General features: G+C 63.5%; 44 protein-coding genes, 1 pseudogene and 1 riboswitch. Of the genes and pseudogenes, 21 read left to right on the forward strand and 24 right to left on the reverse strand.

Translation table 11 applies throughout. The annotated features are described in order from the left end of the window. The first annotated feature begins 2 nt into the window (after positions 1-2). Positions 3-479 (forward strand): MgtC/SapB family protein, encoded by a 477-nt coding sequence (locus ACK1U9_RS19165; RefSeq protein WP_449110101.1) that lies wholly within the window; start codon positions 3-5, stop codon positions 477-479. Positions 480-1,010: 531 nt separating this feature from the next. On the opposite strand, the gene ACK1U9_RS19170 is transcribed toward ACK1U9_RS19165, so the two are convergent. From ACK1U9_RS19170 to ACK1U9_RS19180, 3 genes are all read right to left on the reverse strand, one after another. Continuing rightward, complete coding sequence (locus tag ACK1U9_RS19170; RefSeq protein WP_046615381.1) at positions 1,011-1,910, reverse strand: hydroxymethylglutaryl-CoA lyase; 900 nt, start codon at positions 1,908-1,910, stop codon at positions 1,011-1,013. Between the two features lie 19 nt (positions 1,911-1,929). Further along, positions 1,930-2,328 (reverse strand): MerR family transcriptional regulator, encoded by a 399-nt coding sequence (locus ACK1U9_RS19175; RefSeq protein WP_013972930.1) that lies wholly within the window; start codon positions 2,326-2,328, stop codon positions 1,930-1,932. Positions 2,329-2,527: 199 nt separating this feature from the next. Continuing rightward, positions 2,528-3,406, reverse strand: coding sequence for a helix-turn-helix domain-containing protein (locus ACK1U9_RS19180; protein ID WP_085602169.1), 879 nt, complete (start codon positions 3,404-3,406; stop codon positions 2,528-2,530). Between the two features lie 172 nt (positions 3,407-3,578). On the opposite strand from ACK1U9_RS19180, the gene pobA reads away from it, so the two are divergent. From pobA to ACK1U9_RS19195, 3 genes are all read left to right on the forward strand, one after another. Further along, positions 3,579-4,766, forward strand: a complete 1,188-nt coding sequence (gene pobA / locus ACK1U9_RS19185; protein WP_046615379.1) for a 4-hydroxybenzoate 3-monooxygenase — start codon at positions 3,579-3,581, stop codon at positions 4,764-4,766. Positions 4,767-4,981: 215 nt separating this feature from the next. Next, positions 4,982-6,772: a gamma-glutamyltransferase gene (gene ggt / locus ACK1U9_RS19190; RefSeq protein ID WP_153670839.1), complete on the forward strand. Its 1,791-nt coding sequence runs from the start codon at positions 4,982-4,984 to the stop codon at positions 6,770-6,772. Positions 6,773-6,842: 70 nt separating this feature from the next. Next, positions 6,843-7,724, forward strand: a complete 882-nt coding sequence (locus ACK1U9_RS19195; RefSeq protein WP_196188762.1) for a LysR substrate-binding domain-containing protein — start codon at positions 6,843-6,845, stop codon at positions 7,722-7,724. A 146-nt stretch (positions 7,725-7,870) separates the two neighbouring features. Here ACK1U9_RS19195 and ACK1U9_RS19200 read toward each other — a convergent pair whose 3' ends face one another. The 4 genes from ACK1U9_RS19200 to ACK1U9_RS19215 all read right to left on the reverse strand — a co-directional run bounded on the left by ACK1U9_RS19200 (position 7,871) and on the right by ACK1U9_RS19215 (position 11,891). Beyond that, positions 7,871-8,470: an START domain-containing protein gene (locus ACK1U9_RS19200; protein ID WP_046615376.1), complete on the reverse strand. Its 600-nt coding sequence runs from the start codon at positions 8,468-8,470 to the stop codon at positions 7,871-7,873. A gap of 89 nt (positions 8,471-8,559) precedes the next feature. Next, on the reverse strand, positions 8,560-9,396 hold the full coding sequence (locus ACK1U9_RS19205; RefSeq protein ID WP_013972924.1) for a bifunctional allantoicase/(S)-ureidoglycine aminohydrolase: 837 nt from the start codon (positions 9,394-9,396) through the stop codon (positions 8,560-8,562). Positions 9,397-9,502: 106 nt separating this feature from the next. Continuing rightward, complete coding sequence (locus ACK1U9_RS19210; RefSeq protein ID WP_153670841.1) at positions 9,503-10,894, reverse strand: LLM class flavin-dependent oxidoreductase; 1,392 nt, start codon at positions 10,892-10,894, stop codon at positions 9,503-9,505. Positions 10,895-10,910: 16 nt separating this feature from the next. Continuing rightward, the gene (locus ACK1U9_RS19215) at positions 10,911-11,891 is read right to left on the reverse strand and encodes an aliphatic sulfonate ABC transporter substrate-binding protein (protein WP_153670842.1); all 981 of its coding nucleotides are present in this window, start codon (positions 11,889-11,891) and stop codon (positions 10,911-10,913) included. Positions 11,892-12,089: 198 nt separating this feature from the next. Here ACK1U9_RS19215 and ACK1U9_RS19220 point away from each other — a divergent pair, with 198 nt between their 5' ends. Both ACK1U9_RS19220 and ACK1U9_RS19225 read left to right on the forward strand, forming a co-directional pair. Beyond that, positions 12,090-12,974, forward strand: coding sequence for a hypothetical protein (locus ACK1U9_RS19220; RefSeq protein ID WP_153670843.1), 885 nt, complete (start codon positions 12,090-12,092; stop codon positions 12,972-12,974). Positions 12,975-13,113: 139 nt separating this feature from the next. After that, positions 13,114-13,797, forward strand: a complete 684-nt coding sequence (locus tag ACK1U9_RS19225; RefSeq protein ID WP_108479890.1) for a TetR/AcrR family transcriptional regulator — start codon at positions 13,114-13,116, stop codon at positions 13,795-13,797. Positions 13,798-13,944: 147 nt separating this feature from the next. Here ACK1U9_RS19225 and ACK1U9_RS19230 read toward each other — a convergent pair whose 3' ends face one another. Continuing rightward, positions 13,945-14,952 (reverse strand): GlxA family transcriptional regulator, encoded by a 1,008-nt coding sequence (locus tag ACK1U9_RS19230; protein ID WP_108479889.1) that lies wholly within the window; start codon positions 14,950-14,952, stop codon positions 13,945-13,947. Positions 14,953-15,111: 159 nt separating this feature from the next. Between ACK1U9_RS19230 and ACK1U9_RS19235 the strand changes: the two genes are divergently transcribed. Together ACK1U9_RS19235 and ACK1U9_RS19240 are read left to right on the forward strand one after the other, a co-directional pair. Then, a complete protein-coding gene (locus ACK1U9_RS19235) occupies positions 15,112-15,582 on the forward strand; it encodes an FAD/FMN-containing dehydrogenase (RefSeq protein WP_108479888.1) in 471 nt (156 codons plus the stop codon). A gap of 107 nt (positions 15,583-15,689) precedes the next feature. After that, positions 15,690-15,902 (forward strand): PLDc N-terminal domain-containing protein, encoded by a 213-nt coding sequence (locus ACK1U9_RS19240; RefSeq protein ID WP_046615369.1) that lies wholly within the window; start codon positions 15,690-15,692, stop codon positions 15,900-15,902. A 42-nt stretch (positions 15,903-15,944) separates the two neighbouring features. Here the strand turns inward: ACK1U9_RS19240 and ACK1U9_RS19245 are convergent, their stop codons facing one another. Next, positions 15,945-16,268 carry a hypothetical protein gene (locus ACK1U9_RS19245; RefSeq protein WP_046615368.1) on the reverse strand — a complete coding sequence of 108 codons (324 nt, stop codon included), beginning with the start codon at positions 16,266-16,268 and terminating at the stop codon, positions 15,945-15,947. A gap of 211 nt (positions 16,269-16,479) precedes the next feature. Between ACK1U9_RS19245 and ACK1U9_RS19250 the strand changes: the two genes are divergently transcribed. Next, positions 16,480-16,890, forward strand: a complete 411-nt coding sequence (locus ACK1U9_RS19250) for a RidA family protein (RefSeq protein ID WP_046615367.1) — start codon at positions 16,480-16,482, stop codon at positions 16,888-16,890. Between the two features lie 102 nt (positions 16,891-16,992). Then, a complete protein-coding gene (locus ACK1U9_RS19255; RefSeq protein ID WP_085602159.1) occupies positions 16,993-17,865 on the forward strand; it encodes a DMT family transporter in 873 nt (290 codons plus the stop codon). On the opposite strand, the gene ACK1U9_RS19260 is transcribed toward ACK1U9_RS19255, so the two are convergent. Both ACK1U9_RS19260 and ACK1U9_RS19265 read right to left on the reverse strand, forming a co-directional pair. Then, positions 17,862-18,581 (reverse strand): TorF family putative porin, encoded by a 720-nt coding sequence (locus ACK1U9_RS19260; RefSeq protein WP_108479887.1) that lies wholly within the window; start codon positions 18,579-18,581, stop codon positions 17,862-17,864. The two genes, ACK1U9_RS19255 and ACK1U9_RS19260, sit on opposite strands and share 4 nt — an antisense overlap. 81 nt (positions 18,582-18,662) lie before the next feature. After that, complete coding sequence (locus ACK1U9_RS19265; RefSeq protein ID WP_046615364.1) at positions 18,663-18,914, reverse strand: hypothetical protein; 252 nt, start codon at positions 18,912-18,914, stop codon at positions 18,663-18,665. Between the two features lie 127 nt (positions 18,915-19,041). Between ACK1U9_RS19265 and ACK1U9_RS19270 the strand changes: the two genes are divergently transcribed. From ACK1U9_RS19270 to ACK1U9_RS19280, 3 genes are all read left to right on the forward strand, one after another. Next, on the forward strand, positions 19,042-19,701 hold the full coding sequence (locus tag ACK1U9_RS19270) for a VIT1/CCC1 transporter family protein (protein ID WP_449110102.1): 660 nt from the start codon (positions 19,042-19,044) through the stop codon (positions 19,699-19,701). 233 nt (positions 19,702-19,934) lie between these two features. Continuing rightward, positions 19,935-21,392 (forward strand): DUF3300 domain-containing protein, encoded by a 1,458-nt coding sequence (locus ACK1U9_RS19275; protein WP_135002321.1) that lies wholly within the window; start codon positions 19,935-19,937, stop codon positions 21,390-21,392. Continuing rightward, a complete protein-coding gene (locus ACK1U9_RS19280; RefSeq protein WP_085602155.1) occupies positions 21,389-22,282 on the forward strand; it encodes a DUF2950 domain-containing protein in 894 nt (297 codons plus the stop codon). Before ACK1U9_RS19275 ends, ACK1U9_RS19280 begins: the two co-directional genes overlap by 4 nt. A gap of 25 nt (positions 22,283-22,307) precedes the next feature. On the opposite strand, the gene ACK1U9_RS19285 is transcribed toward ACK1U9_RS19280, so the two are convergent. The 6 genes and pseudogenes from ACK1U9_RS19285 to ACK1U9_RS19310 all read right to left on the reverse strand — a co-directional run bounded on the left by ACK1U9_RS19285 (position 22,308) and on the right by ACK1U9_RS19310 (position 28,412). After that, a complete protein-coding gene (locus tag ACK1U9_RS19285; protein WP_449110103.1) occupies positions 22,308-23,078 on the reverse strand; it encodes a DUF6708 domain-containing protein in 771 nt (256 codons plus the stop codon). Positions 23,079-23,266: 188 nt separating this feature from the next. After that, positions 23,267-23,938, reverse strand: a complete 672-nt coding sequence (locus tag ACK1U9_RS19290; protein WP_256573798.1) for a DUF6708 domain-containing protein — start codon at positions 23,936-23,938, stop codon at positions 23,267-23,269. A gap of 91 nt (positions 23,939-24,029) precedes the next feature. Continuing rightward, the gene (locus tag ACK1U9_RS19295; RefSeq protein WP_449110104.1) at positions 24,030-25,679 is read right to left on the reverse strand and encodes a hypothetical protein; all 1,650 of its coding nucleotides are present in this window, start codon (positions 25,677-25,679) and stop codon (positions 24,030-24,032) included. Continuing rightward, the gene (locus ACK1U9_RS19300; RefSeq protein WP_449110105.1) at positions 25,627-27,156 is read right to left on the reverse strand and encodes a T6SS effector BTH_I2691 family protein; all 1,530 of its coding nucleotides are present in this window, start codon (positions 27,154-27,156) and stop codon (positions 25,627-25,629) included. The genes ACK1U9_RS19295 and ACK1U9_RS19300 overlap by 53 nt, the downstream gene beginning before the upstream one ends. Further along, positions 27,125-27,376, reverse strand: a pseudogene (locus tag ACK1U9_RS19305) (toxin VasX); the annotation flags it as partial. The gene ACK1U9_RS19300 and the pseudogene ACK1U9_RS19305, both read right to left, overlap by 32 nt. 181 nt (positions 27,377-27,557) lie before the next feature. Beyond that, positions 27,558-28,412 (reverse strand): LysR family transcriptional regulator, encoded by an 855-nt coding sequence (locus ACK1U9_RS19310; protein WP_046614380.1) that lies wholly within the window; start codon positions 28,410-28,412, stop codon positions 27,558-27,560. A gap of 92 nt (positions 28,413-28,504) precedes the next feature. Between ACK1U9_RS19310 and ACK1U9_RS19315 the strand changes: the two genes are divergently transcribed. Beyond that, positions 28,505-28,933: a multidrug/biocide efflux PACE transporter gene (locus ACK1U9_RS19315; protein ID WP_046614379.1), complete on the forward strand. Its 429-nt coding sequence runs from the start codon at positions 28,505-28,507 to the stop codon at positions 28,931-28,933. A gap of 251 nt (positions 28,934-29,184) precedes the next feature. Here the strand turns inward: ACK1U9_RS19315 and ACK1U9_RS19320 are convergent, their stop codons facing one another. The 3 genes from ACK1U9_RS19320 to ACK1U9_RS19330 all read right to left on the reverse strand — a co-directional run bounded on the left by ACK1U9_RS19320 (position 29,185) and on the right by ACK1U9_RS19330 (position 32,603). Further along, positions 29,185-30,204: a branched-chain amino acid aminotransferase gene (locus ACK1U9_RS19320; RefSeq protein ID WP_046614378.1), complete on the reverse strand. Its 1,020-nt coding sequence runs from the start codon at positions 30,202-30,204 to the stop codon at positions 29,185-29,187. 136 nt (positions 30,205-30,340) lie between these two features. Further along, positions 30,341-31,918 carry an ATP-binding cassette domain-containing protein gene (locus tag ACK1U9_RS19325; protein WP_046614377.1) on the reverse strand — a complete coding sequence of 526 codons (1,578 nt, stop codon included), beginning with the start codon at positions 31,916-31,918 and terminating at the stop codon, positions 30,341-30,343. A gap of 325 nt (positions 31,919-32,243) precedes the next feature. Continuing rightward, positions 32,244-32,603 carry a hypothetical protein gene (locus ACK1U9_RS19330; RefSeq protein ID WP_108481646.1) on the reverse strand — a complete coding sequence of 120 codons (360 nt, stop codon included), beginning with the start codon at positions 32,601-32,603 and terminating at the stop codon, positions 32,244-32,246. A gap of 97 nt (positions 32,604-32,700) precedes the next feature. Beyond that, positions 32,701-32,913, forward strand: a riboswitch (cobalamin riboswitch). 100 nt (positions 32,914-33,013) lie between these two features. On the opposite strand from ACK1U9_RS19330, the gene cobW reads away from it, so the two are divergent. The 4 genes from cobW (at position 33,014) to ACK1U9_RS19350 (ending at position 39,538) form a co-directional block, all read left to right on the forward strand. Then, positions 33,014-34,081: a cobalamin biosynthesis protein CobW gene (gene cobW / locus ACK1U9_RS19335; protein WP_449110106.1), complete on the forward strand. Its 1,068-nt coding sequence runs from the start codon at positions 33,014-33,016 to the stop codon at positions 34,079-34,081. A 3-nt stretch (positions 34,082-34,084) separates the two neighbouring features. Beyond that, the gene (gene cobN / locus ACK1U9_RS19340) at positions 34,085-37,846 is read left to right on the forward strand and encodes a cobaltochelatase subunit CobN (RefSeq protein WP_449110107.1); all 3,762 of its coding nucleotides are present in this window, start codon (positions 34,085-34,087) and stop codon (positions 37,844-37,846) included. A 1-nt stretch (position 37,847) separates the two neighbouring features. Further along, positions 37,848-38,870, forward strand: coding sequence for an ATP-binding protein (locus ACK1U9_RS19345; protein ID WP_449110108.1), 1,023 nt, complete (start codon positions 37,848-37,850; stop codon positions 38,868-38,870). 101 nt (positions 38,871-38,971) lie between these two features. After that, positions 38,972-39,538, forward strand: a complete 567-nt coding sequence (locus tag ACK1U9_RS19350) for a vWA domain-containing protein (protein ID WP_196188866.1) — start codon at positions 38,972-38,974, stop codon at positions 39,536-39,538. Positions 39,539-39,644: 106 nt separating this feature from the next. Here ACK1U9_RS19350 and ACK1U9_RS19355 read toward each other — a convergent pair whose 3' ends face one another. Continuing rightward, complete coding sequence (locus ACK1U9_RS19355) at positions 39,645-39,911, reverse strand: hypothetical protein (RefSeq protein ID WP_013972506.1); 267 nt, start codon at positions 39,909-39,911, stop codon at positions 39,645-39,647. Between the two features lie 340 nt (positions 39,912-40,251). On the opposite strand from ACK1U9_RS19355, the gene ACK1U9_RS19360 reads away from it, so the two are divergent. Beyond that, the gene (locus ACK1U9_RS19360; RefSeq protein ID WP_108481843.1) at positions 40,252-41,577 is read left to right on the forward strand and encodes a sigma-54 dependent transcriptional regulator; all 1,326 of its coding nucleotides are present in this window, start codon (positions 40,252-40,254) and stop codon (positions 41,575-41,577) included. Between the two features lie 119 nt (positions 41,578-41,696). On the opposite strand, the gene ACK1U9_RS19365 is transcribed toward ACK1U9_RS19360, so the two are convergent. Both ACK1U9_RS19365 and ACK1U9_RS19370 read right to left on the reverse strand, forming a co-directional pair. Beyond that, positions 41,697-43,697, reverse strand: a complete 2,001-nt coding sequence (locus ACK1U9_RS19365) for a peptidase U32 family protein (RefSeq protein WP_449110109.1) — start codon at positions 43,695-43,697, stop codon at positions 41,697-41,699. Between the two features lie 204 nt (positions 43,698-43,901). After that, complete coding sequence (locus ACK1U9_RS19370; protein WP_046614370.1) at positions 43,902-44,282, reverse strand: RidA family protein; 381 nt, start codon at positions 44,280-44,282, stop codon at positions 43,902-43,904. A gap of 136 nt (positions 44,283-44,418) precedes the next feature. On the opposite strand from ACK1U9_RS19370, the gene ACK1U9_RS19375 reads away from it, so the two are divergent. Continuing rightward, the gene (locus ACK1U9_RS19375) at positions 44,419-45,111 is read left to right on the forward strand and encodes a tRNA (adenine(22)-N(1))-methyltransferase (protein ID WP_449110110.1); all 693 of its coding nucleotides are present in this window, start codon (positions 44,419-44,421) and stop codon (positions 45,109-45,111) included. 1 nt (position 45,112) lies between these two features. On the opposite strand, the gene ACK1U9_RS19380 is transcribed toward ACK1U9_RS19375, so the two are convergent. Further along, complete coding sequence (locus ACK1U9_RS19380) at positions 45,113-45,376, reverse strand: DUF2790 domain-containing protein (RefSeq protein WP_085602298.1); 264 nt, start codon at positions 45,374-45,376, stop codon at positions 45,113-45,115. Positions 45,377-45,502: 126 nt separating this feature from the next. On the opposite strand from ACK1U9_RS19380, the gene ACK1U9_RS19385 reads away from it, so the two are divergent. Continuing rightward, positions 45,503-46,435: a LysR family transcriptional regulator gene (locus tag ACK1U9_RS19385; protein WP_046614367.1), complete on the forward strand. Its 933-nt coding sequence runs from the start codon at positions 45,503-45,505 to the stop codon at positions 46,433-46,435. Positions 46,436-46,628: the final 193 nt, after the last annotated feature.

The raw sequence follows: 46,628 nt of genomic DNA on the forward strand, positions 1-46,628 counted from the left end.
ATATCACCGACCAGCGCGAGGTCACGCGAATCCTCGTACGCCTGCTGATGGCAGCCCTGCTCGGCGCCGTGCTGGGCTTCGAGCGTGAGCACAAGGGCAAGGCCGCCGGGGTGCGTACGCATATGCTGGTTTCGCTGGGCGCCGCGCTGTTCGTGCTGGCACCGAGCATGGCCGGGGCCGATGAGCAGGCCCTGAGCCGGGTGATCCAGGGCATTGTCGCCGGTATCGGTTTTCTGGGTGCGGGCACCATTCTCAAGGGCAACGGCCAGGACGCCAGCCATGTGAAGGGCCTGACCACTGCCGCCGGGTTGTGGATGACCGCCGCCATCGGTACGGCAGCCGGCATGGGCCGCGAAGCCACGGCGTTGATCAGCACGATACTGGCCCTGCTGGTGCTGGGCACGATGCCGTTGCTGGTGGACAAGCTCGAGGGGCAGGATGAGGGAAAGCAGGAGGAGGAAGAGGGCAGGAAGCACTGAGGGGAGCCGAAGCTCCCCCCAAAGCGTTGTTGCCTGCTCTTTTTTTATTATTGGGACCGGCCTTTTGTTGTTTTTGTCAGCCTGTCCTGTTGTTGCGGGCGACCCCCATGCGGGGTCAAGAGCAAACGTATTTTTTTGAGCGCTGACCTGCCTTCATCATTGCTGATCCGAACCTGGCTGCCGCTACCTGAAGGTAGTTTTATTGTTCTGTGCCAGACCGCGGGGCGTACCCCTGAAAAGCGTGTCGACTCCAAAAAAATCTGCTTGCTACGCCTCTGCCGTGTTGTTCTTGTTATGTCAGAGCCGTTACCTGTTGTTTTTATTGGGTGTCACATTCTTTTTGTTGTTGTACCAGAGATATAGCAGGGTGCGTGCCAACTTTTTAAAACCCTTTTAAATCAAGCGTTTGGCGATTTTTGTCGAAATCGACCGGCCTGAAATTCTGCCGATTTGTTTCCCTGTTACCCGATTTTTTGCTGCAAAACGTGGGGGCGGTAACACTCACCCACACCAATGTGACACCCGTATGACTTATTGCGCGCTACGCGCCCGCGCTACCCGCGACCCGTTGTCGCGGCCCAGCACGCTGCTGATGCGGCGGCCGGCGGTGATCAGCCGCTCAAGGTCAATGCCGGTTTCAATGCCCAGCCCCTGCAGCAGGTACACCACGTCTTCACTGGCGATATTGCCGGTAGCACCTTTGGCATAGGGGCAGCCGCCCAACCCGGCCACCGAACTGTCGAACACGCTGATGCCTTCGAGCAGGCTGGCATACACATTGGCCAGGGCCTGGCCATAGGTATCGTGAAAGTGACCGGCCAGTTGCTCGCGCGGTACCTGTGCCGCGACCACCTCGAACAGGCGTCGGGTTTCGCCGGCGGTACCGGTGCCGATGGTGTCGCCCAGCGATACCTCGTAGCAGCCCATGTCGTGCAGGGCACGGGCCACCGGGGCGACCTGCTCGGCGCTGACCTTGCCTTCATAGGGGCAGCCGAGCACGCACGACACATAGCCGCGCACGCGCACACCGTGGTTGCGCGCGGCTTCCATGATCGGCTCGAAGCGCTTGAGGCTGTCGCTGATCGAGCAGTTGATGTTGCGTTGCGAGAAGGCTTCGGAAGCGGCCGCGAACACCGCCACCTCCTTCACGCCGGCGGCCAGGGCGTCCTCGAAACCGCGCAAGTTGGGGGCCAGCGCTGCATAGGTGACCCCCGGGCGCTGGTGGATGCCGGCGAACACTTCGGCGGAGCCGGCCATCTGCGGCACCCACTTGGGCGAGACGAAACTGCCCACTTCGATATAGGCCAGGCCCGCTTCGGTGAGATCGTCCACCAGGCGCACCTTGTCGGCGACGCTGATGGGCTGGGCTTCGTTCTGCAGGCCGTCGCGGGGGCCTACTTCGACCAGGCGGACGTGTTTGGGCAAAGGCATGGCGGGTTTCCTGTGGCGTTCAGCGGTTGTCTTTGTTGTTCAGGGTGGCGGCCAGGGCTTGTTCGCAGCGCTCCTGGGCGGTGTCCAGCTCCAGCTGCATCTGGTGGATGTCGAGCATCTGCTGTTCCAGCTGGGCGCGGCGCTCGGCGATTTTCGCCAGCATGCTGTTGAGCTGCTTGAGGTTGCCGCTGGAGGGGTCGTACAGCTCGATCAGCTCACGGCATTCGGCCAGCGAAAAGCCGATGCGCTTGCCGCGCAGGATGAGCTTCAGGCTGACCTTGTCACGCGCCGAATAGATACGCTCCAGGCCGCGGCGCTCGGGGCTCAGCAGGCCCTGTTCCTCATAGAAGCGGATGGCGCGGGTGGTGATGTCCAGTTCGCGGGACAGGTCGGAAATGCTGTAGGTCTGGGTGCTCATGCTGGGGCTCGGCGTGGGGTATGCGGGTATCCTGAGGGTAGGTTGACGTATACGTCAAGCAGGGGCGCGAGATGGGTGCTGCCTGTGCCGGCCTCTTCGCGGGTAAACCCGCTCCCACAGGAAGTGCACAGGTCTTGAGGGCTGCGCAGTCACTGTGGGAGCGGGCAAGCCCGCGAAGAGTCCAGCACGGGCGAAAAAATTACTCAGACAAACCCGACCTGCGATACCCATTCGGTGTCTGCCCACTCAACCGCTTGAACCACCTGGCAAAATAGGTGGGGTCGGTAAACCCCAGGCTATCCGACAACTGCCCGATGCTCATCCGCGTATAGATCAGGTTGCGCCGCGCCTCCAGCAGCAAGCGCTGGTGCACCACCTGCAGCGCGGTCTGCCCACTCAGCGCCCGGCACAGCTGGTTCAACTGCAAACTCGGAATATTCAGCCGCGCGGCAAAGTCCTCCACCGACAGGTGCTCACGGTAATGCGCCTCGACCAGGCGCAGGTACTGCCCCAGCAACTGGCGGTCACGTTCATCGCGGTTGCGCGGTGCCTGACCCAGCTGCTGGCGGCGGCTGATCCACACCATCAGCGCCGTGACCAGCGCCTCGAGCAGTGCCGCCCGCGCCGGGGCATTGCCCTGGTATTCCTGCTGCAGGGTTTCGATCAGGCTGCGCAAGCGCACCCGGTCCCGACCAAGCGGGTAACACGCCGCCTTCGCCAGCACCGCCAGCGGCGCGCCCAGGCGCTGCTCCAGGTCGGCCACCAGTGCCGTGCCAAAGGTCAGCACATGCCCCTGGATATCGGCGCTGAAGCGAAAGCCGTGCACGGTCATCGGCGGCACTACCTGGATTGCCGCTTCGCTGATGATGCTGCGCACCCCCTCGACCTCCACCTCGGCTCGGCCGCGTTGCACATACAGCAACTGGAACAGCTCGGCGTGCTGGTGCGGCTTGATTTCCCAATGGTGCAAACGGCTACGCGCCGGGATCGACTCGCAGTGCAGCAGGTCGGTGCCGGGCCAGGCCTGGTTTTCGCCATACAGCTTGAACAAGGGGACGCCGGGGAGGGTGGATTTCATGCGTGCTGGCCTGTCCGTTAATCGAACGTTTTTTGTAAAAGTGCAGGTTATGCATGGAATAGCACACTTCAATGGCTGTTTTTGCCAGTAAAAATGCAAGGGCAAACCCTAACAGCAGATGCCGCTCCACTGCCAGTCCAGGGCCGGCGTCGTCCGTACAGAGACAACAACAATGAAAACTCAGGTTGCAATTATTGGTGCAGGTCCATCTGGCCTGCTGCTGGGCCAACTGCTGCACAAGGCCGGTATCGATACGCTCATCGTCGAACGCCAGACGCCCGAATACGTGCTTGGCCGCATCCGTGCCGGGGTGCTGGAGCAAGGCACGGTCGACCTGCTGCGTGAAGCCGGTGTGGCCGAGCGCATGGACCGTGAAGGCCTGGTACACGAGGGGGTCGAACTGCTGGTCGGCGGGCGCCGCCAACGCCTGGACCTCAAGGCGCTGACCGGTGGCAAGACAGTGATGGTATACGGCCAGACCGAAGTCACCCGTGACCTGATGCAGGCACGTGAAGCCAGCGGCGCGCCGATCATCTATTCGGCAAGCAATGTCCAGCCGCACGAACTCAAGGGCGAACGGCCCTACCTGACTTATGAAAAAGACGGCCAGGTGCACCGGGTGGACTGCGACTACATTGCCGGCTGTGACGGTTTTCACGGTGTCTCGCGGCAGAGCATCCCCGAGGGCATCCTCAAGCAGTACGAGCGGGTCTACCCGTTTGGCTGGCTGGGCATGCTGTCAGACACGCCACCGGTCAACCACGAACTGATCTACGCCCACCACGAACGCGGTTTCGTGTTGTGCAGCCAGCGTTCGCACACCCGTAGCCGCTACTACCTGCAGGTTCCGTTGGAAGAGCAGGTAGAGGCGTGGTCCGACGAGCGCTTCTGGGAGGAGTTGAAGGCACGCTTGCCCGAAGACGTGGCTGCGCGCCTGGTCACCGGCCCGGCCCTGGAAAAGAGCATCGCCCCGCTGCGCAGCCTGGTGGTCGAGCCGATGCAGTATGGCCACCTGTTCCTGGTCGGGGATGCTGCGCATATCGTCCCGCCGACCGGCGCCAAGGGCCTGAACCTGGCCGCATCGGACGTCAACTACCTGTACCGCATCCTGGTCAAGGTGTATCGCGAAGGGCGCACCGACCTGCTGCAGCAGTATTCGCCGCTGGCCCTGCGCCGGGTGTGGAAAGGCGAGCGATTCAGCTGGTTCATGACCCAGCTGCTGCATGACTTCGGCAGCCACAAGGACGCCTGGGACCAGAAGATGCAAGAGGCCGACCGCGAATATTTCCTGACCTCGCCGGCGGGGCTGGTGAACATTGCCGAGAACTATGTAGGGCTGCCGTTCGAAGAAGTGGCCTGAGGCCGTGTGCTGCCTGTCCTGGCCTCATCGCCGGCAAGCCAGCTCCCACAGGTACTGCGCAATGCTTGAGGTCGATGCAGTCGAGGTGTAGCTGGCTTGCGTGCGATACGCGCGAAGCCCGTGCCACTTTGAAAAAAAATACGACAGGGCTTGAAGTCAAGTTTGCGCATCACCGACAGTGCCTTGCTGAATAGGTAACGGCAGGAAGCACAACGATGACATTCTCCTCCCCCCTGATGGGCGCCTTGTGCCTGGTAGCTGCCAGTGGCTGGGCCTGTGCCGACCAGGTGCTGCCCGCACCACCGGAACTGGCCTCCGGCTACCGCACCGGCCTGCAGCCGGTGCATGCCAGCCGGCACATGGCCGCCGCCGCCAACCCGCTGGCCAGCGAGGCGGGGCGTGCGATGCTGCGTGCCGGTGGCAGCGCCATCGACGCGGCCATCGCCATGCAGATGGTGCTGACCCTGGTCGAACCGCAATCCAGCGGCATTGGTGGCGGGGCGTTCATCCTCTACTGGGATGGCCAGCGCGTACAGGCGTTCGATGGTCGCGAGGCAGCCCCGGCGGCGGTCACGGAAAACCTGTTCCTGCAAGCCGATGGTTCACCGATGCCGTTCAGGGCGGCGCAGATCGGCGGGCGTTCGGTGGGCGTACCGGGGGTTCTGCATGCCCTGAAGCTGGCCCATGAGCAGCACGGCAAGCTGCCTTGGCGCGACCTGTTCGCCCCGGCCATTGCACTGGCCCGTAACGGTTTTGCGGTTTCCGAGCGCCTTCACACGCTGGTGGCGGGCGACCCGTTCATTCCCCATTCACCAGCCATGGCCCGTTACTTCCTGAATGAGCACGGCAAGCCGCTGGCGGTGGGGACTACCTTGCGCAACCCCGAGCTTGCGCAAACCTTCGAGCAGATTGCCGAGCAGGGCCCCGAGGTGTTCTACAGCGGCAAGATCGCCGAAGCCATCGTCGCCAAGGTGCGCAGCCATGCCAATGCCGGCTACCTGTCGTTGCAGGATATGCAGCAATACCGGGCCAGGATGCGCGAGCCGCTGTGCGGCCCCTACAAGGCCTGGCGCATCTGTGGCATGCCACCGCCGTCGTCGGGTGGGGTGACGGTGCTACAGACCCTGGGTATCCTCGAAGCACTGCAGCGGGCGTCGCCACAGCGCGACCTTGCCGCCATGCGGCCGTTGCGCACTTCGTCCGTTGCCGGGTTGGAAGCCCCGCCCCTGGCCGTGCACCTGGTTGCCGAGGCCGAGCGCCTGGCCTATGCCGACCGCGCCCAGTACCTGGCCGACAGCGATTACGTGCCGGTGCCGCTCAAGGCCCTGACCGACCCCGCATACCTGGCCAGCCGCGCCGCGCAGGTCGGCGAGTACAGCATGAAGCGCGCCCGCCCCGGTCAGCCGCAGGGGGCCGACCTGGCCCTGGCGCCTGACCGCTCGCCGCTGCGCATTTCCACCTCGCACCTCAGCGCGGTGGACGACCGCGGCCAGGCCCTGGCCATGACCACGTCGGTGGAAGCAGCGTTCGGCTCGCACCTTATGGTCAAGGGTTTCTTGCTCAACAACCACCTGACCGACTTCTCGTTCATCCCTCGGGAACAAGGCAAGCCCGTGGCCAATCGGGTGCAACCAGGGAAGCGGCCGCTGTCCGCCATGGCGCCGACCCTGGTGTTCTCGCAAGCCTCTGGCGAGCTGGTGGCCAGCCTGGGCTCGCCCGGTGGCTCGCAGATCATCGGCTACGTGAACAAGGCGCTGATCGGCCTGCTGGATTGGCAGCTCGACCCGCAGCAGGCCGCCGGCCTGCCCAACTTCGGCAGCCGCAATGCCGGCACCGAAGTAGAGGCGGGGTTGGCCAGCCCGGCACTGATCCGCCAGTTGGCAGCCTGGGGGCATGAGGTGACGCCGATGACCATGACCAGTGGCACGCAGATCATCCAGCGCAGTGGCGAGGGTTGGTCGGGTGGTGCCGACCCTCGGCGCGAGGGCGTGGCTGTCGGCGACTAGCGGCCCGCGTTGCGGTGCAGCAGGTGGCGTGATAGAAGTCAGTCTTGCCATTCAGAAGTTGAATATCAAGATGTCCATCAGCGTGAAATCGAATAGGGCCCTGTTCGACCTCGACCTCCTGCGTGCCATTGTCGTGGTGGCCGATTGCGGCAGCTTCACCACGGCTGCTGCCCGCCTGCACTCCACCCAATCGACCATCAGCCAGAAGGTGCGCCGCCTGGAGGAAATGGTTGGCCACCGCCTGCTGGTGCGTGGCAATCGCGACGTGCTGCCGACCGACGCCGGGCAGACCCTGCTCGGCTATGCCCGGCACATGCTGGCCCTCAACGACCAGATGCTCGAAGCCTTGGCCGGGGCAATGGTCGGCGTGACCGTGCGCCTTGGCGTGCCTGAGGACTTCGTGGGTGGGCGTACCACCAATGCACTGTCGGCGTTCAGCCGGCTGCACCCGCAGGTGAAGCTGGAAGTGACCAGCGGCCTGTGCCGCGACCTCAGCCAGGCCTACGACAACGGTGAACTCGACCTGGTATTGCTCAAGCAGCGGCGCAACAGCCGCGAAGGCGTGGCCTGCTGGCCCGAACGCCTGCAGTGGATCGACAGCGCGCGCGCGCCCGCCTTCGAGCTGGACCCGATCCCGCTGGTTACCTTCCCGCCCCGCGGCCTGTACCGCGACGACATGATCACCGCCATCGAAGGCATGGGCCGGCGTTGGCGAATCAGTTTCACCAGCTCCAGCCTCAGCGGCATCCAGGCCGCGGTCGCCGATGGCATGGGTATCAGCCTGCTGCCGCCACGGGCGGCGACTGGCGAGCACCGGGTGCTGGGGGCAGGGCAAGGGTTGCCGGAGGTCGACAGCTACGAAATCGTCATCGTCCACCGGCCGACGGCAGATATGATGGTCAAGGCGTTGGCCGAGGTGATGACGCAACTGCTTGCGGGTGGCGGGATCTGACATGGTTTGGGGCCGCTTTGCGGCCCATCGCCGGCAAGCCGGCTCCCACAGGGTACGCGGACCACCTGCAAATCAGTTCTTGGCCTTGAGAACGGCGCGATCGGAATGGGGGCCTGGCTTGTCGGCGATAGAGCCGTACGTGCATTTCAAGGCTGGCGCTCGGCCACCGCCCGCAATGTCCGCAACGTCACCACTGGCGCATCCACCACAAATCGGTTGGCCAGCCACCCCGGCACATCGCCCGCCGGGTCGGCCTGCAGTTGGTAGATCACCTCGGTCTCGCGCTCACCCAGCGGTTTCATCCGCCACTCACCGCTGAGGTGCTGCACGCGGATCAGCCCCTTTACCTTGGGTATCCTGCCTGGCTCGGCGCTGAGGTGGCGCAGCAGCGTGCCGTCGTCCAGGCGTTCGGTGGTGACCTTCAGCACGATGTCCCGCGGCATGGTCGGCCACGGCAGGTTGGTGGTCAGGTACACCCAGGTGTTTTCGCCCTGCACATCCAGCAGGCGCATTTCGGCGCAGGCATACAGCCACTTGCAGGCTACCCGAAGGTTCTCCTGCAGGTCGGTGAGCGTGCGAACGCTGGCTTTCATGGTGCTGACACCACGGAATTGCTGGTAGGGCGAGTCGGGGGTGGCGCTCAGGTAAACGCGGATGCCTTCGCGGTCGTAGGCCAGGTTCCAGTCATCGGCGGCTGGGGTGGGGGGGCAGAGCAGCAGGGCGGCGAGCAGCAGGCAGCGGTTCATGGCTGGTACCGCGCGGGGGTGGGTGTTTCAGTATGCGCGGCAAACAGAAAGCCCGCCAGGTTGGCGGGCTTGCGGGCATCAGCCTGGGCTTAACGCTTGGGGTTCAGCGTCAGGTGCACATGACGGTTCACGTCCTTGTACAGCAGGTAGCTGAACTTGCCTGGGCCGCCGGCGTAGCAGGCTTGCGGGCAGAAGGCGCGCAGCCACATGAAGTCGCCGGCTTCCACTTCGACCCAGTCCTGGTTCAGGCGGTACACCGCCTTGCCTTCCAGCACGTACAGGCCGTGTTCCATCACGTGGGTCTCGGCGAACGGGATCACGCCGCCCGGCTGGAAGGTGACGATGTTCACGTGCATGTCGTGGCGCATGTCGGCCATGTCGACGAAGCGGGTGGTGACCCAGCGGCCTTCGGTGCCCGGCATTTCGATGACGGTGGCGTTGTCACGGTGGGTGACGAACGACTCGGGAACGTCCAGGCCTTCGACCTTCTGGTAGTGCTTGCGCAGCCAGTGGAAGGTGACGTTGGACTTGCTGTTGTTGCGCAGGCTCCACTCGGCGCCCGGGGCCAGGAAGGCGTAGCCGCCCGGTACCAGGGTGTGGTGCTTGCCTTCGACGGTGATGTCCAGTTCGCCTTCGACGATGAACACCACGGCTTCGGCGTTCGGGTCCAGCTCAGGGCGCTCGCTGCCGCCTTCCGGGGCCACTTCGACGATGTACTGGGAGAAGGTTTCGGCAAAACCGGTCAGCGGGCGGGCGATGACCCACATGCGCATCTTGTCCCAGAACGGCAGGTGGCTGGTGACGATGTCACGCATCACGCCCTTGGGGATGACGGCATAGGCTTCGGTGAACATGGCACGGTCAGTCAGCAGCTCGGTCTGAGCCGGGTGCCCACCGTGGGGGGCGAAGTACGAATGGTTCGACATGGACGATCTCGACTTGTTGTTCTCTCCCCATGCCGTGAACCGCACCGGCCGGTGCGGCGCAGGGGATGTGGCGACAGAATAGGGTCGAGTGTGTGCCATCCACAAATTAAATGTTGGAATACCCGGTATTTGTCGGCTGAATGCGAACCTGCCGGCCAGCGTGCCCTTCCGGCAAGCGGTCGCCCTGGCCGAACAGCTTGTGACGCAAGGTGCCTTCGGCATAGCTCAACGGGTAGCACCCACGGCGTTGCAGCTCGGGCACCAGCAGCTCGACCACGTGGGCCAGGTCGTCCGGTTGCACTGCGTAGGTCAGGTTGAAGCCATCGATGCCGGTCTGGTCCAGCCAGCTTTCCAGTTGGTCGGCGACTTCGCTGGCAGTACCCACCAGTACCGGGCCACGGCCGCCCAGGCCAACGAACTCGGCAGCCTCGCGCACGGTCCAGCTGCGGTTCGGGTCGGCGGCGGTGAAGGCGGCCAGGGCTGCGCGGCCGGCATCGTTTTCGACGTATTCGATGGGCGCATCGGGGTCGAGGCCGGCAAAGTCGATGCCGGTCCAGCCTGACAACAGCGCCAGGGCGGCGTCCAGGTCGACATAACGGCGGTATTCGGCAAAGCGTGCCTCGGCCTCCTCCCGGGTGGGGGCAACGATCAACAGCGCCTGGGCATAGATCAGCACTTCTTCACGGCCACGCCCGGCGACCTCGCTGGCCTGGCGGATGCCGTCGGCGTAGCGGCGCAGGACCGTGGGCGTCGGCCCGCTGATGAACACGCATTCGGCGTGCCGCGCCGCGAACTGCTGGCCGCGCGCCGAAGCACCGGCCTGGAACAGCACCGGCGTGCGTTGGGGCGAAGGTTGGCACAGGTGCATGCCTGGCACCTGGAAGTGCTCGCCCACATGGCTGATAGGGTGCACCTTGGCGGGTTCGATGTAGCGCCCGCTGTCACGCTCCAGCACCACCGCATCGTCGTCCCAGCTTTTTTCCCATAGCTTGTACAGCACCTGCAGGTATTCCTCGGCCAGGTCATAGCGCTGGTCGTGGCCCAGTTGGCGCGCCAGGCCCAGGTTGCGCGCGGCGCTGTCGAGGTAGCCGGTGACGATGTTCCAGCCGACCCGGCCATTGCTCAGGTGGTCGAGCGTGGACATGCGCCGGGCGAAGGGATAGGGGTGTTCGTAGGTGAGCGAGAAGGTGACGCCGAAGCCCAGGTGCTCGGTCACCCCGGCCATGGCCGGCACCAGCAGCAGCGGGTCGTTGACCGGCACCTGCACGCCACCACGCAGGGCGGCTTCGGGGCCGCCCTGGTAAACGTCGTAGATGCCCAGTACATCGGCGATGAACAGGGCGTCGAACAGGCCGCGTTCGAGCAGTCGGGCCAGGTCGGTCCAATAGCTCAGGTGGTTGAAGGCCACGCTGGTGTTGCGCGGATGGCGCCACAGACCGGGGGACTGGTGGCTGGCGGCATTCATGCTGAAGGCGTTGAAGCGGATCGGGCGGGGCATGGTGGGCGCGCTCCGCTCAAGGCAGCACGGAAGCCGGGTAGACCGCGTCGGCCACCTGCAGCTTGCGTGGAATCAGGCCCAGGCCCTGGAAGGTATCGGCCAGCTTCTGTTGCTCGGCAACGATCTGCGGGGTAATGGCCACGGCATTGTAGTTGCGCCGCTCGCTGGCCACTTGCAGCACGTTGGCGTTGATCCCCAGTTGCGGGGCCAGCAATGCGGCGACTTCCGCAGGCTTGGCATTGGCCCACTGGCTGACTTTGCCCAGTTCGACGAAGAAGGTCTTCAGCAAGGCGCGATGCTGGTCGGCGAAGCTGGCGGTGGACAGATAGAAGGTGCGGTTGTTGGACAGACCGCTGCCGTCGCGCAGGTTCTTCAGGCCCGGCTGGCTCTCTGCCGCGGCAAGGAACGGGTCCCAAAGGGTCACGGCCTGGACGCTGCCCGATTGCAGGGCTGCCACGGCATCGGCGGCGTTGTTGACGTAGGCCGGGGTGATGTCCTGGTAGCTGAGGCCGGCCTGTTCCAGGGCAACGGCCAGCAGGTACTGGGCGTTCCAGCCGCGGCCGGTGGCCACGCGCTTGCCCTTGAGGTCTTGCACGGTGGTCAGGTGGTCCTGCTCGCGCACCACCAGGCCGATGCCGCGTGGGTAGGGTTGCTCGGCGGCCAGGTAAACCACCGGCTTGCCTGCGGCCTGGGCGAACACCGAGGGTGCGTCGGCGGCATGGCCGAGGTCGATCGCGCCGGTACTCAAGGCTTCTAGCAGCTGCGGACCAGCGGCGAACTCGTGCCAGCTGACTTTCACGCCTTGCGGCGCCAGGGCCTTCTCCAGGGCGCCGCTGCCCTTGAGGATGTTGATGCTGTTGAACTTCTGATAACCGATGCGCAGGGTCCTGGCCTCGTCGGCAAGGGCCTGGGACCAGGGCAACAGGGTACTGGCGACACTGGCCAGCAAGCCGCCGATCAACAGGCGGCGCAAGGGGGAGAAGGCGCGGGCGGGCATGGGCATTGCTCCTTGATATTGGAAGGGAAGCGGTGTGCCCAGACTAAGGAGGTGGCGTTTGGCTTTCAATTTCAATATTCCAATTTGTTAGAACGATTTGTTATTTTTATATCCTTTTGTTTTGTTATGAATGGTCCATTTCGACATTTTTTTCACATTCGCTTGCTAGGCTCCCCCGGCATTTCCGAGGAGCCCTACATGTCGCACTTCCTGCGCAAGCGCAGCACTCGCATGGCCCTGGCCGCCAGCGCCGGCCTGCTCACGACCACCCTGGGCTTCTTTGCCTGGCAGAGTTTCTACCCGGTGCAGGCTGCCTCTGGCTGGGGCGTCGAGGTGTTGCACCGCGACGTGACCAAGGCCGCATCTCTGTTGCCGCAAGCCGATGGCAGCCTGTTGGTCAGCCGCGAACTGGACGACGGCCGTGGCAGCATCCTCAGGATCACCGCCCAGGGCGATCGGGTGGTGGTCATCGACAACCTGTCCAAGCCCGACGGTATGGTGGCTGCGCAGGGAGGCTGGGTGTTCAGTCAGGAAGGCGGGTTTGCCCCGGTCAGCCTGGCCCGCGATGGCCAGGTCACGTGGCTGTTCGACGGCCAGAGCGTGCAGGGCCTGTGGAACGACGGCGAGCACCTTTACGCCATCGAGGACCGCAAGGGCGATGGCCGTTTGATGCGTTATGACTGGCGCAGCGGCCAGCTCGATGTGCTGCGCTCCGGCCTCACCGAAACCGAAGGCCTGACCCGCTGCAGCGACGGGCGTTTGCTGTATACCGAAAAGGCAAGCGGCAAGGTCCGTGCCCTGTCCGACGATGGCCGGGACCCGGTGGTGGTCGATGGCCTGCGCAACCCGACGTTCCTGTTCTGTGACCAGCGCGGCCTGTGGATCAGCGAAGACAACACCCACCGTGCCCGGCTGCTGCGCATCGGCGCCGATGGCGCGCGGCAGACCGTGCTGTCGTTCCTCAAGGCGCCGCAGTCGATCGTCGCCGATGGCAAGGGCGGCTACCTGCTGGCCGAAGGCGGGCGCAACCGTGTGCTGCACCTGACGCCGCCGCTGGAGCGCAATACCGCCCAGCGCGATTGACCCTGCGCCTGGCTGGGCAGGCGCAGTTTGTGGGTGGGCAGCAGCGGTGGGTGATGGCTACACGACCAACAGCGCGCTTCCCTGCATGGGCGCGCTCGCGGATAATCCCCCCATTCCAATAAACAGCCTGTGAGTGGGTATGAGTGATTCCGTAGTCGGCCTCGGCCAGCCTGAAACCGAAGGGGGGCGCAAGACGCGCAAGAACAACCCCGAGAAAACGCGCGAGGACATCCTTCAGGCCGCCATCAACGAGTTCGTCCAGCAAGGGCTGGCAGGTGCCCGTGTCGACGCCATCGCCGAGCGCACCGCCACCTCCAAGCGCATGATCTACTACTACTTCGGCAGCAAGGAGCAGCTGTACTGCGAGTGCCTTATCAAACTGTACGGCGACATCCGCAAGACCGAGCAAAGCCTGGAGCTGGAGTCGCTGCCGGCCGAGCAGGCGATCCGCCGGCTGGTGGAGTTCACCTTCGATCACCACGACCGCAACGTCGATTTCGTGCGGATCATCTGCACCGAAAACATCCACTACGGCGAGTACGTCAAGCAGTCACCGGCGATTCGCGAAATGAGCAGCCTGGTGCTCGAGGCCCTGGGCAAAACCTTGCGTCGTGGGGTGCAGGAAGGTGTGTTCCGCGCCGGCATCGAGGTCATCGACCTGCACATGCTGATGAGCTCGTTCTGCTTCTACCGGGTGTCGAACCGCCACACCTTTGGCGAGATCTTCCAGATCGACCTGTCCGATGAGCAGGTCAAGCTGCGTCACAAGGCCATGATCTGTGATGCGGTGTTGCGGTACATCCAGATCGAGCATCGCCCCTGAAGGTTTTCCAGTGCCTGGGCTTGCTTCTTCGCGGGTAAACCCGCTCCCACAGGATCACTGCGGTCCCAAAGATTTGCACAGTACTTGTGGGAGCGGGTTTACCCGCGAAAGGGCCGGCCCAGGCGACACATCGATGAACCTTGATGCTCACTCGCCCAACCGCTGCTCACGCGACGGCGGGTAGCCAAAGTAAGCCGCATAGCATTTGCTGAAATGCGACACCGAAACAAACCCGCAAGCCACTGCCACTTCCATCACCGACAGGTCGGAATACTGCAACAGGCGCCGGCTCTTGGTGATGCGCAGCTCCATGTAGTAACGCCGCGGCGAAGTGCCAAGCTGGGCCTGGAACAGGCGGTCGATCTGCCGGCGCGAGCGCCCGCTGTAGGCGGCCAGCTGGTCGAGGCTGAGGGTTTCCTCGAGGTTGTTCTCCATCAGCTCGACGATGGTACGCAGGTGCAGGCTCATGGACTTCTTCGCGCCCGGGCCGACCTGGCGGTAGCGGGCGCCGGAGAACGACAGGATTTCCTCGACGCCTTCGGCCAGGCCGTCGCCATACAGCCGGCGCACCAGCCCGAGCATCAGCTCCATGGCGCCATTGGGGCTGGCTGCGCTGAGGCGGTCGCGGTCGAGGGTGAAGCTGGCCGGGGTAATCCGCGTCTGCGGGCTGCGCTCGGACAGGCTGGCGCGCTGTTCGGGGTGGATACTGCAGCCATAGTCGTCCAGCACCCCGGCGCGGCCGAGGAACCAGGCGCCGTTCCATAACCCGCCCAAGGCCATGCCCTGGGTCGCGCAATCGCTCAGCAGGCGGTCGAGCTCAGGGTACTTCAATGGCGTGCGCAGGCCGCCGCAGATCACCAGCAGGTCCAGCTCCTTCAGCGCCTCGGCGGATAACTCGGTGGCCACCAGCTCCAGCCCCAGGTCGCTGAGCACGCGGTCGCCTTCCAGCGACAATGGGGTGAACTGGAAGCTGTCGGCGCGCAGCAGGTTGGCCGTGACCAGCACGTCCATGGCCACGGTGAAGCTGGCCATCGAGAAGTGTTCGAGCAATACGAAATCGACCCGATAGGTGGCCTGGGCATTGGCGCTGGCGGACTTCAGCCGCAGCATGTTGCTGGTGCTGGTCTTCTTGCTGAACTGGCGTGGCGTGGGCACTCTGGACTCCGCTTCCTGGCTGGCCTGGAGAGTGTGGCGGCTGGCCTGGGGAAAGACAATCTCCCGGGTGGCCGTGTCGTATTCCAGGTCGTATTCAGGCAACCTGCCTGACGTGGCCGTTGGCGCTATGCTGATGTCCCGTCACTGAGGATGCCTTTGATGAAATCCGCTTTTGCCCTGCTGCTTTGCCTGATGCCGTTGCTGGCCAATGCCCTCGAACCGGGCGACAAGCTCGCCCCGTGGACGCTGCTCGACCAGCACGACCACGCCTACAGCCTCGACACCGGTACGCACATCCTGCTGGTGGCGCGCGACATGGACGGTGCCAAGCTGGTGAAGGCGGCGCTGGCCGACCAGCCCGAGGGTTATCTGGAGGCGCGCGATGCGGTGTTCGTTGCCGACATCCAGCGCATGCCAGCGCTGATCAGCAAGCTGTTCGCCATCCCCGCCATGCGCGATTACAACTACCGGGTTCTGCTCGACCGCGACGGGCGGGTGGCCAGCCGTTATCCCGGGCAGGATGGCCAGGTGCAGTGGTTGCAACTGAAGCAAGGTAAGCTGGTGAGCCAGCGTGCATTTGCCGATGCGCCGGCGTTGAAGGCGGCGCTGGAGACTGCACCGCGGCATTGAGAGCCGCTCCCGTAACGGGCCGCGGTGCCATGCCGCCAGCCAAATCAATCTGAACCCTGGGCCGTTTGTGCAACCCAAACCATTACATGCCAAATGGGAGAGCGCTCATGGAAATCGGAACGATCTGGATCATCATCGCGGCCTTTGTGATCATGCTGGAAATCTGGGCCATCTGGCACATCATCGGCAGTGACCGGCGCGCCGAGCGCAAGATGCTGTGGATCGTCTTCGTAGTCTACGCGCCATTCCCCGGCTTGCTGTTCTGGGCCTGGCGCGGGCCTAGGGCGGTGAAGGGCAGGGCGGTACTGCAGGAAAAATGATGGAAACGGCCTCAGGCGCGGGGCGCCTGGGGCCGTCGGTGTTCACTTGGGCAGGATTTCGAAGCGAATGGCGGACCCCAGCCCGTCCACCATCAGGCAGCCGTAGAACTTCACGGTCGACAGCACACTAAGACCCTTGAGCGCTTCATGAATGTAATCGTGAAGCAGCTTTTCGGCGTCGCGCCTGCGGTCTGCGAGTGTGGTGCTGTTGAGCGTGATGACCCCGAGCAAGGTGGTCTCTATGTGTTCAACGGTGTCCAGGCCAATTTTCTCGCGCAGGTGCAGGCGCGCCTTTGCCGCATCGTCTTCATCTCGTGCGTTTTTTGGCTTGATGGTGTAAGCCAGCTGAAAATGATTTTTGCTCATCGCTTTATCCTTCATACGTACAGGCCTCCGTGCCGGGCCCTGCAATCTAGCGCCTGGCGGTCACCGCGCATACGAACGTGTGGTTCCACAAATCCAGCGTGCTGTGCGAAACGTCCTACGCAGGCAAGCCCGCTTTCACGATGCATGCTTGACCTCGAGTTAACTCAAGGTTCGATACTTCGTCCCTCTTCCCATTGATCGAGGGCTTACCGTGAGCCATTCAACCGCGTTTCAGCTGAGCAATCCCGAAGGCCTGTACGACCCCAGCGGCAATGCCTATTCCCATGTCGCCGAGGTTCGTGCCGACAGCCGCCTGCTGTTCATCGCCGGCCAGGGCGGGGAAGGCCGCAACGGGCAGCTGTCGTCCCAGTTCGCCGAGCAGGCGCGTCAGGCACTGGCCAACCTGGAGATTGCCCTGGCGTCGAAAGGCGCCAGCCTGGCCCATGTGTTCAAGCTGACCCTGCTGATCGTCGGGCATTCCGAAACGCGCCTGCGTGAGTGGGTAGCCGAGGCTGACAGGGCCTGGGGCCCCTGCATGAAGCCGACCTGCACGCTGATCCCGGTACCCCGGCTGGCGCTCGATGGCATGCTGGTAGAAATCGAGGCGATGGCTGCGGTATAGAGCCGGGCGATTTGGTGGTGGCGCCAGATAAACTCTCTGTTGTATACCGGTGCTGGCAGCATGGCCGCTATAACAACAATTGATCTCAGAGGTGACCACACCATGAGCACCGGCACCACCACGCTCGCCGACCGCAAGGCCCGAAGCTGGGCCTGGCTAGCACTGTTCAGCCTGATGGCCTTCGCTGCCAACTCGGTGTTCTGCCGGCTCGCGCTGAAGGAAGGGGCCATCGACCCGGCATCTTTCACCATGGTGCGCCTGGCCAGTGGTGCACTGTTCCTGTTGCTGTTGATCCGCCTGCGCAAACCAGCGCTTGCCATGGGGGGTAGCTGGCGCGGCGGCCTGGCACTGTTTCTCTACGCATTCCTGTTTTCTGCGGCATACCTGCAACTGGGCGCAGGCGCGGGTGCGTTGCTGCTGTTCGGCGCGGTGCAGATCACCATGTTCGGCTTCGCCTGGTACAAAGGCGAACCCATCACCGCGCGGATGCTGCTGGGCATGCTGATCGCCTTCGCCGGCCTGCTGGTGCTGCTGTTGCCCGGTACCGCGGCACCACCCCTCGCCAGTGCCTTTGTGATGGCCCTGTCCGGCGTGGCCTGGGGCGTTTACACGCTGCTGGGCAAAGGCTCACCCAGGCCGCTGGCCGACACCGCTGGCAATTTCGCCCGGAGCCTGCCATGCCTGGTGCTGCTGGTGCCGATGCTGTTGCTGGGCGCCGGCTTGCACCTGAGCCCGCTCGGCTTGCTGTATGCGCTGGGTTCCGGAGTGCTGGCGTCGGGAGCAGGCTATGCCGTTTGGTACGGCGTGGTCAGGCAAGTCAGCGCGCAGCAGGCGGCGACCATGCAACTGAGCGTCCCGGTGATTGCGGCGTTGGGTGGTGTTGGCCTGATCGGCGAGCCATTGTCGTTGCGCTTGCTGGTGGCGTGCGTGGTGGTGCTGGGCGGTATCGCCCTGGCGCTGACGTCGCGGCGTTAAAAGAAACTGCGTTGCGCCTTGAGCGTGACCATGCTGTCGCAGTAGGTGTTGATGCCCGAGTACGCATCACACCCGCCACCACTGAGGTTGGAGTTGCTGTAGACCAGGTTCAGGTCGATGCCGAGCCAGGGCCGGGACAGCTCCAGCGACCAATCGGAAAAGGCATTCACCTGGCTGCCATCACCAATGGTGAATGGCGTACCCAGACGGTGATGGGCAAGCTTGACGCTCAGGTCGACGTCAAACAGCGGTAGTTGGCCGAAGTCTGCGAACAGCGTGCCGGTGCGGTTGTCGGGGTTGTTGCGCAGCGCGCCACCGAAACGGCTGCCCAGCACCGAAACACCGCCGTACAGGGCATAGCTGTCGGGGCCTGCGATGTTTGGCTGACTATAATGGATCAATCCCACCTCGTAGCCCAGGCTGCTGTCGAACTGGTGCTTGTAGCCCAGGTAACTATCCAGCCGCAGGGTGGAGTCGGGTGTCACACCCATGCTCGGGGCGTACTGGCCGAGGTACCAGCCACTGGGGTGGCTGAAGTCGAGGCCGCCGTGGAACGCACCGATGGCGCTGGGCGAAATCAGCCCCTGGGCCATGCTGCGTGAGGGTGTGGTGCCGAGCGTGAAGTCGAAGTCGCCCAGTTCGCGTTTGATCTGTTGGGCCAGCAGCCCGGGGCTGAACAGCAGTGCAGCACCCAGCAACAGAAGGGGCCTGGTCATGGTCTCCGTCCTGGAAGGCTTGCGGTTGAGCGGTAGAGCATACCTGTGCAGGTAACGGGAGGGAACCTCTGGCTGGCCCACTCAGCCTTTGGTCGAACGGTCGGCATCTGCAGCTTCGGTCACCACGGGCAGGTTGCCGGCACGCTGGATTACCCGCCGTTGCTGCTCGTAGTCGTCCAGCGACAGGCCGCGGCGTTGCAAGGCTTCCAGTTGCAGTTGACGGGTTTCTTCGACGGTGTAGGGGCGCAGTTCGGGGTGGCTGGCACAGCCGCTGACGATCGCGATGGCAAGAACGGCAAGGGTGGTGGACAGCAGGCGGGCCAAGGTGTTCATCAGGTAGCTCCAGGGGCCAGAGGGCGGGCGGCGAGTCGATGGAGCTAGGTTATTCGGCCATGTCGTTCGGCAGAAATTGCCAGTCTCGATAGTGACTATCGATGGTTCCAGAGAACCGGAGGGTGCGATGGGGCAAGACGAGCAACCGCGTAAACGGGGCGTGCTGCAACCGATCGACCGGATCACCGAAGTCATCTTCGGCCTGTTGATGGCGATGACCTTCATCGGCTCGCTGAGCGTGGCCACGGCAGGGCGCGAAGACGCCCGGTTGATGCTGGTTGCGGCGCTCGGTTGCAACCTGGCTTGGGGCCTGGCCGACGCGGTCATCTATCTGCTGCGCACCTGGACCGAACGCACCCGCAGCCGGACCTTGCTGGCCCGCCTGCAAGCCAGCGATATTACCCAGGGGCGCAGGCTGATTGCCGATGCGCTGCCAGAGCGCATCGGCCTGGCACTGGATGAAGACGGGCTGGAGATGCTGCGCGGACGGATGCTGCGTGATGCTGGGCGCCCGCTGCCGGCACGCCTGGGGCTGGATGATTTCAGGGCGGCCCTGGCCACGTTCCTGCTGGTGGTACTGGCAACCTTCCCGCTGGTCATTCCGTTCCTGCTGATCGACACCACCGGTACGGCCATCCGTGTATCGAACCTGGTCGCCCTGGCCATGCTGTTCCTGGCGGGCTGGCTGCTGGCACGCTATTCCGGTGGTCGCACCCTGTTGACCGGCGTGGTCCTGGCGGTTGTCGGGGTGTCACTGATCCTGGCGATCATCGCCCTGGGCGGCTGAGCATCAACCGCTCATTATTTGATGTCGCGGACGCGTTCACGGCCTTGTTGCTTGGTGTGGCGTTTGTCCTGTCGGCAGCCTCAATTACAGATCTCAACCCAGCCCTGAGATAGCTTCAAAAGCAGCAACCACCCTTACCTTTAAAGCGCGAAAAGTTTGCGCCCGCGCATCTGGCCAAAAGCATCGCCATTGCTACCCTTAATCCACGCGGTCTGACCTCATGGAGAGAAGCGATGCGCATCCCATTGTCAGCGGTCCTGTCGGTAATCCTGTATCTGAGCGCCCCGCCCGGCCTGGTGCTGGCAGAAGATGTACCGGCTCCGGACCCGGCACCACAAGCCGACACGGTCGCGACCAAGGACCCGGTGTTCACCCAGGAGCAACTGGACCAGATGCTCGCGCCCATCGCACTGTACCCCGATGCGCTGCTGGCCCAGGTACTGATGGCTTCGACTTATCCGGGGCAGGTGAGCGAAGCGGTGACCTGGTCCAAGGCCAACCCCAAGGCCACCGGTGACGATGCGGTCAAAAAGGTGGCGAACCAGCCTTGGGACCCAAGCGTACAAGCGCTGGTGGCCTTCCCGCAGGTGCTGGCGACTCTGGGGCAGGACCCGGTCTGGGTGCAGCGCCTGGGCGACGCCTTCCTCGCGCAGCCCGACGATGTCATGGGCGGCGTGCAGCGCCTGCGCCACCAGGCCCAGGCCGCCGGTAACCTGCAGAGCAACCAGTACCAGAGCGTGACCGTGCAGACAGCACCGGCACCGGCCTCCAGCGGTAAAAGCGCGCAGGCCGTTACGACCAGCAGCCCGCCCACCACCATCATCATCGAGCCGTCCGACCCGCAAGTGGTGTACGTACCCACCTACAACCCGACCACCACCTACGGCACCTGGGCCTACCCGGCATCGCCGCCGGCGTACTACCCGCCACCGCCCATGTACTACCCCGGCTCCGCGCTGGTGGCGGGCCTGGCCTTCGGTACCGGTGTGGCAATCGTCGCCTCGCTGTGGGGTGACTGTGACTGGGGCAACAACGACATCGACATCGACGTAAATCGCTACAACAACATCAACGCCAACAATCGCATCACCAACAACCAGAACAAATGGCAGCACAACGCCGCCAACCGCGACGGCGTGCCGTACCGCGACTCTCGCAGCCGCCAGCAGTACGGTCGCCAGCTTGACGGTGCCACCCAGCGTACTGCCTTCCGCGGCGATGACGCCCAGCGCGCCCAGGCGCGGGACAAGGCCAGGGCGTCGATGGACCGGGCCGGCATCGAACGGCCGGCCACCAGCAACCGCCAGGCACGCCAGCAGATGCGCGAGGCGCAGGCGGGCAATTCGGTCGGCAACCGCATGCAGCCTCGTAGCGACAACCCGCGGGCAACTGACCGCCGACAGGAAACCCGCAACACCCAGGCTCGGCAGCAGAACAACCAGGTGAGCCCGCGCAGGCAGGGCGAAGGCCAGGGGCGGCAGCTGGCGCAAAACCGGCCTTCCAATACCGCCGGTCGGGCGCGTAACAATGCCTTCGACGGCGTGCGTTCACCCTCGCGCACCAGCGCGCAGGCCAGGCGTGGCCGCACCAGCCAGTCGTTCGCCCAGCGCCCGAGCGCATCGCGTGCCGCAGGGCACCAGATTTCCCGGCCCAGTGCGCCCGCACGCCGCGGGGGAGGTGGCCGTCGATGAACCGTCAATCGATAGCGGCACTGGTAATCGCAGCGGGTCTGGCCTGGTCGAGCCTGGCCGCTGCGCAGGACGCCTTCCCGACACCAGAAAAGGCTGTGGAATCCTTCGTTGCGGCGCTGGGTGAGGAGAAACCTGATGAAGGCCGCCTGGCCCGGTTACTGGGCGATGACTGGCGTACCTACATACCGCGCGGCGGTGTGCAACGCAGTGACGTGGACACGTTCCTTGAGCAGTATCGCGAGCAGCACAGCATCGATATGTCGGGGGCGAACAAGGCCATCCTCGCGGTGGGCAGTGATCACTGGACGTTGCCCATACCATTGACCAAAGGTGGCGAGGGTTGGCGTTTCGACCTCAAGGCCGGCGGCGCCGAAATCCGCGCCAGGCGCATCGGCCGCAACGAGCTGGGCGCCATGCAGTCGTTGCTGGCCTACCACGACGCGCAGATGGACTACGCCACCCAGGACCACAACGGCAACGGTGCGCTGGAATACGCGCAGAAGATATTCAGCGAGCCCGGCAAGCATGATGGGCTGTACTGGGATGACGATGGCGATGGCCAGGTCAGCCCGCTGGGCCCGCTGTTCGGCCAGGACGTGGTCGGCGATGCCTGGTATGGCTACCACTTCCGCATCCTCGATGCACAAGGCCCATCCGCCCCTGGCGGTGCCTACAGCTACCTGATCGGCAACCAGATGAGCCGTGGCTTCGCCATGGTTGCCTGGCCGGCCAGGTACGATGACAGCGGGGTGATGAGCTTCATGATCAGCCATGACGGCGAGGTGTTCGAGAAAGACCTCGGGCCGCACGGTGACAAGCTGGCCAAGGAGATGAAACGCTTCGACCCGGATGACAGCTGGAAGGTGGTGGATGTGCCGGCGGGAGATTGAGTGAGGCGCACCCGCCGTGGCCGGTTCAAGGTGCGGTTCGCGATTCAAGGTCCATATCAGCTGGCCAGCTCACCTTGGGTGCCAGGCGCAGGGCGAACTCGCACCAGAGCACATCGTTGTGATCCTTGGGTTCCCCAGGTGGTGGCAGGGCTGAGGGGCCTTCCTGCATGTAGGTGCAGATGTAGGCCCAGGCATGCTGGTCGGCACCCATCGTACTCAGGTGAAAACGGTCGATGACGTTGTTCGTGCCCGGCGCGACGATGGACAGCATGACACCCCATTTGAAAATGACCCCACCGTTTGGCAGGGCGCCGGTTTGTGACCAGCGCTCGGCGCGGACTTGGGACCAGTCGTAACTGACCGGCACGACCTTGCCTTTGTCGAAGGGGTTCCACCATTGGCGTTTGAAGTTGTAGGCGTAGATTTTCTGGCGCGCACGGTTGAACCTGATGGGTTCGTCGCGAGGTGGAGAAATATCCATGCGAAGGCCTATAGTAACCAGCCAGCTAACCAGAAAAACTTCAGATATTGAGAGCAGCAGCGATTTAAAATTTCGGGGGTCGAGCGTAAGTGTCATCATGTAAAGGCTAAAGGCGAAAAATATGCACAAGAGGAAGGCGAAGGCTGAAATCAGTCCTCGTGATGATACGCTTTGTCGCGGAATCTCTAAGTAAGTCATGCATTGATGGTTAGGTATTTGATTGCCCATATATTTTTCTATGGAGTTGACTGTGTAAGGGGCGGGCAGGTCTTCCTTCCAGCCCGGGCAGGCAGGATTTAATATGGGTCGGGCCATTTTGTCAGGGGCTCCAAGCGGTGCATGTAGTTCTCTGCCATTATTATCTGTGCTCGAGCTGACTTGTAATCAGAACCAGGCCAATAAACAAGGCAAGTCCAGCTTCCATTGATAAGCGTTCAGTACAAAGCCTACGGCCACCGTACTGCTATCACTGATGACTGATTCACTTTCCCTCTGTTCCAACCTCAGGGGGCGGTTCTCGACTCCAGATCCATTTCCGTTGGCCACGCTACTCGGGGGGCCAAGCGCAGGGCGAACTCACACCAGAGAATATCGTCATGGTCTTTAGGTGTGCCGGGCGGGGGTAGTGCCGAGGGGCCTTCTTTCATGTAGGTGCAGATATAGGCCCACGTAAGCTCATCGGTACCCATCATACTCAGGTGGAAACGGTCGATAACATTGTTCGTGCCCGGTGCTACGATTGAAAGCATGACGCCCCATCTGACAATGAACCCACTTCTGGTTTGTGCCCACAATTCAGCTCGGACTTGCGACCAGTCGTAACTCACAGCTGCGATTTTGCCCTTGTCGAAAGGATTCCACCACTGGCGTATAAAGTTGTAGGCGTAGATTTTTTGGCGTAGGCGGTTGAATCTGATAGGTTCGTCGAGTGGTGGCGTAGTATCAATAAGAATTCCTGTGGCAACTCCCCAGATTATTAGTATGAGCTCAAGGGTCGAATATATTATGGATTCTGGATTTTTGAGGTCGAGTAGTGAGAGCATTAAATAAATATTGAGCGTGAGTGGAATGCATAGTATCACGGTAAGTATTGAGCTTGCACATCGCGGTGTAGTGCTTTGTCGGGCGATCTCTAAGTAGATGGCACACTGATGATTCGGTGCTTGTTTTTCCATGAGAGGTTCTACAGTAGGCGACTCACAAGGTGTGGGTAGGTCCTTTATCCAGCGTGGGCTAGGTGGATTTAATAGTGGGCGATTCATATTGTCAGAGGTCCTTGATTTTTATTTTATTTTCTTTGATCTCCAGGCGTGCATTACCTGCATCGTCATTTTTATTCGGGCGATAATCTAAGATGAATTTGATGTCGCGAATGTGGTGGTTGTCATGCAGCGGTAAGGAATATTGGGTGGTAAATACTCCTCGTTCGCTGTCGAATCTGCTCTGGTGTTGTTTGTCATTGCCAAGTGGAAAAATATTTACATCGCTGGGTTGTGCGATCGTTAGTACGGAGTTTGGTGCGCTCTCGCCTGAGAGGGTTATTGTGTTTTCGTGTAACCCGGATTGATAAAGGTTTAATTCCCAGCGGTAGTAAGATCGGTTGGTTTGATAGTTTGGTAAGGTAAAGTGGAAATCGAGCATGAAAACTGCAGGTACCGCGTGACCATCGCTAATGATCGTTCCCTCCGGCGCGGCAGTATCAAGATGAGCATTCGATGCCAAGCTAAGGTTGACTCTAGCATCTGCCTGGACACCAAGAGTTGCTGCATTGAGAGCTCCAATCGCAGCGTCAAGATGCTCGGCTTCGGACCACGCACGTTGCGCTGTTGGAATGCCCCATCTACAGCGCCTTGACCATAGCTCCGTAGGTGTTGACTCTTTCCGTTTTGCTATTGTGGCTAATGTGTATGTGGCCAGTACTAGCACTATCGTAATGCCAAGGGGGCCGAGCAGAGCGGCTTTTCCGAATGCCACAGCTACTCCAGAAAATGTCGATAGGAAAGCTGTTGCGCTGGCAATACGATATTTTGATGAGGCCGTGTTGTCGCCATTTTCAATTGTGCGGAAAGTTGCAAAGGCATACTGTGCTCCATCCATGAGGCCTGCCATAGCTGTGATAGCACCACCATACCTGGCTAATTTGCTTGCCAACGATGAGTTGGTGATTGTTCCAGGCCATTCTGGATTGGGACGTACCAGCGCTATGGTGAAACCTGCTGTTTCAACACTTGCCCCAAGTACCCCAAGCGATGATGACCAGATTGTTGCGAGCGCTTCCGGGTTGCTTGTATTTGTTTCATGCAGCGCTCGATAGTTCTTGCCCAGGCTGTCCTGCTGAAACCATATACTGCCCAAGGTAAGGAGCAGGCCTACGCTTCCGGTACTAGTCGCCGCATCCCGCATGCTGCGCATAGCATCACTCGCCATGTTTTGTGCGGCTATCGAGCTGATTTTCAAACCATCGGAACCCTGCGCACGCAGCGTACCCGCACCAATCGCAACATTGCGTACCAGCGCCCCGACGCCAGCGACTGCACCTTCGCGCAACTGCACCAGCCGCGCCTGTAAACTTTCAGCACTTTCCAACGTCCAGAGCAGCACCTCGATCATCTGGCTACGGTTACCCGCTGCCGCAATATTGATCGCGCCACTCAGCACCATGGCCCGCACCTTGCGGCCCAGGGGATCACGGAATTGCTTGTCTACCTGCTGCAGAAACGCATCGGTCCGCGCCTCCAGGGTTTCGTTGAGCAGGCTCATGTATTCGCCCACTGTCAGCGACACCCGCAGCGGCGTTACCTGCTGCCCGGCAAACAGGGCAAACGCCGAGCGATGCACATGGCCGATCAGGGTCTTTGTCCGTTCACTCAGGTGCTGGCTGAGCGCATTCCCGGCGCTGTTGGTCGCGGCCAGCAACTGGCCAACGGCATCCTGTATCGGCNGTCCGTTCACTCAGGTGCTGGCTGAGCGCATTCCCGGCGCTGTTGGTCGCGGCCAGCAACTGGCCAACGGCATCCTGTATCGGCTTGATCATCAACAGCTGGCCGTCGGCGGTGCCGGCGATGCCCTTGATGATGTCGTACACCTTGCCGAAGTCATCCCCGGCCAGCGCGCTGGCCACCTGCTGCATCAGCTTCTGGTTCTTGGCCAGCAGTGCCTGGTAAAGCAGGCTGCGGTCGTCTTCCAGCAGCTGCTGCCAGATATGCTGGGTAATCCCGAGCGGCTGACCCTCCTGCGGCAAGGTTTCAGTGGGCCCGCCGGCCAGGCAGGCGGCCATCATCTGGATGAAGTACTCCACCGAAACAGGGGAGGTCGCGTCATAGTCGTAGTAGCCGATCTGCTGAAACGCCCGCTTGGCATAGTGCCGCGCATACAGATCGCCAACCTGGTCGATCATCGACTGCCAGTTTTTCAATTCGCGGTCGTAATCGGCCTGGAACGCCGCGCGGGCGCTTTCGTCGTAACGCTCTTCCAGCCGCTCGCGGGCGTCCTGCTGTTTACGCGCGATGTTGCGTTCGGTCTGCGCGTCGATGTCCACCGGAGGCAGATACGCCTTGGCCGCGATCGGGCTGTCGTTCCACTGCTCGACCTGCCGGGCTTGCCGCTGCGCATCCTCGGCACCCTGCGCGGCAGCCATGGCAGCGTGCAGTTCGCGGATGCCCAGTAGTGCTTGCGAGGTGAAGTATTCGAAGTGCCGCTGCGGTTGCGCCCGCCATTCCTGCAGGGCCTGCACCCAGCCAGTGCGTTGCGCGTTGAGCTCCATGACCATGCCGACCGGGTCGGGCAGCGTCAGCGCCAGCAGGCCATTGGGCAGTTGTTCCTGCTGAATGACATTGCGCACATGCGTGCGGGTTTCATGCCAGCGGCCCAGGCGGCTGTAAAAGCCATGGACGCTGGTGAACCTGGCAGAGGAAAAGGTAGAGAACTCCAGCACCTGTTCCAGGCCGAAGCGGAAGCTGTCGGTCATGGCGATGCCGAGGCTGGCAGGGTCGTTGCGTGCGGTGTTCAGGTCCACTTCGACGAAGCGGGCGAGGGTGCCCGGGTCACTGTCGACGATGCCTCGCCGATAGCGGTCGAGTACGGCACGGGGCCAGGGGTCGTTGGCGAAGGCGATCCAGGCCTTGCGGTAGAGCAGGGTATCGATGTTGATGAACGAGGCGATCACATCGTGGCCTTCGGTGGCGCATACCTTGGGTAACGACCTGGGTGGCCCCAAGGGCATCTGCGACACCGGAAAGCGCTGCAAGGTACCTTCCGCCGCTACCTCGTAGGCCTGCCAGATTTCCTGGTCGAGCAGTACGTAGACATAACCCTGGCGCAGGAGGCGCAACTGGTCGGTGTGCATCGGGTGNGTAGGCCTGCCAGATTTCCTGGTCGAGCAGTACGTAGACATAACCCTGGCGCAGGAGGCGCAACTGGTCGGTGTGCATCGGGTGAAAGATGATTTCGCTATCGTCTGCCAGGCGATAGGGGTGCCCTGTATCCGGGCGCGGGGCGTAGGCCTCGCGCAGCAGCAGAATTGGCAGGCCGGAGCGTCCGCAGGCGTTACAGGTGCCGTAGGTGTTGGGGATTTCTTCCTGCATGGCGATGTGGATGGTTTTGCTGATGCTCATCAGGAGTTCCTTTTCCAGTGATTTGACGCAACGGCCAAAACACTAGCGAGGAACGCCTTCGCGGGGGAGCAATGGGCTTCCTAAAACGTTGTAGGATTTTTCGCTTTAGTGCCCCTATAGCAGCGGCCTTGCGTCGCGACGGGCTGCGCAGCAGCCCCAGGATCTTGCAGGCGATAAAGGCCTATTGCCCCAACATCTGCCGCACCAGCCACTGCCCCGCCGGCCCGAGCGCGCGCCGGCTCGACCATGCCACATCCATGTCAACCCGTCGCGGGTACCCGGCCACCTGCAGCTCCACCAGCCCACTGCCAAAGCGTGCCACCAGTGCCCTGGGCAGTTCGGCCCAGCCGAACCCGCGCACGGCGAACTCCAGCAGGGTGAGGTAGTCCGGTGCCGACCAGGCCTGGCCACGCCCCTGGTGCAAGCTTTGAGCATAGGTCTTTATATACAGCTGCCGGACGTTCTCCAGATGCTGCATCTGCACCTGGGGCAAAGCCGCCAACGGATGCCCGCTGGCCACGTACACACCAAACTCTGCCTGCTCGGGCAGGCGTGCCACGGCAACGTCAGCGGGGTAGCTGGGCTGGGTGGCGAGAATACCGACATGTGCCAGGCCCTGCTGGATCAGCTCGATCACGTCGGCATCTTCCGACGGGCCGCAGCGCAGCTCGGTATGCGGGTAGTGCTGGGCGAAGCGGGCCATCACCGCGCCCTGGAACGTCACGCTGTAGCTGTCCGACATCACCACCGAGACCAGTGCCTCGACGTTTTCAGCCAGCCGCACCGCCAGGGCATCGAGCTGGGCGCTGGCATCGAGAATCGCCTCGACATGGCTCAGCACCTGTCGCCCAGCCTCGTTCAGCGTGGGGTGACGGCCGCCACGCTCGAACAACGGGCAACCCACATCGGCCTCGAAATTGGCGATGGCGATGCTGATCGTCGACTGGCTTTTGCGCAATTTGCGCGCCGCAGCGGAAAACGAACCCAGCGATGCAGCTTCGACAAAAGCCACCAGAGCTTCGGGTGAGTAGCGCATGGTATTGATAAAATCGATGGTAGCTATATCGCGAGTATCAGTTCTATCAAAGAAAATAGGAAGCACGACTCACGCAAAGGATGGATTTTGCAATGAAAAACGTGTCTTTCACCGAACGCCTGGTTCACGCTGTCGGTTATGAAGTGTTCGCGGTGCTGCTGTGTGCGCCGCTGTTGTCCTGGATCATGGGCAAGTCGCTGGCGACGGCGGGAGCGCTGGCGGTGACCCTGTCGGTGATCGCCATGCTGTGGAACATGGTCTACAACGCGCTGGTCGATCGCTACGTCCGCGGCGAGCGCATCCACTGGAAGGCCAGCGCACGCTTTGTGCACGGCCTGGGCTTCGAAGCCGGGCTGGTGGTGTGGTGTCTGCCGGTGGCGGCGTGGATGCTGGAGATTTCGTTGCTGCAGGCGTTCATGGTGGAGTTGGGCTTCTTCGTGATCATCCTGCCCTACACCGTGCTGTACAACTGGGCCTTCGACAAAGCCCGGCACCTGCTGATACAGCGTCGCCTTGCATGAGAACTACCTGCCTGCGCGGCCCCTCGATTTGTGCATTGTGCGGATATCCTGGGGCCGCTTCGCAGCCCTTTCGCGACACAAGGCCGCTCCTACAGGGACGGCGCAGGCTTCAGGCTTGCGCTGTACCTGTGGGAGCGGCTTTAGCCGCGAACACCGGCGCAGCCGGTGCCATCATAGTTGACCGCGTCAGCCAATAAAAAACGGGGCATGCCATCGCTGGCATGCCCCGTTTTTCAAGCCGCTAAAGCGTCTCAGGCAACCTTGACGATCCAGCCAGCCGGTGCTTCCACGTCACCGCTCTGAATACCGGTCAGCTCGTTGTAGAGCTTCTGGGTAACCGGGCCGACCTTTTCCAGGTCGTGGAACACGTGCAGTTTGCCGTTGTACTCGATGCCGCCGATCGGGGTGATCACCGCCGCGGTACCGCAGGCGCCGGCTTCGACGAAACGGTCCAGCTTGTTGATTTCCACATCGCCTTCGATCACGGTCAGGCCCAGGCGCGATTGCGCCAGTTCCATCAGCGACAGGCGGGTGATGCCTGGCAGCACCGAAGCCGATTTCGGGGTGACGAACTCGTTGTTGGCGGTGATGCCGAAGAAGTTGGCCGAACCGACTTCCTCGATCTTGGTGTGGGTCAGCGGGTCGAGGTAGATGGCGTCGGCGAAGTTGGCTTTCTTCGCTTCTGCACCCGGCTGCAGGCTGGCGGCGTAGTTGCCACCGACCTTGGCCGCGCCAGTGCCTTGGGGGGCTGCGCGGTCGAAGCTGGAGATCTGGAAGTTGTGCGGCTTCATGCCGCCCTTGAAGTACGAGCCAACCGGGATGGCGAAGATCGAGAAGATGAACTCGGGGGCGGTGCGCACGCCAATGTTGTCACCGGTGCCAATCACGAACGGGCGCAGGTAGAGGGCGCCTTTACCGTGCGGAGGCACGAACTTCTCGTTGGCCTTGACCACTTGCTTGCACGCCTCGATGAACACATCGGTCGGCACCTGCGGCATCAGCAGGCGGGCGCAGCTGCGCTGCATGCGGGCGGCGTTCTGGTCCGGGCGGAACAGGTTGATCGAACCGTCCTTGCAACGGTAGGCCTTGAGGCCTTCGAAGCACTGCTGGCCGTAGTGCAGGGCGGTGGAGCCTTCACTAATGTGCAGTACGTTGTCTTCGGTCAGGGTGCCCTTGTCCCACTCGCCATTGCGCCATACGGACAGGTAGCGTTTGTCGGTCTTGATATAGTCGAAACCGAGCTTGTCCCAATTAATGCTTTCGTTGCTCATGACACCCTCATTGTCTTGCAAGTGCCCGATTGCTCGGGCTGCTGTTATATGCGCACCACGCCACCATAATACATCCGTGGCAGATCGGGAACGGCCAGTCACGAATTGATAGCCTGCAATGCATTTATTGCGGCGTTTACAGGTGCAGGTACTCGTCCAGCGCCAGCTGGTCGAGCAGTACCTGGTCGTGGGACGCCACCACCAGCGCCCCGCGAAACTGCCCGAGCATGTGTTCCAGTGCGGCCAGCGATGGCAGGTCCAGGTGGTTGCCGGGTTCGTCCAGCAATAACAGGTCGAGCGGCCGTTCGCGGTATAGCACGGCGGCCAGTGCCGCCTTCATCCGCTCACCCCCGCTGAGCAGGCTGCTGGGTAGTTCGATGCGGGCCGCATCCAGGCCCAGTTGCGCCAGGCGGCTGCGCAAGTCGCCCTGGGCCAGCGTCGGGTTTGCCTGGCGCAGGTGCTCGAGCACACTGGTATTGCCTGGCAGTGCGCTGCAGTGCTGGTCGAGCAGGGCGGTTTCCCCACTGAGGCGCAGGCTCTCGGTTGGTGCTGGCAACTCACCGTTCATCAGCCTGAGCAGGGTGGACTTGCCACTGCCATTGGCGCCTACCAGGCCCACCCGCTGGCCCAGGCACACGCGCAGGTTCAGTGGTTTGCGCGTCCCGCGTGGCAGGCGCAGCGCCTGCAGGGCCAGCACTTCGCGGCCTGGATGACGCTGCGGCGTGGGTGCATGCAGGGTAATGGCGCTGTCCTGCTCGACTTCGCGGGCGGCGTCACGCACTTTGCCCTGCAGCGCCTGCCGGGCGTCGCGATGGTCGCGGCGCTGTTTGCCCGCAGTGGCCTGACTGCGCTCCTGCTGGCGGTCGACCAGGATCTTGGCCTGGTTGGCGTGCCTGGCATTGCGCCCGGCGCGGGCTTGATGACGTTCCAGGTCTTCGCGCTGACGCTGCAGTTCGCGCGCCTGGCGTTGCTCCTCCTGTTTCAGCCGGGCAAGTTGCTGTTGGGCCTGCGCTGTCTGGCTGGCTTTCTGGGCCGAATAGAAGGTGTAGTTGCCGCCATAGGCCCGCAAGCCCAGGCTGGATAATTCGACGATGCGCGTCATGTGCGCGAGCAGGCTGCGATCATGGCTGATCACCAGCAAACCCCGGTCCCAGGCTTCGATCATGCCCAATAGTTGGGCGCGGGCGTCGCTGTCCAGGTGATTGCTCGGTTCGTCGAGTATCAGGTAGTCCGCTTCGCTGAGCCAGGCGCCGACCAGCGCCACGCGCATGGCCTGACCACCGCTCAGGCTGTGGGCGGGCTGGTGCCAGTCGAGTTGGCCCAGGCCGTGGCGTTGCAGGTGCCCCTGCAATTGCTCGCGAATATCCCAACGTTCGCCGACGGCGTCGAAGTCACTGGGTGCGACACTGCCTTGCTCGATGCGCTCCAGCGCAGCGAGCACCGCGCCCACCTGGGCCAGGTCGGCGACCGTGGCGCTGTGCTCGATCACCTGCTGGTCCAGAAGATGGACGCGCCCAAGGCGCCGACACTGGCCGCTGCTTGGTTCGCGCTGGCCGGCAAGTATCTGCCCGAGCAGGCTCTTGCCCACACCGTTGCGCCCGACCAGGCCGGTGCGGCGTTGGTCGAAGGTTTCGCTGAGGTCGGTAAATAACAGCCTGCCGTCAGGCAAGGCCAGGGAGACGCTGTCCAGCGTCAGGATCGACGTGTTCGTCATGCACAACTCCACAAATGCCGCGACATCTCCGGAGCGAACCGGAGGCTGAAGACTGGCCGTCGAAGGGACGGCGGCATCAATGGCGCATTGGACGAATACCTCGTGACAGGGGAATGCGTAGCCTAACGGATAGAGGCATTGTTGTCGCGGGAAAACACATTCCGCGAGTGCGCCACGGACCCTGTGGGTGCGGGTTCACCCGCGAGACAGGCGACGCGGTGGATGGCACGGGCTTCGCCCGTGTTCGCGGGTAAACCCGCTCCCACATGGCCGGCGTCGCCCTTAAGGCGTGCACCGGACCTGCAGGGCCGCGCATGCCCCTGGTTCAGCGCCCCACCAAACGCCTGGTCCAATCGCCGCCGTGGCTCTGCTGGCACGCCTCTTCACTGTCAAACCGTACATGCCAGGCTGGATGATCCAGCTGAATGCCGGCCTGCTCCAGCGCAAGGCCCGTCAGCGCGAGCATGCGCATTTTGGCGTCGCCCGCCAAGGCGGCGGCCTTTTCGGCCTCTCGCTCGAATACCCAGGTAATACGCAGGCTGGCCGGAAAATCCTCGAGAGCCAGACGATGGGTAAGCCAGCTGAAACCGACGATCTCCGCCTTGGCGGTTTCGCAGGCTTCGGTCAGGCAAGCCACCAGCTCACGCTCCAGGCGTGCCATATCGCGCTTGTTCAGGGGTTTCACCGTGGGCCTCGCTGCTCAAAGCCACCACTCTAACGCAGTTGCGGCGCTTGTTGTCGGCCAGCCCGACAGCAATGGTTGACCACCCGCCAGCCACTGCGTAGCCTTGCCACTTCGAGGTTCTTCGGCCAGGCCGAAGCTAAGACGGGAACGCGGTACAAGCCGCGGCTGCCCCCGCAACTGTAAGCACCGACAACGGATCGACACAGCCACTGCGCCCGCGCGCGGGAAGGCGTCATCCCGCCAGCCTGCTGCACCAGCGGGCACATGGAACGGTGCGAGCCAGGAGACCTGCCTCGTCACGTTTTCGACTTTCAACCGGGCGGGGTGATCCGGTGGCGAACAAGCCCGGCCGGCCTGGCCTGCGGCTGTCGTCCTGCATGCCCGCGCCAATCTGCCAAGGGCAATGCGACATGAAAACACTGGCCAAGCTCCCCGTCACCATCGTCACCGGCTTCCTCGGCTCGGGCAAGACCACCTTGCTGCGCCACATGCTCGACAACGCCCAGGGCCGCCGCATTGCGGTGATCGTCAACGAGTTCGGCGAACTGGGCATCGACGGCGAAATCCTCAAGCAGTGCAGCATCGGTTGCACCGAAGAAGAAGCCACCGGTCGCGTCTACGAGCTGGCCAACGGCTGCCTGTGCTGCACCGTGCAGGAAGAGTTCTTCCCGGTGATGCGCGAGCTGGTGGCACGCCGTGGCGACCTGGACCATATCCTCATCGAAACCAGCGGCCTGGCCCTGCCCAAACCGCTGGTGCAAGCCTTCCAGTGGCCGGAAATCCGCAATGCCTGCACCGTCGACGCGGTGATCACGGTAGTCGACAGCCCGGCCGTGGCCGCCGGCACCTTCGCCGCCTACCCGGACCAGGTCGATGCCCAGCGCAAGCTCGACCCCAACCTGGACCACGAGTCACCGCTGCACGAACTGTTCGCCGACCAGCTGGCCAGCGCCGACCTGGTGGTGCTGAACAAGGCCGACCTGATCGACGCCGAAGGCCTGGCCAAGGTCCGCGCCGAGGTGGCCGAAGAACTGCCGCCGGCGGTCAAAGTGATCGAAGCCAGCAGCGGCAAGCTGCCGCTGGAAGTGCTGCTGGGCGTGGGTGCCGAGTCCGAGGCGCACATCGATGGCCGCCGTACCCACCACGACTCGCACCATGACGGCGATGACCATGACGATCACGACCACGATGCCTTCGACTCCATCTCCATCGACCTGCCAGAAGCCGACGAAAGCCTGCTGCTCGACGCCCTGACCCAGTTGGTGGTGGAATTCGGCATCCTGCGCGCCAAAGGCTTCGCTGCCATCCCGGGCAAGCCGATGCGCTTGCTGGTACAGGGCGTGGGCACCCGTTTCGACAAGCACTTCGACCGCGCCTGGCGCACCGACGAACCGCGCATCACCCGCCTGGTGCTGATCGGCCAGGACCTCGACGCCGCCCAGCTGGAAGCGCGCCTGCGCCAGGCACTGGGCGCCTGACCCATGCACCTGCTGCGGACCCAGCCCGGCGGCTTCGTGCCGGATGACAGCATTGCCGACCTCGGCCAGACGCCCGCCGAGCTGGTGATTCTCTGCAGCGGCGATTCCCATCTGGCATTGCTCGCCGATACCGCCGAGCAATTGCCCCAGGATTACCCCAGCCTGCGCCTGGCCAACCCGATGCAGGTACAGAACCATGCCTCGGTCGACCTTTACGTCGACCAGGTACTTCGCCATGCCAAGGTCATCCTGGTGTCGCTGCACGGTGGCGTCGGCTACTGGCGCTATGGCGTCGAGCAGCTGGTCGAGCTGGCCGGCCGAGGCGTGCAACTGATCCTGGTGCCGGGCGACGACCGCCCGGACCCGGAACTGACCAGCCTGGGCAGTGTCAGCGGCGAGCAGGCCGAACGCCTCTGGCACTACTTGCGCCAGGGCGGCAAGGCCAACGCCATCAACCTGTTCAACTGCCTGGCCAGCCAGTGGCTGGGCCGCGACTATGCCTGGGACGAACCACAGCCTTTGCCGCGCACTGCCGTGTATCACCCGGCCAAGGGCAGCGCCACGCTGGAGGACTGGTACCCGCAGTGGCACCCCGAACAGCCAGTGGCGCCGCTGCTGTTCTACCGCTCGCACCTGCAGGCGGCCAACACCGCGTTCATCGATGTGTTCTGCCAGCGCCTGCAGGCCGCCGGGCTCAACCCGTTGCCGATCGCGGTGGCCAGCCTAAAGGAAAGCGCCTGCCTGGAGCAGGTCGAAGCCTGGCTGGACGAGGTGGGGGCCGAAGTGCTGGTCAACACCACCGGCTTTGCCCTGTCCAGCCCCGAACGCCCCAACCTGCGCCCGTTCCGTCGCGACATCCCGGTGCTGCAGGCCATCTGCGCACAAGACAACCAGCCCGGCTGGGAAGCCAGCGAGCAGGGCCTGGGGGCGCGTGACCTGGCCATGCACATTGCCTTGCCCGAACTGGACGGGCGCATCATCACCCGCCCGGTCAGTTTCAAGGACATGGCCTGGCGCAGCGAGCGCAGCCAGTCCGACGTGGTCTGCTACCGCGCCCACCCCGAGCGCATGGACTTTGTCGCCGAACTGGCCCGCCGCTGGGTCGAGCTGGCGCGCCTGCCGAATGCGCAAAAGCGCGTGGCCCTGGTGCTGGCCAACTACCCGACCCGGGATGGCCGCATTGGCAACGGCGTTGGCCTGGACACGCCAGCGGCGGCGCTGAACATTCTCAAGGCCCTGCAGGCCGAAGGCTATCCGCTGGCCGACTTGCCGGGCAGTGGCACGCAACTGATCCACCAGTTGCTCGGCGGCGTGACCAACGACCTCGACCATCTGGACCTGCGCCCCTGTGCGCAGAGCCTGAGCCTGGCCGACTACCAGGCCGCCTTCGAGCGCCTGCCAGAGGCCAACCGCCAGGCTGTGCTGGAGCGTTGGGGGCCGCCGCAGCAAGACCCGATGTACCGCAGTGGCCGGCTGATGGTGGCCGGCCTGCGCTTTGGCTTGACCTTCGTCGGCATTCAGCCGGCGCGGGGTTACCAGGTGGACCCCAGCGCGGTGTACCACGATCCGGACCTGGTGCCGCCGCACGGCTACCTGGCGTTTCACTTCTGGCTGCGCCATGCCTTTGCCGCCGACGCGGTGATCCATGTCGGCAAGCACGGCAACCTCGAATGGCTGCCCGGCAAGGGCGTCGGGTTGTCGGCGCAGTGCTGGCCGGACGCCTTGCTCGGCCCGCTGCCGAACATCTACCCGTTCATCGTCAACGACCCGGGCGAGGGTGCCCAGGCCAAGCGCCGCACCCAGGCGGTGATCATCGACCACCTGATGCCGCCGCTGACCCGTGCCGAAACCTATGGCCCGTTGCGCCACCTGGAGCAATTGGCCGACGAGTTCTACGAGGCCCAGCTGCTCGACCCGCGGCGCGCCCGCGAGTTGCAGCGCGACATTCTCGAACTGGTCAAGGCCAACCACATCGACCGCGAACTGCAACTGGAAGGCCAACTGGACGATGCCGCGGTGTGGTTGCCGCGCCTGGACACCTACCTGTGCGACCTGAAGGAATCGCAGATTCGCGATGGCCTGCATGTGTTCGGCCAGTCCCCGGAAGGCCGGCTGCGCCTGGATACCTTGCTGGCGCTGTCGCGGGTCGAGCGTGGCGACGGTCGCGGCGGCAATGCCAGCCTGCTGCGGGTTCTGGCCAAGGCGCTGGTGCCGGGTTTCGACCCGCTCGATTGCGAACTCGGCCAGCCGTGGCAGGGCGCACGCCCCGAGCAGTTGCAGGCCATGAGCAGCGAGCCCTGGCGCACCTGTGGCGATACCCGCGAACGCCTCGAACTGCTGGCGCTGCAGGTAATCGACCAGGCGCTGGGCGGCACCGCACAGTTGCCTGCCGAGAGCGAATGGCAGCCGGTGCACGATGTGGTGCAGGCGCTGCGCGAAGCGGTGGCACCCAGCCTGGACGCCTGCGGCAGCGCCGAAATGAATGGCCTGCTATCGGCGCTGGCCGGGCGTTTCGTGCCCGCCGGGCCCAGTGGCGCGCCCAGCCGTGGGCGCCTGGACGTGCTGCCTACCGGTCGCAACTTCTATACCGTGGATGTGCGCAACCTGCCTACCACCACCGCCTGGCGCCTGGGCTTCGCCTCGGCCAACCTGGTCCTCGAACGCCACCTGCAGGACCACGGCGATCACCTGCGCCAACTCGGCCTTTCGGTGTGGGGTACGGCAACCATGCGTACCGGCGGCGACGACATCGCCCAGGCCATGGCGCTGATGGGTGTGCGACCGGTATGGGCCACCGGCAGCCAGCGGGTCGACGATTTCGAGATCCTGCCGCTCAGCCTGCTCGACCGCCCGCGGGTTGACGTGACCTTGCGCGTTTCCGGCTTTTTCCGTGATGCCTTCGGCAACCTCATCCGCCTGTTCGATGCTGCAGTGCGGGCGGTGGCCGCGCTGGATGAACCGGACGATCTCAACCCCCTGGCCGCCCGCGTGCGTAGCGAGCGCGCCGCGCTGCAGGCGCAGGGCGTGGACGCCGAGCAGGCCGCGCGCCAGGCTGGCTGGCGGGTGTTCGGTGCCAAGCCCGGGGCCTACGGCGCCGGGGTGCAGAACGCCATCGATGGGCGCCTTTGGCACAGCCGCGACGACCTGGCCGAGGTCTACCTCAACCACGGCGGCTATGCCTACGGCGCCAGTGACGACGGTACCCCGGCCCGCGCCCAGTTCGCCCAGCGCCTGGCCAAGGTGCAGGCGGTGCTGCAGAATCAGGACAATCACGAACACGACCTGCTCGATTCCAACGACTACTACCAGTTCCAGGGTGGCATGCTGGCGGCTTCGGAAACCTTGTCCGGTGCGGCAGTGGCCAGTTACCACGGCGACCACAGCCAGGCCGACCGGCCGCGCATCCGTACCCTCAAGGAAGAGCTGAACCGGGTCATCCGCGCCCGGGCGCTGAACCCGAAGTGGATCGACGGGGTCAAGCGCCATGGCTACAAAGGCGCCTTCGAGATGGCGGCGACGGTCGACAACCTGTTCGCCTTCGACGCTACCACGCAGCTGATCGACGACCATCATTACCAGGCGCTGGCCGATGCCTACGTGCTCGACCCGGCGACCCGCGACTTCATGCGCGAGCACAACCCCGAGGCCCTGCGCGACCTTACCGAACGTTTGCTGGAGGCCCAGCAGCGCGGCCTGTGGCAGGCGCCTGGCGACTACCGCGAAGCCCTAGAGGAACAACTGCTCGACGGCGAGGAACAGGCTTGAAATGAGTGAACCCGTGCAATTTCCACTGGCAGCCGTGGTCGGTGCCGACGACCTTAAACTGGCGCTGTGCCTGACCGCCATCGACCCTAGGATCGGCGGCGTGCTGATCGAGGGGCCGCGTGGCATGGCCAAGAGTACCCTGGCCCGTGGCCTGGCCGACCTGCTCGGTGAGGGCCCGTTCGTCACCCTGCCACTGGGCGCCAGCGAAGAGCGGTTGGTCGGCACCCTCGACCTGGATGCCGCGCTGGGGCAGGGCAAGGCGCAGTTTTCCCCCGGGGTGCTGGCCCAGGCCGATGGCGGCGTGTTGTATGTCGATGAGGTCAACCTGCTGCCCGATACCCTGGTCGACCTGCTGCTCGACGTGGCGGCCAGTGGCACCAACCGCATCGAGCGCGACGGCATCTCGCACCGGCACAGTGCCCGCTTCGTACTGATCGGCACCATGAACCCGGAGGAGGGCGAACTGCGCCCGCAGTTGCTCGACCGCTTTGGCCTCAACGTGGCTCTGGAAGGCTTGCCCGAGCCTGAGGCGCGCCAGCAGATCATTCGCCGGCGCCTGGCCTTCGACAGCGACCCGCAGGCCTTCTGCGCGCAATGGGCCGAGGCCCAGGCGCAATTGCGCGAGCGCTGCCAGGCGGCGCGCCACGCCCTGGCGGACATTGCCCTGGACGACCAGGCGCTGGCCTGGATCACCGAACGCTGCTACGCCGCCGGGGTCGACGGCCTGCGCGCCGACCTGGTCTGGCTGCGCGCTGCACGCGCCCACTGCGCCTGGCGTGGCGGCGAGGCCATAGAGGAGGCCGATGTCGATGCAGTGGCCGAGTTCGCCTTGCGCCATCGCCGCCGTGTTACGCCCCAGGCCAACCCGCCTTCAGCTCCGCAGCAGCCTGAGCAACAGCCCGGCCGACAAGGCACGGGCAACCCTGGCGAACAGGGCGCGCAGGGCGACTGGGGGGCAATGCCGGCACAGCCGGTGGCCAGTGGCACCCGCCGCGAGGTGCCGAACTGGGCAAAAAAGCCCTGAGCATCCCCCAGCCACCTGCCAAAGGGGTGGATGCCAAAGCAGGCGCAGGTAAGCAGTACGTTGCCAGCCGAGGCCGGGCGCGCAATGCCGCGGCCGGTCGGGTGGCCTGGCTGCCGACCCTGCTCAAGGGCCGGCCACGCCAGCGCCAGGACCTGTGCTGGCAGCAACGCCAGGCCAGGCCCGCAGAGCTGTGGCTGATAATCGTCGATGCGTCGGCCTCGACCCGCCGCCACCAGGCGCTTACACAAACCAAAGGGCTGCTGGCGGCGCTGTTCGACCACGCCTACCGCCAGCGGGCCCGGCTGGCCCTGCTTACCGCCAGCGGGCGCACGCCGCAGTGGCAGCGCCACGGCCTGAAGGCCTCGGCCGCCTTGCAACCGTGGCTGCAAGCCTTGGGGGCCGGTGGCGGCACGCCGTTGATCGCTGCACTGGAAGAGGCCCGGCAATGGTTGCAGGCGCGGCGACGAGCCCACCCCGAAGAAGCGCTACGCTGCCTGGTGTTTACCGACGGTCGTCTGCAGCACTGGAATACCGTGCAGCCGATGCCGTGTGCCACTCTGCTGGTGGATATGGAACTGGCACCAGTGCGCCTGGGGCGTGCGCAGCGTCTGGCGCAACAACTTCAGGCTGATTACCAGCATCTGCAACAGTTCAGTTTGGTGGATTGAAAAGTATCGGTGCGACACTATGTCGCAATAAGAAAAGTTGCCAGAACAGCAACCCGGAAGTTGTACAAGTGCGTGGCGATGCACGCACTTGGTTTGCCGGCCGATATTATTTCGGCATCGACCACGGTTGCAGGTCGTAACCTTTCTCGCACAACTCGGCGCGCACTTCCTCGATCAGGCTGGCCCACTGGGCCGGGTCGGAGTAGATACGCGAGGACACTTGCTTGCTGCCGATGCGGGTGCTGGTCCGGTCGATCACTGCCAGGCTCAGTTCACCAGTACCGTTGGGTGCATCCCAGGCTACGCACTGGAAAGGTTCGAAGGCGTGGTCGGCAATCAGCAGTGCTTCGTTGACACGGAGCGGGGCATTCATGGTTCGGTCTCTCTATGGTCCCAAACATCCAGGTAAGTCCGCGTTGCTTCAAAGTCGCCTCGGTTATCGCGAAGTGCAGCGCGGGGTTATGTGTACTGATGCTCGTTGTCCGGGGGCGAGTCACACATTGGTTGAAAAAAATTTGCCAGGTTCGAATCCGTTCTTGCCCACGCCGCCATGTGATGTCGATAAAGTGCGAAAATTCCCGTCATTGATTGTAAAAAAATGATTCGGCAGACAGACGGTACTGGGAACCGTCAACTTCGTTGCTACTGTTAATCGGGCGCCACAACTTACTGTTTTATTTCAAAAAACCGAAAACTGGCGCCAAGGATCGGTCATGCAGCAGCCTGCCGCCCAACGCCGTTTGCTCATCGTCGACCCCTGCGATGACTGCCACCGTTTGTTGCCTGGATTGTCTAGCGCAGGCTGGGATGTACACAGCTGCATGCTCGGAACCGCGCTGGATCATCCCTGCGATGTGGGCCTGCTGCGCTTGCAGGCGTCACATCTCAGGCGCCCGGACGGGGTCAAGGACTTGATCAAGCGCAGCAACACCGAATGGATTGCGGTGCTCAGCGCCGAACAGCTGCGCATGCCGGCCGTCGGCGATTTTGTCTGTGAATGGTTCTTCGACTTCCACACCTTGCCGTTCGACGTTTCCCGCGTGCTGGTCACCCTGGGCCGGGCCTTCGGCATGGCCCGCTTGCGCGGCAAAGGGGTGGCGAGGGTGGATGAAACCAGCCACGAGCTGCTCGGTGACAGCCGCCCGATCCGCGAGCTGCGCAAACTGCTGGGCAAATTGGCGCCTACCGAGTCGCCGGTGTTGATCCGCGGCGAAAGCGGCACTGGCAAGGAACTGGTGGCCCGCACCCTGCACCGCCAGTCGCAACGCAGCGAGCAGCCGTTCATTGCGATCAACTGCGGAGCGATCCCCGAGCACCTGATCCAGTCGGAACTGTTCGGCCATGAAAAGGGCGCTTTCACTGGTGCCCATCAGCGCAAGGCCGGGCGCATCGAAGCGGCCCATGGCGGCACGCTGTTCCTCGATGAAATTGGCGACCTGCCGCTGGAGTTGCAGGCCAACTTGCTGCGTTTTCTGCAGGAAAAGCACATCGAGCGTGTGGGTGGCAGCCAGCCGATCCCGGTGGATGTGCGGGTGCTGGCGGCTACCCATGTGGACCTGGAAAGGGCCATCGAGCAAGGGCGCTTTCGCGAAGACCTGTATTACCGCCTGAACGTGTTGCAGGTAGTGACCGCGCCTTTGCGCGACCGGCATGGCGACCTGTCGATGCTGGCCAGCCATTTTGCCCATTACTACAGCCTGGAAACCGGGCGTCGACCGCGTTCGTTCAGCGACCATGCCCTGGCGGCCATGGGCCGGCATGACTGGCCCGGCAATGTCCGCGAATTGGCCAACCGTGTGCGGCGCGGGCTGGTGCTGGCCGAAGGCCGGCAAATCGAGGCGCAGGACCTGGGGTTGCAGACCCTCGACCAGGTGCAGCAACCGCTGGGCACGCTGGAAGAGTACAAGCACCGGGCCGAGCGCCAGGCGCTGTGCGATGTACTCAGCCGGCACAGTGACAACCTGAGCGTGGCGGCCAAGGTGCTAGGTATATCGCGGCCGACGTTCTATCGGTTGCTGCACAAGCACCAGATTCGCTGAGCAGTGGATGGCACCGGCTACGCTGGTGTTCGCGGGTAAACCCGCTCCCACAGGTACTGTATCGACCGTGACGCTGGCGCAGTACCTGTGGGTGGGGCTGCCCGCGAACAGGCTATCGATCAATGCGGCCCGCGCGGAATGGTCTTCAGCAGGTCTTCCGGGCTGATGTGCCCCACCACCTGGGCCACCGCGCTGCCTGGGGTCGGCAGGTCGATGATGTGGCTTTTCATCTTGCCGATCACGTGCATTTCGCACGGCTTGCAGTCGAACTTGAGGGTCAGCACTTCATCACCCTGAATCAGCTGCATCGGTGCCACCTTGGTGCGCACGCCGGTCACGCCCTTGGCCTGCTTGGGGCACAGGTTGAAGGAGAAGCGCAGGCAGTGCTTGGTGATCATCACCGGCACTTCGCCATGCTCTTCATGGGCCTCGTAGGCCGCATCGATCAGCTGCACGCCGTGGCGGTGGTAGAAGTCGCGGGCCTTCTGGTTGTACACGTTGGCCAGGAACGACAGGTGCGACTCTGGGTAAACCGGCGGTGGCGTGGTCTCGGCCTTGCGCCCGCCACGCGGGTGCGCCTGAACCCGTGCATCAGTCAGCGCCTCGATGGCTTCGCGGCGCAGGGCCTTGAGCTGCGAGTTGGGGACGAAGTACGCCTGCGGGGCGTCCAGCTCGATGCTGTCGGCGTGGTACATGGTGGTACCCAGCTGGCCGAGCAGGTCGTGCAACTGTTCCAGCGCCTGTTGCGGCTTGTTGGCCGGGCCGAACGGGCCGTCCAGTGCCACTTGTGCGCTCACGCCTTCCTCGCTGGTGACGGTCAATGCCAGGCGTTGCTCGCGCAGTACCGCGTGCCATTGCACGCCGACACGGCGCTCGGCCGAGGTGCGTTGCAGGGCCTGCTGCCAGTTGTGGTCGAGGTTGCGCGACAGCGGGTGGTTGGGCCGCAGCTTGTGCAGGCCTTCGGGCATTTCGTTGGGCTCGACGCGGTAGCGGTAGCGCTTCTCGCCGTCTTCCTCGAACTCCCCACGCGGTTCGGCGATGTTGGCGCGGAAGCCCACCACTTCGCGCTTGACCAGCACATTGAGGCCGTCGCCATTGGTCAGCGGCACCTCGGTGACTACCAGCATGTCACGCTTGCCGACCTTTTCCACCACGCCCACCGGCAGGCCGGTGAAGGTTGGCGAGTCGAAGGCGCCGATGTCGACCTTGCGGTCGGTGACGAAGTAGTCGGTGCTGCCGCGGTGGAAGGTCTTGTCCGGGTCGGGCACGAAGAAATGTTCGGTGCGACCGCTGGAGGCGCGGGCCAGCTCCGGGCGGCCTTCGAGGATGGCGTCGAGTTCCTTGCGGTAGTGGGCGGTGATGTTCTTCACATAGGCCACGTCCTTGTAGCGGCCTTCGATCTTGAACGAGCGTACGCCGGCATCGACCAGGTCAGCCAGGTTGGCGGTCTGGTTGTTGTCCTTCATCGACAGCAAGTGCTTCTCGAATGCGACCACCCGGCCCTGGTCATCCTTCAGGGTGTAGGGCAGGCGGCAGGCTTGCGAGCAGTCGCCACGGTTGGCGCTGCGGCCGGTCTGCGCATGGGAAATGTTGCACTGGCCGGAGAAGGCCACGCACAGCGCACCGTGGATGAAGAACTCGATGGCAGCGTCGGTTTCTGCGGCGATGGCGCTGATCTGCTGCAGGTTCAGTTCACGCGCCAGCACCAGCTGGGAGAAACCGGCCTGATCGAGGAACCTGGCCCGTTCCAGGGTGCGGATGTCGGTCTGGGTGCTGGCGTGCAGCTCGATCGGCGGGATGTCCAGCTCCATCACCCCCAGGTCTTGCACGATCAATGCGTCGACACCGGCGTCGTACAGCTGGTGGATCAGCTTGCGCGCGGGCTCCAGCTCGTTGTCGTGAAGGATGGTGTTGATGGTGGTGAACACGCGTGCATGGTAGCGATGGGCGAACTCGACCAGTTCGGCGATATCGCTGACTTCGTTGCAGGCGTTATGGCGCGCGCCGAAGCTCGGGCCACCGATGTAGATGGCGTCGGCGCCGTGCAGGATCGCTTCGCGGGCGATGGCCACGTCACGGGCAGGGCTGAGCAGTTCCAGGTGATTCTTTGGAAGGGACATGTCGTTATAGGTTCGGGCTGTCACGGTTTAGGCGGGCATTGTAGCGGCGAAACGGGCTGGCGGCATCATCGGGGTGCCGAGAGGTGTACTGCCTGCACCGGCCCTATCGCCGGCAAGCCAACTCCCACAGGTACTGCACTGGCCTGAGGGCAGCGCTCTCAAGACACAAGCTGGCTTGCCGGCGATAGGGCCCTTGGAGGTGAATCAGCGCTTGGCGGCCATTGCGGTCACTTCCACGCGCATGCCTTCGACCGCCAGTGCAGCCACACCCACGGCAGCGCGTACCGGCCAGGGCTTGCTGAAGAAGCGCTGGTAAACCTCGTTGAATGCCGCGCGGTCGGCCATGTCGGTGAGGTAGATGGTCAGGTGCAGCACGCGGTCCATGCCGCTGCCGGCCTTCTCCAGCGCCACTTTCAGTGCCTGCAGGGTGCACTCGCTCTGCTCGACGATGCCGCCCAGTTCCAGGCTGCCATCGGCGTGGGTCGGGATCTGCGTGGTGACCAGCACGCCGTTGTATTCGGCGACGTCGGAGGAAATCGACTCGGCGTCCGGGTCCGGGGTGTAGATGATGTCTGCTTGTGCCATTGTGTGTTTTGCCTTGCTACGGAAGGAAAGCGGCAAGCCTACGCGAGCGCGCTGGCCCGGTCGAGGGCACCCCGGAGTTTGAAATGCGCGGCGTTCGCCGTCAGAATCGCGGCCGATTGCAAAGCAGGGGTTTACGTTGAACGAACAGACATTGTCCAGGCGCCTGGAGCGCGTGGCTGCACAAGTACCGCAAGGTGCACGCCTGGCAGACATCGGCTCGGACCATGGCTACCTCCCGGTGGCCTTGATGCTGCGCGGCGTACTGGACGCGGCGGTGGCGGGCGAGGTGGCGCAGACGCCGTTCACCTCGGCCCAGCGCAACGTGCGCAGGAACGGCCTTGAAGGGCGGGTCAGCGTACGCCTGGCCAATGGCCTGGCAGCGGTCGAGCCGGAAGACCGCATTTCGGTGATCAGCATCTGCGGCATGGGTGGCGACACCATGTGCGAGATCCTCGAGGCCGGCAAGCAGCGCCTGGCTGGCGTCACCCGCCTGGTGCTGCAGCCCAATGGCGCCGAGCGCGAACTGCGCCAGTGGCTGATGGGCAATGGCTACCGGATCGTCAGCGAAGAACTGCTGCGGGAAAACCGCTTCGACTACGAGATCATCGTCGCCGAGCCGGGCGGGGCGGCGTACAGCGCTGAACAGCTGTATTTCGGCCCGGTGCTGGTGCAGGAGAAAAGCGAGGCGTTCCTGGTCAAGTGGCGGCGCATGCTGCGGCAGAAGCAACAGACCCTGGCCAACTTCGAGCGGGCCCGCGGTGCGGTGCCTCAGGCGAAAATCGACGACTTCAGGCAACAGGTCGGCTGGATCATCGAGGTGCTGGCCTGACTCACTGCTGCGAGCAGTTGCCCATTTCCCGGTAGTCGATTTCGTGTTTCTGGCCCTGATGGTCGACATACACCATGTGCGCGGTACCAACCTGGCAGTCGGCGGCGTTGGTGGCCGGGGTGATGGAGATGACCTTGGCCACATCCAGCGGCATGCCGTATTCATAATTGCTGCTGCTGACCGGCTGGTTGCTGCCGGTGTCGGCAAAGGCACCGAACGAGGCGAGAGTAGCGGCAACGGCAAGGACAGCGATCGAACGTTTCATGGCAGGCTCCTTTTTTTCAATGTATGGCTAATGATCCATTCATTGGTCATCCACAATAAATGGGCTAACTCGTGATAGATTCCTGCCTGTAACGCAAGAATAAGACCGAACAAGGAGCACACCTTCATGGACATGCTGCATGCCATGCGTACCTTCGCCCGTGTGGTGGAATGCGGCAGCTTCGCTGCGGCCGCCAATGCCCTGGACATTTCCGCGGCTCAGGTTTCGCGCATCGTTGCCGAGCTGGAAAACCAGCTGCAGACCCGCCTGCTGCACCGCACCACGCGGCGTTTGCGCATGAGCGAGGCGGGCGAGCGGTTTCTCGAGCGCTCGCGGCAGATCCTGTTGCTGACCGAAGAGGCGGTGGGCGAAGCCCGTGGCGCGCACCTCACGCCCCGCGGCCACCTGCGCTTGCATTGCCCGCACGGCATGGGCCTGTTGCTGATGCCGCTGGTAGCCGGCTACAACGCACTGTGCCCGGAGGTGGTGATCGAGCTGACCCTGTCCCAGCGCAACCCCGACCCGCTGGCCGAAGGGCATGACGTGGTGATTACCGTGGACGGTGCGTTGCCGGATTCGCAGCTGATCGCCGTGCCGCTGGGCAACATTTTCAGCATCCCCTGCGCGGCGCCAAGCTACCTGATGGCCCATGGCGTGCCAGAGCGCCCGGAAGACCTGCACCAGCACCGTTGCCTGCGCATGGCTTATCCGATGTACGAAGGTGACTGGGTGTTCCCGCAAGGGGTGGACCAGTGCGTGATCGCACCGAGCGACAGTTTTTCCACCAACGTCGCCGACGCCATGCTGGTGGCCAGCGAGCTGGGCATGGGCATTGGCCTGCTGCCGTTCTACACCGCCAGCCAGGCGATCGAGCAGGGGCGGTTGTGCCGGTTGCTGGCGCCGTATCGCCTGCGCGAGAGCGCGCTGTACGCGATCTACCCGTCACGGCACTACCTGGATGCCAAGGTGCGTACCTGGATCGACTACCTCAAGGAGCAACTGCCAGCGCTGTTCGAGGGGCATGCCAGGGTGGTGGATGATTCGCGGTATTGGCGTTGAAGCACTGATCTGGTTTTTTTTGGCAACTTCTCGCACTGCCTGTACTGGCCCTATCGCCGGCAAGCCAGCTCCCACAAGGTACTCCACAGGTTGCGAAGGTGGTGCAGTGCCTGTGGGAGCAACTGTCTTGCTCAATTTCTAAAAGCTGGCGTGATCCCTGTGGGAGCGGGCTTGCCCGCGAACACGGGCGAAG

The sequence above is a fragment of the Pseudomonas sp. XP1 genome, from assembly GCF_053557675.1.

Excerpts from the sequence above, each read along its gene's own strand:
- ACK1U9_RS19170 (WP_046615381.1), bottom strand. The coding sequence starts at position 1,910 with ATGCCTTTGCCCAAACACGTCCGCCTGGTCGAAGTAGGCCCCCGCGAC.
- ACK1U9_RS19175 (WP_013972930.1), bottom strand. The coding sequence starts at position 2,328 with ATGAGCACCCAGACCTACAGCATTTCCGACCTGTCCCGCGAACTGGAC.
- ACK1U9_RS19180 (WP_085602169.1), bottom strand. The coding sequence starts at position 3,406 with ATGAAATCCACCCTCCCCGGCGTCCCCTTGTTCAAGCTGTATGGCGAA.
- pobA (WP_046615379.1), top strand. The coding sequence starts at position 3,579 with ATGAAAACTCAGGTTGCAATTATTGGTGCAGGTCCATCTGGCCTGCTG.
- ggt (WP_153670839.1), top strand. The coding sequence starts at position 4,982 with ATGACATTCTCCTCCCCCCTGATGGGCGCCTTGTGCCTGGTAGCTGCC.
- ACK1U9_RS19195 (WP_196188762.1), top strand. The coding sequence starts at position 6,843 with ATGTCCATCAGCGTGAAATCGAATAGGGCCCTGTTCGACCTCGACCTC.
- ACK1U9_RS19200 (WP_046615376.1), bottom strand. The coding sequence starts at position 8,470 with ATGAACCGCTGCCTGCTGCTCGCCGCCCTGCTGCTCTGCCCCCCCACC.
- ACK1U9_RS19205 (WP_013972924.1), bottom strand. The coding sequence starts at position 9,396 with ATGTCGAACCATTCGTACTTCGCCCCCCACGGTGGGCACCCGGCTCAG.
- ACK1U9_RS19210 (WP_153670841.1), bottom strand. The coding sequence starts at position 10,894 with ATGCCCCGCCCGATCCGCTTCAACGCCTTCAGCATGAATGCCGCCAGC.
- ACK1U9_RS19215 (WP_153670842.1), bottom strand. The coding sequence starts at position 11,891 with ATGCCCGCCCGCGCCTTCTCCCCCTTGCGCCGCCTGTTGATCGGCGGC.
- ACK1U9_RS19220 (WP_153670843.1), top strand. The coding sequence starts at position 12,090 with ATGTCGCACTTCCTGCGCAAGCGCAGCACTCGCATGGCCCTGGCCGCC.
- ACK1U9_RS19225 (WP_108479890.1), top strand. The coding sequence starts at position 13,114 with ATGAGTGATTCCGTAGTCGGCCTCGGCCAGCCTGAAACCGAAGGGGGG.
- ACK1U9_RS19235 (WP_108479888.1), top strand. The coding sequence starts at position 15,112 with ATGAAATCCGCTTTTGCCCTGCTGCTTTGCCTGATGCCGTTGCTGGCC.
- ACK1U9_RS19240 (WP_046615369.1), top strand. The coding sequence starts at position 15,690 with ATGGAAATCGGAACGATCTGGATCATCATCGCGGCCTTTGTGATCATG.
- ACK1U9_RS19245 (WP_046615368.1), bottom strand. The coding sequence starts at position 16,268 with ATGAGCAAAAATCATTTTCAGCTGGCTTACACCATCAAGCCAAAAAAC.
- ACK1U9_RS19255 (WP_085602159.1), top strand. The coding sequence starts at position 16,993 with ATGAGCACCGGCACCACCACGCTCGCCGACCGCAAGGCCCGAAGCTGG.
- ACK1U9_RS19260 (WP_108479887.1), bottom strand. The coding sequence starts at position 18,581 with ATGACCAGGCCCCTTCTGTTGCTGGGTGCTGCACTGCTGTTCAGCCCC.
- ACK1U9_RS19265 (WP_046615364.1), bottom strand. The coding sequence starts at position 18,914 with ATGAACACCTTGGCCCGCCTGCTGTCCACCACCCTTGCCGTTCTTGCC.
- ACK1U9_RS19270 (WP_449110102.1), top strand. The coding sequence starts at position 19,042 with ATGGGGCAAGACGAGCAACCGCGTAAACGGGGCGTGCTGCAACCGATC.
- ACK1U9_RS19275 (WP_135002321.1), top strand. The coding sequence starts at position 19,935 with ATGCGCATCCCATTGTCAGCGGTCCTGTCGGTAATCCTGTATCTGAGC.
- ACK1U9_RS19280 (WP_085602155.1), top strand. The coding sequence starts at position 21,389 with ATGAACCGTCAATCGATAGCGGCACTGGTAATCGCAGCGGGTCTGGCC.
- ACK1U9_RS19285 (WP_449110103.1), bottom strand. The coding sequence starts at position 23,078 with ATGGCCCGACCCATATTAAATCCTGCCTGCCCGGGCTGGAAGGAAGAC.
- ACK1U9_RS19290 (WP_256573798.1), bottom strand. The coding sequence starts at position 23,938 with ATGGAAAAACAAGCACCGAATCATCAGTGTGCCATCTACTTAGAGATC.
- ACK1U9_RS19310 (WP_046614380.1), bottom strand. The coding sequence starts at position 28,412 with ATGCGCTACTCACCCGAAGCTCTGGTGGCTTTTGTCGAAGCTGCATCG.
- ACK1U9_RS19315 (WP_046614379.1), top strand. The coding sequence starts at position 28,505 with ATGAAAAACGTGTCTTTCACCGAACGCCTGGTTCACGCTGTCGGTTAT.
- ACK1U9_RS19320 (WP_046614378.1), bottom strand. The coding sequence starts at position 30,204 with ATGAGCAACGAAAGCATTAATTGGGACAAGCTCGGTTTCGACTATATC.
- ACK1U9_RS19325 (WP_046614377.1), bottom strand. The coding sequence starts at position 31,918 with ATGACGAACACGTCGATCCTGACGCTGGACAGCGTCTCCCTGGCCTTG.
- cobW (WP_449110106.1), top strand. The coding sequence starts at position 33,014 with ATGAAAACACTGGCCAAGCTCCCCGTCACCATCGTCACCGGCTTCCTC.
- cobN (WP_449110107.1), top strand. The coding sequence starts at position 34,085 with ATGCACCTGCTGCGGACCCAGCCCGGCGGCTTCGTGCCGGATGACAGC.
- ACK1U9_RS19345 (WP_449110108.1), top strand. The coding sequence starts at position 37,848 with ATGAGTGAACCCGTGCAATTTCCACTGGCAGCCGTGGTCGGTGCCGAC.
- ACK1U9_RS19355 (WP_013972506.1), bottom strand. The coding sequence starts at position 39,911 with ATGAATGCCCCGCTCCGTGTCAACGAAGCACTGCTGATTGCCGACCAC.
- ACK1U9_RS19360 (WP_108481843.1), top strand. The coding sequence starts at position 40,252 with ATGCAGCAGCCTGCCGCCCAACGCCGTTTGCTCATCGTCGACCCCTGC.
- ACK1U9_RS19365 (WP_449110109.1), bottom strand. The coding sequence starts at position 43,697 with ATGTCCCTTCCAAAGAATCACCTGGAACTGCTCAGCCCTGCCCGTGAC.
- ACK1U9_RS19370 (WP_046614370.1), bottom strand. The coding sequence starts at position 44,282 with ATGGCACAAGCAGACATCATCTACACCCCGGACCCGGACGCCGAGTCG.
- ACK1U9_RS19380 (WP_085602298.1), bottom strand. The coding sequence starts at position 45,376 with ATGAAACGTTCGATCGCTGTCCTTGCCGTTGCCGCTACTCTCGCCTCG.
- ACK1U9_RS19385 (WP_046614367.1), top strand. The coding sequence starts at position 45,503 with ATGGACATGCTGCATGCCATGCGTACCTTCGCCCGTGTGGTGGAATGC.